This window comes from Streptomyces sp. NPDC025806, assembly GCF_055558275.1.
Genome location: NZ_JBVHMU010000022.1, coordinates 57,056 through 102,220, shown reverse-complemented (window position 1 = coordinate 102,220; position 45,165 = coordinate 57,056). Strand labels below are relative to the sequence as shown.

Annotated in this window: 46 protein-coding genes and 1 tRNA gene (1 of these 47 running past the window's edge); 24 read left to right on the top strand and 23 right to left on the bottom strand. The window is 71.8% G+C overall.

Going from position 1 to position 45,165, the window contains the following annotated elements:
- On the bottom strand, positions 1–134 hold a 134-nt coding region (locus ACZ4E1_RS35125; RefSeq protein WP_467547184.1), incomplete at its 3' end, for a sugar phosphate nucleotidyltransferase.
- Positions 135–240: 106 nt separating this feature from the next.
- Between ACZ4E1_RS35125 and ACZ4E1_RS35120 the strand changes: the two genes are divergently transcribed.
- A complete protein-coding gene (locus tag ACZ4E1_RS35120; RefSeq protein WP_467547175.1) occupies positions 241–864 on the top strand; it encodes a 5-formyltetrahydrofolate cyclo-ligase in 624 nt (207 codons plus the stop codon).
- Between the two features lie 144 nt (positions 865–1,008).
- On the opposite strand, the gene ACZ4E1_RS35115 is transcribed toward ACZ4E1_RS35120, so the two are convergent.
- Positions 1,009–3,777, bottom strand: coding sequence for a penicillin acylase family protein (locus tag ACZ4E1_RS35115; protein ID WP_467547174.1), 2,769 nt, complete (start codon positions 3,775–3,777; stop codon positions 1,009–1,011).
- A 253-nt stretch (positions 3,778–4,030) separates the two neighbouring features.
- Here ACZ4E1_RS35115 and ACZ4E1_RS35110 point away from each other — a divergent pair, with 253 nt between their 5' ends.
- The 6 genes from ACZ4E1_RS35110 to mscL all read left to right on the top strand — a co-directional run bounded on the left by ACZ4E1_RS35110 (position 4,031) and on the right by mscL (position 9,678).
- Positions 4,031–5,488 carry a potassium/proton antiporter gene (locus ACZ4E1_RS35110; RefSeq protein WP_467547172.1) on the top strand — a complete coding sequence of 486 codons (1,458 nt, stop codon included), beginning with the start codon at positions 4,031–4,033 and terminating at the stop codon, positions 5,486–5,488.
- A 249-nt stretch (positions 5,489–5,737) separates the two neighbouring features.
- The gene (locus ACZ4E1_RS35105) at positions 5,738–7,021 is read left to right on the top strand and encodes an MFS transporter (RefSeq protein WP_467547170.1); all 1,284 of its coding nucleotides are present in this window, start codon (positions 5,738–5,740) and stop codon (positions 7,019–7,021) included.
- Positions 7,022–7,090: 69 nt separating this feature from the next.
- A complete protein-coding gene (locus ACZ4E1_RS35100) occupies positions 7,091–7,414 on the top strand; it encodes an FmdB family zinc ribbon protein (protein ID WP_467547168.1) in 324 nt (107 codons plus the stop codon).
- 81 nt (positions 7,415–7,495) lie between these two features.
- Positions 7,496–8,350, top strand: a complete 855-nt coding sequence (locus tag ACZ4E1_RS35095; RefSeq protein ID WP_467547166.1) for an S-methyl-5'-thioadenosine phosphorylase — start codon at positions 7,496–7,498, stop codon at positions 8,348–8,350.
- 281 nt (positions 8,351–8,631) lie between these two features.
- On the top strand, positions 8,632–9,102 hold the full coding sequence (locus tag ACZ4E1_RS35090) for a hypothetical protein (RefSeq protein WP_467547164.1): 471 nt from the start codon (positions 8,632–8,634) through the stop codon (positions 9,100–9,102).
- A gap of 114 nt (positions 9,103–9,216) precedes the next feature.
- On the top strand, positions 9,217–9,678 hold the full coding sequence (mscL, locus tag ACZ4E1_RS35085) for a large conductance mechanosensitive channel protein MscL (protein ID WP_467547182.1): 462 nt from the start codon (positions 9,217–9,219) through the stop codon (positions 9,676–9,678).
- 7 nt (positions 9,679–9,685) lie between these two features.
- On the opposite strand, the gene ACZ4E1_RS35080 is transcribed toward mscL, so the two are convergent.
- On the bottom strand, positions 9,686–9,874 hold the full coding sequence (locus tag ACZ4E1_RS35080; RefSeq protein ID WP_188338397.1) for a hypothetical protein: 189 nt from the start codon (positions 9,872–9,874) through the stop codon (positions 9,686–9,688).
- 341 nt (positions 9,875–10,215) lie between these two features.
- Here ACZ4E1_RS35080 and ACZ4E1_RS35075 point away from each other — a divergent pair, with 341 nt between their 5' ends.
- From ACZ4E1_RS35075 to ACZ4E1_RS35065, 3 genes are all read left to right on the top strand, one after another.
- On the top strand, positions 10,216–11,379 hold the full coding sequence (locus tag ACZ4E1_RS35075) for a P1 family peptidase (RefSeq protein ID WP_467547162.1): 1,164 nt from the start codon (positions 10,216–10,218) through the stop codon (positions 11,377–11,379).
- A gap of 159 nt (positions 11,380–11,538) precedes the next feature.
- Positions 11,539–12,732, top strand: coding sequence for a L,D-transpeptidase (locus ACZ4E1_RS35070; RefSeq protein ID WP_467547160.1), 1,194 nt, complete (start codon positions 11,539–11,541; stop codon positions 12,730–12,732).
- Positions 12,733–12,907: 175 nt separating this feature from the next.
- Positions 12,908–13,690, top strand: a complete 783-nt coding sequence (locus ACZ4E1_RS35065) for a DUF6227 family protein (protein WP_467547158.1) — start codon at positions 12,908–12,910, stop codon at positions 13,688–13,690.
- Here the strand turns inward: ACZ4E1_RS35065 and ACZ4E1_RS35060 are convergent.
- From ACZ4E1_RS35060 to ACZ4E1_RS35050, 3 genes are all read right to left on the bottom strand, one after another.
- Positions 13,677–13,922, bottom strand: a complete 246-nt coding sequence (locus ACZ4E1_RS35060) for a hypothetical protein (RefSeq protein ID WP_467547156.1) — start codon at positions 13,920–13,922, stop codon at positions 13,677–13,679. The two genes, ACZ4E1_RS35065 and ACZ4E1_RS35060, sit on opposite strands and share 14 nt — an antisense overlap.
- A 128-nt stretch (positions 13,923–14,050) precedes the next feature.
- Positions 14,051–14,815 carry a glucose 1-dehydrogenase gene (locus tag ACZ4E1_RS35055; protein WP_467547154.1) on the bottom strand — a complete coding sequence of 255 codons (765 nt, stop codon included), beginning with the start codon at positions 14,813–14,815 and terminating at the stop codon, positions 14,051–14,053.
- Positions 14,816–14,831: 16 nt separating this feature from the next.
- Positions 14,832–15,539, bottom strand: a complete 708-nt coding sequence (locus tag ACZ4E1_RS35050) for a TetR family transcriptional regulator (RefSeq protein ID WP_467547152.1) — start codon at positions 15,537–15,539, stop codon at positions 14,832–14,834.
- A gap of 224 nt (positions 15,540–15,763) precedes the next feature.
- Here ACZ4E1_RS35050 and ACZ4E1_RS35045 point away from each other — a divergent pair, with 224 nt between their 5' ends.
- The gene (locus ACZ4E1_RS35045) at positions 15,764–16,972 is read left to right on the top strand and encodes an extracellular solute-binding protein (RefSeq protein WP_467547150.1); all 1,209 of its coding nucleotides are present in this window, start codon (positions 15,764–15,766) and stop codon (positions 16,970–16,972) included.
- 37 nt (positions 16,973–17,009) lie between these two features.
- Here the strand turns inward: ACZ4E1_RS35045 and ACZ4E1_RS35040 are convergent, their stop codons facing one another.
- Positions 17,010–18,581, bottom strand: a complete 1,572-nt coding sequence (locus ACZ4E1_RS35040; RefSeq protein WP_467547148.1) for an MFS transporter — start codon at positions 18,579–18,581, stop codon at positions 17,010–17,012.
- A 61-nt stretch (positions 18,582–18,642) separates the two neighbouring features.
- Between ACZ4E1_RS35040 and ACZ4E1_RS35035 the strand changes: the two genes are divergently transcribed.
- Complete coding sequence (locus ACZ4E1_RS35035) at positions 18,643–19,641, top strand: helix-turn-helix transcriptional regulator (RefSeq protein ID WP_467547146.1); 999 nt, start codon at positions 18,643–18,645, stop codon at positions 19,639–19,641.
- A gap of 313 nt (positions 19,642–19,954) precedes the next feature.
- Here ACZ4E1_RS35035 and ACZ4E1_RS35030 read toward each other — a convergent pair whose 3' ends face one another.
- The gene (locus ACZ4E1_RS35030; RefSeq protein WP_467547144.1) at positions 19,955–20,965 is read right to left on the bottom strand and encodes a sigma-70 family RNA polymerase sigma factor; all 1,011 of its coding nucleotides are present in this window, start codon (positions 20,963–20,965) and stop codon (positions 19,955–19,957) included.
- Positions 20,966–21,142: 177 nt separating this feature from the next.
- On the opposite strand from ACZ4E1_RS35030, the gene ACZ4E1_RS35025 reads away from it, so the two are divergent.
- Both ACZ4E1_RS35025 and ACZ4E1_RS35020 read left to right on the top strand, forming a co-directional pair.
- Positions 21,143–21,694 carry a GNAT family N-acetyltransferase gene (locus ACZ4E1_RS35025; protein WP_467547142.1) on the top strand — a complete coding sequence of 184 codons (552 nt, stop codon included), beginning with the start codon at positions 21,143–21,145 and terminating at the stop codon, positions 21,692–21,694.
- 47 nt (positions 21,695–21,741) lie between these two features.
- Positions 21,742–22,770, top strand: a complete 1,029-nt coding sequence (locus tag ACZ4E1_RS35020; RefSeq protein ID WP_467547140.1) for a questin oxidase family protein — start codon at positions 21,742–21,744, stop codon at positions 22,768–22,770.
- A gap of 162 nt (positions 22,771–22,932) precedes the next feature.
- On the opposite strand, the gene ACZ4E1_RS35015 is transcribed toward ACZ4E1_RS35020, so the two are convergent.
- Positions 22,933–23,694: a dioxygenase family protein gene (locus ACZ4E1_RS35015; RefSeq protein ID WP_467547180.1), complete on the bottom strand. Its 762-nt coding sequence runs from the start codon at positions 23,692–23,694 to the stop codon at positions 22,933–22,935.
- A 152-nt stretch (positions 23,695–23,846) separates the two neighbouring features.
- On the opposite strand from ACZ4E1_RS35015, the gene ACZ4E1_RS35010 reads away from it, so the two are divergent.
- A complete protein-coding gene (locus tag ACZ4E1_RS35010) occupies positions 23,847–24,341 on the top strand; it encodes a MarR family winged helix-turn-helix transcriptional regulator (RefSeq protein WP_467547139.1) in 495 nt (164 codons plus the stop codon).
- 18 nt (positions 24,342–24,359) lie between these two features.
- On the opposite strand, the gene ACZ4E1_RS35005 is transcribed toward ACZ4E1_RS35010, so the two are convergent.
- Both ACZ4E1_RS35005 and ACZ4E1_RS35000 read right to left on the bottom strand, forming a co-directional pair.
- Entirely contained in the window at positions 24,360–25,898 is a 1,539-nt protein-coding gene (locus tag ACZ4E1_RS35005; RefSeq protein WP_467547137.1) for an MFS transporter, read from the bottom strand.
- Positions 25,899–25,997: 99 nt separating this feature from the next.
- The gene (locus ACZ4E1_RS35000; protein ID WP_467547135.1) at positions 25,998–26,657 is read right to left on the bottom strand and encodes a TetR/AcrR family transcriptional regulator; all 660 of its coding nucleotides are present in this window, start codon (positions 26,655–26,657) and stop codon (positions 25,998–26,000) included.
- 257 nt (positions 26,658–26,914) lie between these two features.
- Here ACZ4E1_RS35000 and ACZ4E1_RS34995 point away from each other — a divergent pair, with 257 nt between their 5' ends.
- A complete protein-coding gene (locus tag ACZ4E1_RS34995; protein WP_467547134.1) occupies positions 26,915–28,195 on the top strand; it encodes a M6 family metalloprotease domain-containing protein in 1,281 nt (426 codons plus the stop codon).
- A 177-nt stretch (positions 28,196–28,372) separates the two neighbouring features.
- On the opposite strand, the gene ACZ4E1_RS34990 is transcribed toward ACZ4E1_RS34995, so the two are convergent.
- Positions 28,373–30,049: a class I adenylate-forming enzyme family protein gene (locus tag ACZ4E1_RS34990; RefSeq protein WP_467547133.1), complete on the bottom strand. Its 1,677-nt coding sequence runs from the start codon at positions 30,047–30,049 to the stop codon at positions 28,373–28,375.
- A gap of 193 nt (positions 30,050–30,242) precedes the next feature.
- Here ACZ4E1_RS34990 and ACZ4E1_RS34985 point away from each other — a divergent pair, with 193 nt between their 5' ends.
- Positions 30,243–30,563, top strand: coding sequence for a DUF6401 family natural product biosynthesis protein (locus ACZ4E1_RS34985; RefSeq protein WP_467547131.1), 321 nt, complete (start codon positions 30,243–30,245; stop codon positions 30,561–30,563).
- A 36-nt stretch (positions 30,564–30,599) separates the two neighbouring features.
- Here the strand turns inward: ACZ4E1_RS34985 and ACZ4E1_RS34980 are convergent, their stop codons facing one another.
- Both ACZ4E1_RS34980 and ACZ4E1_RS34975 read right to left on the bottom strand, forming a co-directional pair.
- Positions 30,600–31,403: a mechanosensitive ion channel family protein gene (locus ACZ4E1_RS34980; RefSeq protein ID WP_467547129.1), complete on the bottom strand. Its 804-nt coding sequence runs from the start codon at positions 31,401–31,403 to the stop codon at positions 30,600–30,602.
- A gap of 154 nt (positions 31,404–31,557) precedes the next feature.
- On the bottom strand, positions 31,558–32,598 hold the full coding sequence (locus ACZ4E1_RS34975) for a hypothetical protein (protein WP_467547127.1): 1,041 nt from the start codon (positions 32,596–32,598) through the stop codon (positions 31,558–31,560).
- A gap of 134 nt (positions 32,599–32,732) precedes the next feature.
- Here ACZ4E1_RS34975 and ACZ4E1_RS34970 point away from each other — a divergent pair, with 134 nt between their 5' ends.
- The 3 genes from ACZ4E1_RS34970 to ACZ4E1_RS34960 all read left to right on the top strand — a co-directional run bounded on the left by ACZ4E1_RS34970 (position 32,733) and on the right by ACZ4E1_RS34960 (position 34,486).
- Positions 32,733–33,554 carry a TetR/AcrR family transcriptional regulator gene (locus ACZ4E1_RS34970; RefSeq protein ID WP_467547125.1) on the top strand — a complete coding sequence of 274 codons (822 nt, stop codon included), beginning with the start codon at positions 32,733–32,735 and terminating at the stop codon, positions 33,552–33,554.
- 66 nt (positions 33,555–33,620) lie between these two features.
- A tRNA-Arg gene (locus tag ACZ4E1_RS34965) sits at positions 33,621–33,696 on the top strand.
- Between the two features lie 298 nt (positions 33,697–33,994).
- On the top strand, positions 33,995–34,486 hold the full coding sequence (locus ACZ4E1_RS34960) for a tetratricopeptide repeat protein (RefSeq protein ID WP_467547124.1): 492 nt from the start codon (positions 33,995–33,997) through the stop codon (positions 34,484–34,486).
- Between the two features lie 75 nt (positions 34,487–34,561).
- Here ACZ4E1_RS34960 and ACZ4E1_RS34955 read toward each other — a convergent pair whose 3' ends face one another.
- A complete protein-coding gene (locus tag ACZ4E1_RS34955; protein ID WP_467547122.1) occupies positions 34,562–35,632 on the bottom strand; it encodes a polyprenyl synthetase family protein in 1,071 nt (356 codons plus the stop codon).
- Positions 35,633–35,904: 272 nt separating this feature from the next.
- Between ACZ4E1_RS34955 and ACZ4E1_RS34950 the strand changes: the two genes are divergently transcribed.
- Positions 35,905–37,236 carry an NHL repeat-containing protein gene (locus ACZ4E1_RS34950; protein WP_467547121.1) on the top strand — a complete coding sequence of 444 codons (1,332 nt, stop codon included), beginning with the start codon at positions 35,905–35,907 and terminating at the stop codon, positions 37,234–37,236.
- Positions 37,237–37,302: 66 nt separating this feature from the next.
- Here the strand turns inward: ACZ4E1_RS34950 and ACZ4E1_RS34945 are convergent, their stop codons facing one another.
- On the bottom strand, positions 37,303–37,824 hold the full coding sequence (locus ACZ4E1_RS34945) for a DUF4232 domain-containing protein (protein ID WP_467547119.1): 522 nt from the start codon (positions 37,822–37,824) through the stop codon (positions 37,303–37,305).
- 228 nt (positions 37,825–38,052) lie between these two features.
- Positions 38,053–38,403 carry a winged helix-turn-helix transcriptional regulator gene (locus tag ACZ4E1_RS34940; RefSeq protein WP_467547117.1) on the bottom strand — a complete coding sequence of 117 codons (351 nt, stop codon included), beginning with the start codon at positions 38,401–38,403 and terminating at the stop codon, positions 38,053–38,055.
- 82 nt (positions 38,404–38,485) lie between these two features.
- Here ACZ4E1_RS34940 and ACZ4E1_RS34935 point away from each other — a divergent pair, with 82 nt between their 5' ends.
- Positions 38,486–39,373 carry an NAD(P)-dependent oxidoreductase gene (locus ACZ4E1_RS34935; RefSeq protein WP_467547115.1) on the top strand — a complete coding sequence of 296 codons (888 nt, stop codon included), beginning with the start codon at positions 38,486–38,488 and terminating at the stop codon, positions 39,371–39,373.
- Here the strand turns inward: ACZ4E1_RS34935 and ACZ4E1_RS34930 are convergent.
- From ACZ4E1_RS34930 to ACZ4E1_RS34920, 3 genes are all read right to left on the bottom strand, one after another.
- The gene (locus tag ACZ4E1_RS34930; protein ID WP_467547113.1) at positions 39,370–40,005 is read right to left on the bottom strand and encodes a hypothetical protein; all 636 of its coding nucleotides are present in this window, start codon (positions 40,003–40,005) and stop codon (positions 39,370–39,372) included. The genes ACZ4E1_RS34935 and ACZ4E1_RS34930 overlap by 4 nt on opposite strands.
- 68 nt (positions 40,006–40,073) lie before the next feature.
- Positions 40,074–40,676, bottom strand: coding sequence for a hypothetical protein (locus ACZ4E1_RS34925; RefSeq protein WP_467547111.1), 603 nt, complete (start codon positions 40,674–40,676; stop codon positions 40,074–40,076).
- 25 nt (positions 40,677–40,701) lie between these two features.
- A complete protein-coding gene (locus tag ACZ4E1_RS34920) occupies positions 40,702–41,223 on the bottom strand; it encodes a proline dehydrogenase (protein ID WP_467547109.1) in 522 nt (173 codons plus the stop codon).
- A 56-nt stretch (positions 41,224–41,279) separates the two neighbouring features.
- On the opposite strand from ACZ4E1_RS34920, the gene ACZ4E1_RS34915 reads away from it, so the two are divergent.
- Together ACZ4E1_RS34915 and ggt are read left to right on the top strand one after the other, a co-directional pair.
- Positions 41,280–41,723 carry a cytidine deaminase gene (locus ACZ4E1_RS34915; RefSeq protein WP_467547107.1) on the top strand — a complete coding sequence of 148 codons (444 nt, stop codon included), beginning with the start codon at positions 41,280–41,282 and terminating at the stop codon, positions 41,721–41,723.
- A 154-nt stretch (positions 41,724–41,877) separates the two neighbouring features.
- Complete coding sequence (gene ggt / locus ACZ4E1_RS34910) at positions 41,878–43,713, top strand: gamma-glutamyltransferase (RefSeq protein ID WP_467547179.1); 1,836 nt, start codon at positions 41,878–41,880, stop codon at positions 43,711–43,713.
- Positions 43,714–43,801: 88 nt separating this feature from the next.
- Here the strand turns inward: ggt and ACZ4E1_RS34905 are convergent, their stop codons facing one another.
- The 3 genes in view from ACZ4E1_RS34905 to ACZ4E1_RS34895 are tightly spaced (at most 47 nt apart) and all read right to left on the bottom strand, a layout consistent with a single transcriptional unit that may run on beyond the window.
- Positions 43,802–44,224, bottom strand: coding sequence for a hypothetical protein (locus tag ACZ4E1_RS34905; RefSeq protein WP_467547105.1), 423 nt, complete (start codon positions 44,222–44,224; stop codon positions 43,802–43,804).
- 47 nt (positions 44,225–44,271) lie between these two features.
- The gene (locus ACZ4E1_RS34900; RefSeq protein ID WP_467547103.1) at positions 44,272–44,895 is read right to left on the bottom strand and encodes a bifunctional 4-hydroxy-2-oxoglutarate aldolase/2-dehydro-3-deoxy-phosphogluconate aldolase; all 624 of its coding nucleotides are present in this window, start codon (positions 44,893–44,895) and stop codon (positions 44,272–44,274) included.
- A protein-coding gene (locus ACZ4E1_RS34895; protein WP_467547101.1) for an IclR family transcriptional regulator crosses the window boundary here: on the bottom strand, positions 44,883–45,165 show its 3' end. 467 nt of this gene lie beyond the right edge of the window; only the last 283 of its 750 coding nucleotides appear in the window; the start codon falls outside the window, past its right edge; the stop codon is at positions 44,883–44,885. The genes ACZ4E1_RS34900 and ACZ4E1_RS34895 overlap by 13 nt, the downstream gene beginning before the upstream one ends.

The window sequence follows — 45,165 nt, the reverse complement described above, 5'->3', positions numbered from 1 at the left end:
ACGTACTGGATCGCCGGCTTGTCCACCACCGGGAGCATCTCCTTGGGAGTCGCCTTGGTGGCGGGCAGGAACCGGGTGCCGAGGCCCGCGGCCGGGATGACAGCCTTGGTGATCCTGGTGTGCGAGTCAGTCATGCCCGTCACCCTATCCGGCGACTATGGGCGGAATCTGTGGGTCCGCTTTGATAGTCCCTCTATGCGTGGATAAAGAGAGGTTTGCGAACCGCACATGAGTCAGCCCATGAGCCGGCCACCGAGTGACCCGCGTGGCGCCCACCCTGACAAGCACACGTTGCGACGAGAGCTCCTCGCGGTGAGGAGAGCGTTGACGGTGGATGACGTGCGGGAGACGGAGACGGTTCTCACCCGCCGCGCCCTGGAGCTGGAGGCGCTCGCCTCGGCCCGCACGGTCGCCGCGTACGTCTCCGTCGGCGGTGAGCCCGGCACCGGCGCCCTCCTGGACGCCCTGCGGGCCCGCGGCACCCGCGTCCTGCTGCCCGTGCTGCTCGCCGACAACGACCTCGACTGGGGCGCCTACGACGGACCCGGCTCGCTGGCCCGCGTCGAGCACGCGGGCAAGATGGCCCTCCTGGAGCCCGCGGGGCCGCGGCTCGGTCCCGACGCCGTCCTGGACGCCGACGTGGTCCTGCTGCCCGGCCTCGCCGTGGACGCGCGCGGGAAGCGGCTCGGCCGGGGCGGAGGCTCGTACGACCGCGTCCTGGCCCGCCTGGAGGCGGCCGGCGTCCGGCCCGACCTCGTGGTGCTGCTCTACGACCGCGAGGTCCTCGACGAGGTGCCCACGGAGGAGCACGACAAGGCGGTGGACGCGGTCGTGACGCCTTCAGGGGCGCGGCGCTTCACGTGAACGCGCGCTTCGCATGAACGCGCGCTTCGCATGAACGCGCGCTTCGCATGAACGCGCGCTTCGCATGAACGCCGAAGGGGCCCCACGCACGCGTGGGGCCCCTTCTTCACCTGACTACCTTCACCTGGCTACTTGTTCACCTGGCTACTTCTTCAGGACGAGCGTGTCCGAGGTGTCGTCCTCGACCGCCTTGTCCGTGAAGCGCCACGGCAGCAGCTCGCCGTCGATCCACTTCTGTGTCTGGTCCGTGTAGTGCGAGCTGAAGGTGTGGCCGGAGGCACCGGTCAGGTTGATCCACTTCGACTTGTCGAAGTCCTCCAGGTTCACCACCATGCGCATCGACGGCACCCAGCTGACGCCGTAGCCGCCCGCCGCGTTCCAGCCGGTCGCGTTCACGGCCGCCTCGCCGCCGCCGAGCTTCCAGGGGCCGCGGTTGAGCACGTACTGGAGCCAGCCGGGGCCCGCCGTGCCGAGCGTCTGGTTCTTGAGCTCCAGCTGGTGCAGCCGGCCCCAGCTCCAGGTGTCGATGTCCTTGCCCAGCTTGGCCGTCAGGTCCCAGCGGGCGTCCTCCATGGCGCGGGCGAACAGCTCGTCGCGGGTCGCGGTCGCCGCGTCGGTGCGCGTCTTCGGAGCCTGCCACCAGGCGTTGTTCTCGTCCTTGAGGATGTTCCGCACGACCTGGAACCAGCGGTCGCCGCCGTCCGGCTGCGCCGAGTCCGCGTCCCGCTGGCCGCACTCGCGCACCCGGCGGTCGTCGTCGGCCGGGCCGGTGTTGTCGACCGGGGCGACGCTCAGGCACTGGCCCTTGACGCGCAGCTCCTTGGGGAGCTTGTTGCCGAAGGCGAGCTTCAGGACATTGCGCCACACCGAGTTGAAGTAGGCGGCCGCCGCGGAGTCCGGGTTCTGGGTGTAGTCCCAGTTCTCCAGGAGCTCCTGCGCCTCGCGGACGTACTTGTCCTTGACGTCGATCTTCAGCAGGTAGGGCACCAGCAGCTTCGCGATCTCGCTGCTGTTGTCCATCTGCATGGTGCGCATGTCGTCGGTGGAGATCTTGCCGCCGCCGTCGATCTTCGACTTGATCAGGTCGGTGATGCGCTGGCTGCGCGTGCCGTAACCCCAGTCCGTCGTCAGCGTGTACGGGTAGTCCTTGCCGACGACCGCCTGGTTGGCGGTGACGATGTAGCCGCGCTTCGGGTCGTACTCGTAGGGCAGCTCGTCCTGCTTGATGAAGCCGGTCCAGCGGTACTTGGGGTCCCAGCCCGGCGAGGGCAGCGAGCCGTCGCCCTCGCCGCGGGTCGGGATGCGGCCGGGCAGCTGGTAGCCGATGTGGCCCTCGGTGTCGGCGTACGTGAGGTTCTGCGAGGGCACCTGGAAGTCGGCGGCGGCCTTGCGGAACTCGGTCCAGTCCGAGGCGCGGTCGATGCCGAAGACGGCGTCCATGGTGTTGCCCGCGTCCAGGGCGGTCCAGCGCAGCGCGATGCCGTAGCCGTCGCCGCGGTCGGGGGCCGTGGTGCCGACGGGGGCCTTCTTGCCGACCTTGACGAGCTCGTCGTTGCGGTCGGAGACCAGCGGGCCGTTGTTCGTCTCGCGGATGGTGATCGTCTTGTCGTCGCCGCCGGCGACCTTGATGACCTCCTTGCGCGTCTTGAAGGCCACCGTCTTGCCGCCGTACAGGTAGCCGTCGCCGCTGAACTTCTCCAGGTAGAGGTCGGTGACGTCGGCGCCCGAGTTCGTCAGGCCCCAGGCGATGTCCTGGTTGTGGCCGATGACCACGCCCGGCATGCCGGCGAAGGTGTAGCCCGCCACGTCGTACCGGCACTTGGCCGAAAGGCTCGTGCAGTGCAGGCCCATCTGGTACCAGACGGACGGCAGTTGCGGCGCGAGGTGCGGGTCGTTGGCGAGCAGCGGCTTACCGGTGATCGTGTGGTCGCCGGAGACGACCCAGGAGTTGGAGCCGATGCCGTTGCCGCTCGGGCCGAGGCCCGCGGAGTCGGGGATCTGGTCCAGGACGTCCGCGAGGCCGCCCAGCTGGCTCTCGAGCCCGCCGGTGCCCTCGGGGGCCTGCGCGCCGCCGGTGAGGCCCGTACCGGCCCCCTGGCCGCCTCCGGAGCCCTGCCGGCCCGCGCCCGTGGACGCCTGGTCGTACGTGCCCGTGGCGTCGTTGTAGCCGCCCTCCTGCACGATCGGCTTGTTCCGGTCGTACGGGTAGGCCGGGTACAGGTCGGCGATCTGCTTCTTGTCGAGGCGGCTCGTCATCAGCGAGCGGTCGATCTCGTCCTGCATGTTGCCGCGCAGGTCCCAGGCCATGGCCTTGAGCCAGGCCACGGAGTCGACCGGCGTCCACTTCTGCGGCTTGTAGTCGTTCTCGAAGCCGAGCGCCACGTACTCCGCGGAGATCTCCTTGGCGCTCTTGCCCGCCAGGTAGGCGTTGACCCCCTTGGCGTACGCCTGGAGGTACTTCTTCGTCTCCGGCGCGAGCTTGGAGTCGTACTCCTCCTGCGCGACCCGGTGCCAGCCCAGCGTCCGCAGGAACTCATCGGTCTTGACCTGGCCCTTGCCGAACATCTCGGAGAGCCGACCGGAGGTCGTATGGCGGCGCACGTCCATCTCGTAGAAGCGGTCCTGCGCCTGCACGAAGCCCTGCGCCATGAACAGGTCCTCGTCCGAGGAGGCGTAGACCTGCGGGATGCCGTGGCCGTCCCGCTTGACCTGCACCGGCCCGTCGAGGCCGTCGATCCTGACGGAGCCCGTCGTCTGCGGCAGAGAGGCGCGCACACTGTCGACGCCCCAGTACGCGCCGTACCCGATGCCCGCGAGAACGGCCAACACCAGGACGATCACGATCAGTCGGGCTCGGCGCCCCTTCTTCCTGCCGGTCTGGCCGCCGGAAGAGGCATTACTGGAGGAGGGCATCGCGATCCTTGCTGTCCTTCGCGGGCTGCTGGCTGGAGCAACCATACGAGCAGCGCGATCCGGGCCCGGACGCGGAGTCACGAAGGAGCCATCCACGAGGTCCGCGACGACGGCCCGACCATCAAGGAACCGTTAACGATTAGGTAAGGTAACGAAGTAACTCCCCCCACATCGACCCCTGCGAAGCACCTCGCGGAAGGAACGGCCCCTGACTGTCGACCACCTCAACCAGCTCCTGCTCGTCAGCGCTCTCGTGCTGCTCATCGCGGTCGCCGCGGTACGCATCTCCTCGCGCAGCGGGCTGCCCAGCCTGCTCCTGTACCTCGGCATCGGCATCGCCATGGGTCAGGACGGCATCGGCAACGTCTCCTTCAGCAACGCCGAACTGACCCAGGTCATCGGGTACGCGGCGCTCGTCGTGATCCTGGCCGAGGGCGGTCTGGGCACGAAGTGGAAGGAGATCAGACCGGCGCTCCCGGCGGCGGCGGCGCTGTCGCTCGTGGGTGTCGCGGTGAGCGTGGGGGTCACGGCCGCCGGCGCGCACTACCTGGTGGGCCTGGAATGGCGACAGTCCCTGATCATCGGCGCGGTGGTGTCCTCCACGGACGCGGCGGCCGTCTTCTCCGTCCTGCGCAAGGTGCCGCTGCCCGCGCGGGTGACGGGCGTCCTGGAGGCCGAGTCCGGCTTCAACGACGCCCCTGTGGTCATCCTCGTCGTCGCGTTCTCCGCCGCGGGGCCCGTCGAGCACTGGTACCACCTGGTCGGCGAGATCGCCCTGGAGCTGACCATCGGCGCCGCGATCGGCCTCGCCGTCGGCTGGCTCGGCTCCTACGGGCTGCGCCATGTCGCGCTGCCCGCCTCCGGCCTCTATCCGATCGCCGTGATGGCCATCGCCACCACCGCCTACGCGGCGGGCGCCCTGGCCCACGGCAGCGGCTTCCTCGCCGTCTACCTGGCCGCCATGGTGATGGGCAACGCCAAGCTGCCGCACTGGCCCGCCACCCGCGGTTTCGCCGAGGGGCTCGGCTGGATCGCGCAGATCGGCATGTTCGTCCTGCTCGGCCTGCTCGTCACGCCGCACGAGCTCGCCGACGACATCGTGCCCGCCCTGGTCATCGGTCTCGTGCTCACCATGGTCGCGCGCCCCCTGGAGGTCGTCCTCAGCCTGGCGCCGTTCCGGATGCCCTGGCAGGAGAAGGCCCTCATGTCGTGGGCCGGACTGCGCGGCGCGGTGCCCATCATCCTGGCGACGATCCCGATGGTGACCGGCGTCGCCGACAGCCGCCGCATCTTCAACATCGTCTTCGTCCTGGTCGTCGTCTACACCCTGATCCAGGGCCCCACGCTGCCCTGGCTGGCCCGCAAGCTGCGGCTCGGCGACTCCGCGGAGGCCGCCGACCTCGGCATCGAATCGGCGCCCCTGGAGCGGCTGCGCGGCCACCTGCTGTCCATTTCCGTCCCCGAGGGCTCCCGGATGCACGGTGTGGAGGTCGGAGAGCTGCGGCTGCCCAAGGGCGCCGCCGTCACCCTCGTCGTCCGGGACGCCGCCTCCTTCGTGCCGGCCCCCACCACGGTGCTGCGGCAGGGCGACGAGCTCCTCGTGGTCGCCACCGACCCGGTGCGGGACGCCGCCGAGGCGCGTCTGCGGGCCGTCGCCCACGGCGGCAAGCTCGCCGGCTGGCTGGGCACGGGAGGCGGGACCGCCCGGTAGCATGGGGGCACACACCATGTACCACCGACTCTGCCTGACGTAGAGCCGGCGCGACCGCAAAGCGGCCGCGGTCCCCTTGCAGCACCCGCGCCCGGCCCCGCAGCCCGGCGCCCCGCTCCTGCACGGCCCAGGGCCTCTCCTGGCGCGGACCGCAGTATCACTCGGTTCCCGGCGCACGAGGACGGCTCTCGGTGCCCCACGCCCCGACCGGGCGGCGGGGCACTACCAGGCGGCAGAAAGGCGACGGCCGTGCCACAGAAGGCCACGGTCACCGACACCACCGGCAAGCGCCCGGGCTACGGACAACTGCTGCGCACCCGCGGCGCCTGGACGTTTCTGCTCCCCGGCTTCGCGGCCCGCCAGCCGTTCGCGATGCTGACCATCTCGATCGTGCTGCTCGTCCAGCACACCACCGGCTCCTACGGCACGGCGGGCGCCGTGTCCGCGACGACCGGTGTCTCCATGGCGCTGTTCGCGCCCTACAGCGGCAAGCTCGCCGACCGGTTCGGCCAGCGCGCCGTGCTGCTCCCCGGCGTCCTGGTGCACTCCGCGTCCGGCGCGACCCTGACGGCCCTCGCGCTGTCCGGGGCGCCCACGTGGACGCTGTTCCTGGCCGCGGTGCCCACGGGCGCCTCCACGCCGCAGATCGGCCCCATGGTGCGGGCCCGCTGGGGCGTGCGCCTTCAGGGCTCGCCCCTGATGCAGACCGCGGCAGCCTTCGAGTCCGTCACCGACGAGTTCACCTTCGTGCTCGGCCCGCTCTTCGCGACCGCCCTGTGCACGGGCGTCGACCCGGCCGCGGGCCTGCTCACCGAGGCCGCCCTCACCCTGGTCGGCGGCCTCCTCTTCGCCGCCCAGAAGGGCACCCAGCCGCCCGTGAGCGCCCTCGCGGGCCACGCGCGCGTGGAGCACGCCTCCGCCCTGCGCGTGCCCGGCGTACGCGTGCTGATCGTCACGTTCCTCGGCATCGGCGCCGTCTTCGGCGGCATGCAGGTCTCGCTCGCCGCCTACTCGGAGTCCATCGGCGAGCCCGGCATGAACGGCGTCCTGTACGGGATCTTCGCCGCGGGCAACATGCTCTCGGGCATCGTCTGCGGCGCCGTCGCCTGGAAGGCCGCCCCGCAGCGCCGCCTCCTGGTCTCCTACACGGCGCTCGCCCTGATGGCGTCCGGCCTGTGGGCGGCCCAGTCCGTGGTGCTGCTCGCCGGGCTCGGCCTGCTGGTCGGCGTGTGCATCGCGCCCGCCCTGATCACCGGCTACACGCTCGTCGAGAAGATCGTCCCCGCGGGCTCCCGCACCGAGGCCTTCACCTGGCTGACCGGAGCGGTCGCGCTGGGCCAGGCCGCGGCCGTCACGGTCGCCGGACAGCTGGAGGACCGCTTCTGGGACGGAGCGGGATTCCTGGTGCCCATGGGCGGCACGCTGCTCGCCCTGGCGGTCATGTTCCTGCTGCGTACGCGGCTCGTCCCGCCGTCCGTCGGGCGCACCGTGGCACGTGGTGTCGGTCACCGAGTGCCGGTGACGGTGGACTGATCCCGAGGAATAGGCCACTATAGAGCGTCGTTAGCACTCATTGAGTGAGAGTGCCAGGAGGAAGACACAGTGCCGACTTACCAGTACCAGTGCACCGAGTGCGGCGAGGGCCTCGAGGCGGTGCAGAAGTTCACCGACGACGCCCTGACCGAGTGCCCGAACTGCGGTGGCCGCCTGAAGAAGGTGTTCTCGGCCGTCGGCATCGTCTTCAAGGGCTCCGGCTTCTACCGCAACGACAGCCGCGGCTCCTCGTCGAGCAGCAGCCCGGCGGCGTCGTCGTCGAAGCCGGCCTCCACGACGTCGACCTCTTCGTCGTCGTCCTCGGAGTCCAAGTCGTCCTCGACGGCCTCCTCCGGTTCGTCGAGCTCGTCGAGCTCCTCGTCCGCGGCCTGACGCGGACCCACGTCTTACGAGACCCTGTCGTCCCCGGACGGCAGGGTCTTCGGCGTCGCGCCCTTGGTTAGTGTGCTGACCATGGCGACGAACGCGAACACCACCACCGGGGCCGAGATCGGCGTGATCGGCGGCTCCGGCTTCTACTCCTTCCTGGACGACGTGACCGAGATCCAGGTGGACACCCCTTACGGGCCGCCCAGCGACTCGCTCTTCCTCGGCGAGGTCGCCGGCCGCCGCGTCGCCTTCCTGCCCCGGCACGGCCGCGGCCACCACCTGCCGCCGCACCGGATCAACTACCGGGCGAACCTGTGGGCGCTGCGCTCGGTCGGTGTGCGCCAGGTGCTCGGGCCGTGCGCGGTGGGTGGCCTGGTGCCGGAGTACGGGCCGGGCACGCTGCTGATCCCGGACCAGTTCGTGGACCGTACGAAGTCCCGGGTGCAGAGCTACTTCGACGGGCTGCCGCTGCCCGACGGGACCGTGCCGAACGTCGTGCACGTCTCGCCGGCCGACCCGTACTGCCCGGCCGGGCGCCGGGTGGCGGTGGAGGCGGCCCGCGGCAAGGGCTGGGAGCCGGTGGACGGCGGGACCCTCGTCGTGGTCGAGGGCCCGCGCTTCTCGACCCGCGCCGAGTCGCGCTGGCACGCCTCGATGGGCTGGTCCGTGGTCGGCATGACCGGGCACCCCGAGGCGATGCTCGCCCGTGAGCTGGAGCTCTGCTACACCTCGCTGACCCTGGTCACGGACCTGGACGCGGGCGCCGAGAGCGGCGAGGGCGTCTCGCACGACGAGGTGCTCAAGGTGTTCGCGGCGAACGTGGACCGGCTGCGGACCATGCTCTTCGACGCGGTCGCGGGGCTGCCGGCGACGGAGGAGCGGGACTGTCTGTGCGTCGGGGCGCTCGGCGGCATGGACCCGGGGATCCAGCTGCCGTGAGCTGCCGTCCGGCCCCCCGGGGTCGGTGAACTTCACGTTCGAGTGAGGGAGTTGTCCACAACCGGCCGGTAGCGCACGGGGCCCGGCGGGATCCTTCGCCGGAGCGGATCGTGGTCGGCGAGACGGAAGCGATGTCGCGCTGTCCGTCCGACCCGACCCGAACCGATCCGCAGGCGGTGACCACCGTGTCCGCAGCAGCACCTGGCCCCTACGGGCTCAGCACTCCCCCACCCGCGCCCACACCCACTCCCCCGACGTCCGAGGTGCCGTCCTTCCCTCCCGTGCGCGTACGCGGCGGACGACTGCGCGCCGGTCGCGGCGGACCGCGCCGGGGCCGGCCGCTCCTGGCCGCCGGGCTCACCCTGACCGCGGCGGCGCTGGTCGCCGCCGTGCCCTCGTCCGGCGCGGGGGACGGGCCCGAGCGGGCGCAGGCCCCGCCGCCCCGGGCCGCGCACGGCCCTGCGCGGCACCCCGCCGTGACGGTGTCGGCTCCCGTGCGGATCGCGGACGCGGCGGCCGTACGGCTGCTGCGGCCGGGCGACCGGGTCGACGTGGTCGCGGCGCGGACGGACGGGAAGCCCGGTGCACGGGTCCTCGCGTCGGGCGCCCGGGTGGCGTCCGTACCCGACGCATTTTCGGGCGAAACCCCGGACGGGGGCGGGGCGTTGGTGGTGCTGAAGGTGGAGCGCCCTGTCGCCACGCGGCTCGCGGGAGCGGGAGCCGTCTCCAGGCTGGCGGTGACGGTCTGGTGACCGGATTCCCGTCAAGTCCCCCGATCGAGTTACCTGATTGGACAGGTCTGACCCGAACTGTCGTAGGTTGCGGGGGCGTTTGCACCACAACCTGGACATGTGAAGAGAGGCCTTCTGGTGAGCGAGAAGAAGCAGCCGGGCGTGTGGGAAGGCTTCAAAGCCTTCCTGATGCGCGGCAATGTGATCGACCTGGCGGTCGCGGTCGTGATCGGCGCGGCGTTCACCAACATCGTGAACGCGGTGGTCAAGGGTGTGATCAACCCGATCGTCGGCGCGTTCGGCACGTCCGACCTGGACAACTACAAGTCCTGCCTGAAGGGCGACTGCACCGGCGAGGGCGGGATCGAGATCCTCTGGGGTACCGTCCTCAGCGCCACGCTCAGCTTCCTCATCACGGCGGCCGTCGTGTACTTCCTGATGGTGCTGCCCATGGCGAAGTACCTGGCCCGCAAGGCCAACATCGACGCGGCGAAGGAAGGCACCCACGAGGTGATCGAGGTGTCCGAGCTGGAGGTCCTCAAGGAGATCCGCGACGCCCTCGTGGCGCAGCGCGGCTCGGGTCACTCCGAGTCGTAGCGGCTCTTCAGAGGTGGTGGGGCGGCTTCTCGTCGAGGAACCGGGCCAGGTCGGCGGCGCTGTTGTCACCGGCGGCCGGCCGTTCGCCCCACCCCCGGTCCGTGTCGTCGGAGGACTGCGCCGACAGCGGATCGTCGAAGATCAGCGCGGCCTTGGGGTCGCGCGGCTCGGGGGCGGGCTTCGGGGTGTCGCTCATGGCTCCAGGGTACGTCGCGGGCCCGGACCGCGACCGGCCCTGCTCCTCTCGGCGCGACCGGCCGGTGGGGCCGGTTCAGCTCGGGGACCCGGCGCCCTTGCGGGCGGGGAACCACAGGGCGGCGATCGCGATCATCACCGCGTACGGGGTGCCGGTGTCCTGGACGGCGAAGCCCGGCCGGATCAGGGGCACGACCAGGACCAGCGTGGACAGCGCGATGAGGCGGCGCTGTCCGATCCGCGGGCCGAGGCCGACGAAGGTCCCGCAGGCCCCTTCCGACCCGCGCGGCCGGAGGGCGGAAGAAACCCAGCGGGGACCAACGGTCGTGGTACGCAGGGCACATGACGACGGAATCGACGACGGGCGGCGGGCCGGCCCGCAACGACGCACTGACCGACGTGCCCGGCCTGCGCGTGGGACACGCCACGCGGCGCGGCGACGGGTGGCTGACCGGGACGACGGTCGTGCTCGCGCCCGAGGGCGGTGCGGTCACCGCGGTCGACGTACGCGGTGGCGGCCCCGGCACCCGGGAGACGGACGCGCTCGACCCGCGCAATCTGGTGCAGCGGATCGAGGCGGTGGTGCTCACCGGCGGCAGCGCGTTCGGGCTCGACTCGGCGTCGGGTGTGGTGGCGTGGCTGGAGGAGCAGGGACGCGGGGTGCCGGTGGGCGGGCCCGGGCAGGTCGTGCCGGTGGTGCCGGCGGCCTGCGTCTTCGATCTCGGCCGGGGCGGCGACTGGCGGGCCCGGCCGGACGCGGCGACGGGCCGGGCCGCCGTGGAGGCCGCGGCGGCGAGCCCGGCCGGTGCCCCGGTGGCCGAGGGCAGCGTGGGCGCGGGCACGGGGACGCTCGTGGGCGGGCTGCGCGGTGGCGTCGGGACGGCGTCCGTGGTGCTCGGTTCCGGGATCACGGTCGCGGCGCTGGTGGTGGCCAACGCGGCGGGCTCGGCGGTGGATCCGGGGACGGGGGCGCTGTACGGGGAGTTCTTCGCGGGGCGCGGGCCGGTGACGTATCCGGACGCGGCGGTGCACGCGGCGGCGGGCGAGCGGCTGGCGGCGGCGCGTGCGGCGAACGGGCCGGCGCCGCTCACCGAGCCGGGTCCGGAGTCCGGCCCGGAGTCCGGGCCGGCCACGCTGAACACGACGCTGGCCGTCGTCGCCACGGACGCGGACCTGACCCGGGCGCAGGCGCAGAAGGTGGCGGGGACCGCGCACGACGGGATCGCGCGGGCGGTGCGGCCGGTCCATCTGCTGAACGACGGCGACACGGTGTTCGCCCTCGCGACCGGGGAGCGGCCGTTGGACGCGGAGAATCCGCTCGCGCTCAACGAGATCCTCGCGGCGGGGGCGGATCTGGTGACCCGGGCGATCGTGCGGGCCGTGCGGGCGGCGGAGTCGGTGCACGGCGCCGGTGACGGTGGCGGTGGTGGTGACCGGGATGGTGGCGGTGACCGGGATGGCGGTGCCGGGCGCGTGTTCCTGTCGTACTCGGAGCTCTACGGCTGAGGGGCTTCTCGGGCGGGGTTCTCGTGACAGAGTCCGCGCTTTGTCACAGGCCTGTCCCTGTGGCTGCCTTCACAGGAAGCGGAAGGAACCTCTCCGGTCGTCTCGTGCTCTCTCCACACACCGGATCAACGAGATGAACCACACGAACAGGAGCAGGCCGTGAGAAGGCAGAACATAGTCACCGTATGCGCCGCCGTCGCCGTCGGTGCACTGGCCCTCACGGCCTGCGGAGGCAGCGCGAAGGCCGACAACGACACGGACGGCAAGGGCGGCGACCCGAAGGGCGCGCCGCGCATCACGATCTCGGCGAAGGACGGCTCCACGGGGGCGTCCATCAACGCGACCGGGGTCAAGGTCAGCGGCGGGAAGCTGACCACGGTGAAGATGACGACGTCGGCGGACGGCGCCGAGGTCCCCGGCACGATCAGCGGCGACGGGGCGACCTGGAAGCCCAAGGAGCAGCTGGAGCGCGGCACCAAGTACCGGATCTCCGCGACCGCGAAGGACGCGGGGGGCGAGACGGCCGCCGCCAACTCCATCTTCACCACGGTCTCCAACGACAGCAGCTTCATCGGCACCTACACCCCGGACAACGGGACGACGGTCGGCGTCGGCATGCCGGTCTCGTTCACCTTCGACAAGGTGATCACGAACAAGAAGGCCGTGCAGTCGGGCATCAAGGTGACGTCCAGCAGCGGGCAGCAGGTGGTCGGTCACTGGTTCGGCGAGCAGCGGCTCGACTTCCGGCCCGAGGAGTACTGGAAGGCCGGCTCCAAGGTCACCATGAAGATCGACCTCGACGGGGTCGAGGGGGCCAACGGCATCCACGGCGTGCAGAAGAAGACGGTCACCTTCACCGTCGGCCGCTCCCAGGTCGCCACCGTCGACGCGAACACGCAGAAGATGACCGTGGTCCGCGACGGCCAGACCCTCAAGACGGTCCCGGTCTCCACCGGCAGCGCCGACCACCCCACCTACAACGGCCAGATGGTCATCTCCGAGAAGTTCGTGCAGACGCGGATGAACGGGTCGACGGTCGGCTTCGGCGGCGAGTACGACATCGCCGACGTGCCGCACGCGATGCGTCTGTCGCAGTCCGGCACGTTCATCCACGGCAACTACTGGAGCTCGCCCGGCATCTTCGGCGCGCAGGGCACCAGCCACGGCTGCGTCGGCATGCAGGACGTGCGGGGCGCGGGCGGCGACACCACCGCCAAGTGGTTCTTCGACAACTCGCTCGTCGGTGACGTCGTCGTCGTGAAGAACTCCCACGACAAGACGATCTCCCCGGACAACGGCCTCAACGGCTGGAACATGCCGTGGAGCGAGTGGACGGCCGGCAGCGCCGCCTGACCCACGACGCAGGGGGAAGACCAGGGGCCGCGCGGGAACCTCCCGCGCGGCCCCTGCGTTGTGCAGGCAGGATTCCCAAATCCCGCTCCGCGTTTGCCATTTCAGAGGCCGATGTCCGAGCGAGGGGCTACGGTATGCACCCACAAGGTGACACGAAGCAATCCCGGGAGGTGCCTTGAGCGTTCCGTACGACCATGTGCCCGACCCTCTGTCCGACCTCGCGTCGCACACGTCGCCCGACGGGCAGCTCAGCGGCCTGCTCGGGCGCGCGCTCAACTCCTTCGAGCTCCCCGACGACATCCTGGCCCGTCTCGACAGCGCCCTCGCCTACGACAGCACCCTGCACTCCGCGCACCACAGCGCCGGCCTGCACCGGGAGACGTACCGGCACACCTGGCTGCTCGCCGACGGCAGCCCGCTCACCCTCTGGGAGCTCGTCCACAACACGGGGCGGGACCGCATGCCCCAGCACGAGGTCTACGTCACCGAGGACGAGTTGCATCTGGCGACCGGCCGGCTGCCGCTGCCCCCGGAGTCCGCGCCGGACTTCGCCCTCCAGACGCCGGTGCTCCCGCTCCGGCTCCCGGCGGTCGCGCCGCGCGGCCACAGTTTCGGCCCGGCCGACCCGGACAGCTCCGTCGACCACGCCCGCCGGCTGCTGCGCCGCGCGGAGAACCCGGACGCGGCGACCCGGCCCGGTCCCGGCACGGCCCGGCTGCTGCGCGACGCGTGCGCGCACGAGATCACTCAGGCGTTCGGCCGCAGACTCAGCCAGGGGTTCGCGCTGTACGAGCACGCGTTCCTGCTGCGGGACGGCTGCGAGGTCAGCCTCTGGGAGGTCGAGCACACGGCGACGCGGGACGGCCGGCACATGTGCGAGGTCTATCTGACGCAGGACGCGGCCCGCGCCGCGATCGAGCACCGCGCGGCGGACCGGGTCCGGCTCAGCGGCGGCTGAACTGCCGCACGAGCCCGGCGAACGCGTCCTGTTCGTCGGCCGTGAGCGGCACCGATTCCAGGGCGGGCGCCTGCGACTGGGCGGGCAGCGCGCCCATCGGCAGGCGCGCGGGGCCCCGGGGGGCGAAGGCGACGGTGCGGACGAGCCGCACCAGACCGACCACCCAGGCGACCGTCAGGACCGCGAGGATCGCGAGGCCCACCTGCTGAAGGATCGACACGTGCTCAGGCATACGGCCCAGTGAACACCACAGTCCGGGACTTTGGTCCCGGACCGTGACGTATATCGCAGGAACGGACAGTTCGGCCACGGACGTTCAGATCCGCCCGCCGGCCGGGAACGGACCGTTCGGCCTGCCTCCTACTGGCCCATGACGTACTTCACCGTCGGACCGGTCGTCCAGCCGCCGTCCACGGCCAGCTCCGCGCCGGTCACGTAGGAGGAGTCGTCGGAGAGCAGGAAGACGATGGCCTTGGCGATCTCGTCGGCCTCGCCGACGCGGCCCATCGGGGTGTTCGGGTAGTTGCCCTCGCCCTGCTGGATGCCGACCTGGGCGGTCATCGGGGTGTAGGTCATGCCGGGGTGGACGGAGTTCACGCGGATGCGGGCCGTGCCCTGCTCGACCGCCGCGATCTTCGTCAGGCCGCGCACGCCCCACTTCGAGGCGCCGTAGGAGCCGGTGAGCGCGAGGCCCATCAGACCGGCCGCCGAGGAGATGTTGACGATGGAGCCGCCGCCGGCCTCCTTCATCGCGGGCACGACGGTCTTCATACCGGCGAAGACGCCGACGAGGTTGACGTCGAGGACCTTGCGGAAGCGCTCGACGCTCTCCGTCTCGAAGGGCATGCCGGTGGAGATGCCGGCGTTGTTCACCAGACCGTCGACCCGGCCGAACTCGGCGGCGGTGTAGGCGACGGCGGCCTGCCACTCCTCCTCGGAGGTGACGTCGAGGTGGACGTAACGGGCCTGGTCGCCGAGCTCGGTGGCGAGGGCCTTGCCCTCGTCGTCGAGGACGTCACCGATCACCACGTTGCCCCCGGCGGCGACGACGGTCCTGGCGACCTCGCCGCCGATGCCGCGGGCTCCGCCCGTGATGATGACGGTCTTGCCGGTGAGGTTGTTCATCTGTGGCTCCACTTCGTCACGGCTCCATCGCCGCTGGGCTGGAATCGACGGCGCCGTCCAGCGCCGAGAGGCAGGTGAGGGCCAGGGCCGCGGGCCCGTCGGGTCCGGCCGCGGGCGCGTCCGAGGCCGCCCAGGTCTCCACCGCGACCCGCACCGCCGTGGAGGCGACACCGGCGGCGAGCCGCAGGTCGAGCCCGTCGGGGTCGGCGCCGGTGCGCTCCGCGAGGATCGCGCGCAGCGTCGTCTCGGACACCCGGCTGGTGTCGGCCCACACCGCGCGCAGCGCGGGCGACTCGTCGGCCATCCGCAGCAGGGCGCGGATCCACTCGAGCGAGGCCGCGTTCGCCGGGTCGTCCGCGGTGAGGGCGCGCTCGACGGCGTGCCGCAGCGCCTGCGGTACGGGGAGTCCGGCCGGGGCCTCCCGGACGGCCTCGGCCCACAGTTGGGCTCCGGCGGCGAAGAGCGGGGCGACCGACTCTTCCTTCGTCGGGAAGTAGCGGTAGAAGGTGCGCGGGGCGATGCCGGCGCCGCGGGCGATGTCCTCGGCGCGGGTGGCCCGCAGGCCGCGCTCGGTGAAGAGCTCGGCGGCGGTGCGGGCGATGTCCAGCCGGGTGGCGGCTTTGCGCCGCTCGGTCAGCGATGCCGGCGCGGCGTCCGCCGCACCCTGCGCCGAACCCGTACCGCCCGGTCCCCCGCCATCTGAGACGCCTGCCACACCTGCCATGAAGTCATGGTATGCCTGTGTGTCACAATGTGCCACTGGCGCAAAAGTGATGTTCGGATCACGGTCGGTGATCGCGTCCGGTGATCGCGTGCGGCGATCTCACGCGACGTTCACGTGCGTCGATGGCTTCGGCAAATCCAAGAGACCCGAGCGGGGCGAGTGCGGTGCGGCGGCGGCAGTTCCTGATTCAGACGGCAGGCCTGACCGGGGCGGGTGCCCTGGCCATGAGCGGCTGCGGCGGCTCCGACGACAGCGGTGACGACGGCGACGGCGTGACCCTCAACCTCATGGTGGCGAGCTACGACAAGAGCGTCGGCGCCTCCATCGGCGACCAGTGGGACACCGTCGCCAAGGCGTTCGAGAAGAAGAACCCGAAGATCAAGATCGAGATCGAGCGGATCCCCTTCCTCAAGCTCGACAGCGTCATCGCCCGCCGGGTCAAGGACGGCCGCGCCCCCGACATCGCGCTGAGCAACATCTTCGCGCCGTACGCCGAACCCGGCGACCTGTACGCGGTCGAGGACCTCTTCGACGTGCCGACGCAGGCCGACTTCATCTCCTCGTTCGCCGACGCGGGCAAGTCCGGCTACGTCCAGTACGGCATCCCGATCTTCGCCAGCACCCCCCGCCTCTTCTACAACACCGCGCTGTTCGAGCGGGCCGGCGTCGACGGGCCGCCCGGGTCCTGGGCCGAACTCCTCGCCACCGCCAAGGCGTTGAAGGCCTCCGGCGTCCCCACCCCGTACGCGCTGCAGTTCGGCCCCGAGGCCTCGGAGGACGAACTGCTGGCCTGGCTGGTCGCGGGCGGCGGCGGCTACTCCCAGCTCGGCGGCTACGACTTCGGCTCCGCCGAGAACCAGGCGACCCTGACCTGGCTGCGCGACGAGCTCGTCAAGCCCGGCCTCGCGGGCGCCGACCCGGCGAAGCTCACCCGCACCGCGGCCTACGCCGAGTTCATGAAGGGCCGGGTCGGCATGCTGATCGCCCACCCCGTGCTGCTCGGCGCGGCCGCCAAGGCACGGCTGCCGTACGCCACCGCCCCGTTCCCCAAGCGGGCCGGGGACGGGGCGGCGGCGCCGGTCGGGCTCAACGCCTGGATGCTCGTGTTCAAGGCGCGGGGCCACGCCAAGGAGGCCGGCGCCTTCCTCACCCACCTCTACGGCCAGGAGACCGCCGCCCCGAAGGGCGCCGCGACGCAGACCCTGCCGGTGACCATCTCGGGCTCGCAGCACCTGCGCAACGACAAGTCCCAGCAGGCGCTGTGGCCGTTCGTCGACCAGATGCCGAACGCGGAGTTCCACCCGGTGGGGCTGCGGTCCTGGCCCACGGTCCGCAGCGAGATACGGGAGCGGATCGCGCGGGCGGTCGGGCCCACGGGGGTGCCGGCGGACGTGCTGGAGGCGTTGGACCAGGTGGCCCGGTCCAACGCCTAGCCCCTCCGGGGGGGCGCGGGTCTTCGCTCGCCGCGGGTCAGCCGATGAGTTCGCCGGTGCGGGTCTCGTCGTGGCTGGTCGCGCCGTTCCCCGCGCCCCTGGGAGCTGCGGCTTCGCCGCTCGCTCCCTCCGCCTCCTCCGACGACGCCTGCGGCGCTCGCTTCGGCAGGGCGAACATCAGGAGGAAGATTCCTCCGAGGATGACGGCCGCCCAGACGAGGGCGTTGCGGAAGCCGTCGATGAACGCCGCGTTGCCCGCGCCCTGCGCGAAGTGGTCCTCCACCACGTTGAAGAAGACGACGGAGACCAGGCTCAGACCCAGCGCGTTGCCCATCTGCATCACGGTGTTGATGAGGCCGGAGGCCGAGCCGGCATGCTCGCGCGGCACCTCGGACAGCACCGCGTCGGTGAGCGGCGCCACGATCAGGCCCATGCCGACACCCATCACGACCAGCGGCAGCGCCATCTGCCAGGAGGCGATCCCGAGACCGTAGCGCCCGGCCTCGAAGACGTAGATCAGGACGCCCGCGGCCATGGTCAGCGCGCCGGCCTGAAGGACCTTGCGGCCGAACCGGGGCACCAGCTTCTGCACCGACATGCCGGCCGCGACGGACACGGCGATCGAGAACGGGACACCGGTCAGGCCGGCCCGCAGCGCGCTCCAGCCGAGGCCCAGCTGCATGTAGAGGGTCCAGGTCAGGAAGAAGATGCCGGTGGTGATGCCGAAGACCGTCTGCACGGCGATGCCCGCCGCGAAGCTCTTCACCCGGAACAGCGACAGCTCGATCAGCGGCGAACCGTCCCGCCGCGTCTTCGCCTTCTCGTACGCGATCAGCACCGCGACGATCACGACGGACGCCGCCATCATCACGTAGCCCCAGACCGGCCAGTCGTTCTCGCGGCCCTGGGTCAGCGGGTAGACGAGCGCCAGCATCGCGAGGGTGACCAGGACGACGCCGACCAGGTCCAGCTTGAGGGCCGTCGGGGCCTTGGACTCGGTGATGACGCGCGAGCCGAGGATCAGGGCGGCGATGCCGACCGGCAGGTTGATCAGGAAGATCGGGCGCCACTCCAGGCCCGCGATGTTCCACTCCGTCAGGAGCGCGCCGAGCAGCGGGCCCGACACCGCGCCGAGGCCGACGATCGCGCCGAACAGGCCGAAGACCTTGCCGCGCTCGTGCGCCGGGAAGGTGGCGTGGACGATCGACAGGACCTGCGGCACCATCATCGCCGCCATGCCGCCCTGCAGGATGCGCGAGGCGACCAGCATCTCCGGGTTCGCCGCGAAGCCGCACAGCGCCGAGGCGAAGGTGAAGCCCGTGATCCCGAGCAGGAACAGCCGCTTGCGGCCGAAGATGTCGCCGAGCCGCCCGCCGGTGATGAGCAGGGCGGCGAACGCGAGCGCGTATCCGGCGGTGATCCACTGGATCTGGCCGGTCGTGGCGCCCTCGTCGGCCTTGATGGTCGGCAGGGCGATGTTGACGATCGTGACGTCGACGAGGTCCATGAAGGCCGCCGTCATCACGATGGCCAGGGCGAACCAGCGCCTGCGGTCGGCTGGCCCGGAGGCGTCTGTGGTGGTGCCGGCAGCGGCAGCGGTTGAGGTCATGGGAAGAAAGTAGAAGGTATGTAGGTCAGGTCATGTCCTACTGGGGGAGCATTCTGTGAACATGACGAAGACGAGCTCCTCCACCGACACCCCGGCCCGGTTGCTCCAACTCCTCTCGCTCCTGCAGACGCCGCGCGAGTGGCCCGGCGGCGAACTCGCCGACCGGCTCCGCGTCTCGCGCCGCACCGTGCGCCGCGACATCGACCGGCTGCGCGAACTCGGCTACCCGGTGCAGGCCACCATGGGCGCCGACGGCGGCTACCGGCTCGTCGCCGGCAAGGCGCTGCCTCCGCTGGTGCTCGACGACGAGGAGGCCGTCGCCATCGCGGTCGGGCTGCGGGCCGGGGCGGGGCACGCCGTCGAAGGGGTCGAGGAGGCGTCGGTGCGGGCCCTCGCCAAGCTGGAGCAGGTGCTGCCGTCGCGGCTGCGGCACCGTGTCTCCACCCTCCAGGCCGCCACGATCCCGCTGACCTCGGGCGACGGGGCGACGATCGCGCCCGAGACTCTCACCGTGATCGCGTCCGCGGCGGCCGGTTCGGAGCGGCTGCGCTTCCGCTACCGGGCCGCCGACGGCACCGAGACCCGGCGCCTGGCCGAGCCGTACCGGCTCGTGTCGACGGGGCGCCGCTGGTACCTCGTCGCGTTCGACCTGGACCGCGCGGACTGGCGCACGTTCCGCGTCGACCGGGTGTCGGAGCCGTTCGCGACCGGGGCGCGGTTCGCTCCGCGGGAGGTGCCGGAGGGGGATGCGGCGCGGTACGTCCAGCGGTCCGTGTCGTCGGCGCGGGGGGCGGTGGCGGGCGGGGACTACGAGCTGGACGTCGAGTTCCTCGCACCGGCCGAGGTCGTCGCGACACGGGTCCCCTCCTGGGTGGGCGAGCCGATGCCCTTGCCGGGCGGGGAGGGGTGCGTGCTGCGGGGGCGGGTCTCCGAGTCGGTGGAGTGGATGGCGGTGCGCTTGGCGATGACGGGGGTGGAGTTCCGGGTACGAGGGCCCGAGCCTCTCGTCTCGGCGGTACGGGAGCTTGGGGAGCGGGTGCGCTCCGCGGTGCCGGGGTAGGTCATTGCGCTCCGGGGTGCCGCGGTAGGTCGTACGCGCGGCTGCGGGCCGGTGGGGCTTCTCGCGCAGTTCCCCGCGCCCCTGAAATGCAGGCGCTGCGCGTCGCATTTCCCCGATCAAGGTGCGGGGCGCCTTTCATCTGGGGAAGGCGCGGCGAAGCCGCATGCCTTCCAGGGGCGCGGGGAACTGCGCGACCAGCCCCCACCGGCCCGCGGACGGGCGACGAGGCCGCACACGGCAGACGCTGAACCGGGGGCACGCAAGAACGGGCGGCGCCCTGAAGGCGCCGCCCGTCCCGCACTCCCCCGGAGGCCTACGCCGCCGCGTCGAACCCCGTGTCCCGAGCCAACTTCTTCAGCTCCAACAGCGCATGCTTCTCGATCTGCCGGATCCGCTCACGGGTCAGGCCATGCTCCTTGCCGACCTCCGTGAGGGTCCGCTCACGCCCGTCGTCGATCCCGTACCGCATCTTGATGATGGACGCCGTGCGCTGGTCGAGCCGCCCGATGAGATCGTCCAGCTCCTCGCTGCGCAGCAGCGTGAGCACGGACTGCTCCGGCGACACCGCGGACGTGTCCTCCAGCAGATCGCCGAACTGCGTCTCGCCCTCGTCGTCCACCGACATGTTCAGCGAGACCGGGTCGCGGGCCCAGTCGAGCACATCGGTGACCCGCTCCGGCGTCGTCTTGTCGAGCTCGGCGGCGATCTCCGCGGGCTCGGGCTCGCGCCCGTGCTCCCGGTTGAACTCGCGCTGCACGCGGCGGATGCGGCCCAGCTCCTCGACCAGGTGGACGGGGAGGCGGATCGTGCGGGACTGGTCGGCTATGGAACGCGTGATGGCCTGGCGGATCCACCACGTGGCGTACGTGGAGAACTTGAAGCCCTTGCGGTAGTCGAACTTCTCGACCGCGCGGACCAGGCCCGCGTTCCCCTCCTGGATCAGGTCGAGCAGGGGAAGGCCGGCGCGCGGATAGCGGCGGGCGACCGCGACGACCAGGCGCAGGTTCGACCGGATGAAGATGTCCTTGGCCTTCTCCGACTCGGCGACCAGCGCCTCCAGCTCCTCGCGGGTCGCCTTGCCGGCGGCCGCGCTGTCCTCGACCTCTCCGTCGAGGATCTGCTGGGCGTAGACACCCGCCTCGATGGTCTGGGACAGCTCGACTTCCTTGGCGGCGTCGAGCAGCGGTGTACGCGCGATCTCGTCGAGGTACATACCGACCAGGTCGCGGTCGGCGATCTCCCCGCCTACGGCGCGAACACTGCGTGCCGCATCAGTCTCGCCGGACGCGGCGGACTTACGACGGGCTACGGCACGGGTTGCCATGCGTGCTCCCTTGCGATGGTGGGTCGGCTGGGCAGGACCGCTGGTCCACCCTCCCGGGCTGACCGGCATCCGAAGGAAACAACGACTGGAATCCGGACAGAATTCCCAAGCCGCCCCATCTTTTTTCTGATCATGCAGTACCCTGTCGCGCCACACCGCGCGAGAAGGAGCCCCGGGATGCCGTCGGAGTCCACAGAGGTGCAGGTCAGCCGGGGGACCGAGGGAGACCTCAGTGCCCTCACGGACCTCTACAACCACTACGTGCGCGAGACGCCGATCACCTTCGACACGGCCGTCTTCACTCCGGAGGAGCGACGTCCCTGGCTGCTCTCCCACCTCGAAGACGCCAGGTACCCACTCCTGGTTGCCCGCGCACACGATTCCGGCCGGATCCTCGGATACGCGACGGCGAGCCCGTTCCGCCCGAAGGCCGCGTACGCCACCTCCGTGGAGACCACCGTGTACTGCGCGCCGGACGCGGGCGGGCGCGGCATCGGCACCCTTCTCTACGAGGCGCTGTTCGCCGCGCTCGCCGGGCAGGACGTCCACCGCGCCTACGCGGGCGTCACCCAGCCGAACGAGGCCTCCGCCCGCCTCCACACCCGCTTCGGCTTCCGCCCCGTCGGCACGTACCGGGAGGTCGGCCGGAAGTTCGGGCGGTACTGGGACGTCGCTTGGTACGAGAAGGACCTCGGTCAGAGGGACGAGCCGGACTACGACCAGGACTAGACCCCGCGGCCGATCCGCCGCGCCGCGGGCCGCCCTACCGTGCCGCCATGGACACCATCCACGACACCACTGGCACCCTCGACGAAGCGCTCCAGCGACTGCACACCACCGGTCCGGAGTTCGACGGCTGGCTCAGCAACCATGGGCCGATGGCCGTGGAGTCCCTCGTACGCGGCGGGCAGGCGCCCCACGTGCACCGCTGGCTCGACGCGTACTCCGAGCGGCTCGACGCGATGCCCGCGCCGGGCGACCCGATCCGCTCCGACGACTGGCAGGGCGCCCTCGGCGACCCCAAGCGCCTCGCCGACTGGATCGTCTTCTTCGAGCGGGCCGTCACCGAGCGGCCCTGGCGCGACGTCCTCGCCGAGTGGTGGCCCCGGCTGCTGCCCGGCATCGCGGCGGGCGCCACGCACCCCGTGATCCGGGTGGGCCACGCCGTACGCACCCTGCTCGCCGACCCCGCCGACGCGAGCGCCCCGCGCCTCGCGGAGCTCGCGCACGGGCTCGGCTACTGGGCTGCCCGGCACCAGCCGCTGCCGCCGCTCACCGCGCTGCCCTCCGTGCCGGACGCCGCGGGGGCGCTCGACGCGGTGCCGCGGATCGAGGACCAGACGGGCGGGATCCGGGCGCGGTTCACCCGGCTCACGGCGTTCCCGGCGTGGACGGAGGCGGGGCCGGTCGACCCGGACGCGGCGCGGGAGCGGCTCGGGGAGCTGGTCGGGGCGGCCGTGCGCATGTACGGGACGCATGCGTCGGGGTCTCCGGTGATGCTCGTGCACGCGGCGACCGCGCCGAACGCGGTGCTGCGGACGCTGCCCGCGCTGCCCCGCGAGCTGTGGGCCGGGTCGCTCGACGCGGCCTGGGCGGCGAGTGCGGCGGTGACGTCCGTCTACGCGCCGCGTACGCCCGCGCCCGCGCCGGTCGTGCCCGGGGCCGGTCCCGGGGAGGTCTTCGCGCGCGCCGCCGCGCACGGCAACGACCATGCGATCAAGTTCGCCGACACGGCCTTGGAGGTCGGCGGCGACCAGGCGCTGGCCGCCGCCCAACTCGCCCTCGACCTGATCGAGCCCGCCTGATCACCGTCGGAGGCCACAGGTAATCGGTGGCTGGTCGCGCAGTTCCCCGCGCCCCTGAAATGCAGACCCTCCGGGTCGCATTTCCCCGAGGAGGCGCAGCTTCCTTAGGGGCGCGGGGAACTGCGCGAGAAGCCCCACCGGGCGGCACCCGCCGACGAGACCTCAGCCGAACTGGACCGACCGCTTCGCCAGACCCATCCAGAACCCGTCGATCACCGAGCGCTGAGCGCTGAGCTCACCCCCCGCATCGGCGACGCCCATCGTGACGAACAGCGGAGCGAAGTGCTCGGTCCGCGGATGCGCCAGCGCCCCCGCGGGCGCCTTGTGCGTGAAGTCCAGCAGCGCGTCCACGTCCCCCGCGTCGAGCGCCCGGTGCCCCCAGTCGTCGAACTCGACCGACCAGGACGGGATGCCGCCCTGCCGCAGCGCCGCGAGATTGTGCGTGAAGAACCCGGAGCCGACGATCAGGACGCCCTCGTCCCGCAGCGGGGCGAGCCGCCGGCCGATGTCCATGAGCTTCTGCGGGTCGAGCGTCGGCATGGAGATCTGGAGGACCGGGATGTCGGCGTCGGGGTACATCTCGACGAGCGGCACGTACGCCCCGTGGTCCAGGCCCCGGTCGGGCACGTCCTGCACGGGGATGCCGGGGGCCCGCAGCAGCTTGCGTACGGATTCGGCCAGTTCCGGCGCGCCCGGAGCCGCGTACTGGACCTGGTAGTAGTGCTCGGGGAAGCCCCAGAAGTCGTAGACGAGCGGAATCGTCTCGGTCGCGCCGAGGGCGAGCGGGGCCTCCTCCCAGTGTGCGGAGACCATCAGGATCGCCTTGGGGCGCGGCAGATCTGCGGACCAGGACGCGAGCTGGCCGGTCCACAGGGCGTCGTCGGCGAGCGGCGGCGCGCCGTGGGAGAGATACAGCGCGGGCATGCGCTCCGGCGCGGGTGCGGTCACGACAGCCTCCAGCGGGTCAGAAAGTTTGAAGTTTCAAGTGTCCTCGTCGCTGCCAAAAGTAATCGTTGTTTGTTTAACATTCAAGAAGGAAGCTTGGGGTGAGTCCGGGCAAGGGAGACGATGGAGTCATGGAGAGCGCAGAGCCGCAGTGGCTGACCGACGACGAGCAGCGCACCTGGCGTGCGTACCTGCATGCCACCACGCTCCTCGAGGATCACCTCGACCGGCAACTGCAGCGCGACGCGAAGATGCCGCACATCTACTTCGGCCTGCTCGTCACCCTCAGCGAGGCCCCGCACCGCCGGCTGCGGATGACCGAGCTGGCCATCCGGTCCAAGATCACCCGCTCCCGCCTCTCGCACGCGATCGCCCGCCTGGAGAAGAACGGGTGGGTGCGGCGCGAGGACTGCCCCTCGGACAAGCGCGGTCAGTTCGCGGTACTCACGGACGAGGGCCTTGGCGTGCTGCGGCGCAGCGCGCCGGGGCATGTCTCGACGGTCCGCCAGGCCCTCTTCGAGCGACTCTCCCCCGAACAGCAGAAGTCCCTCGGCGAGATCATGCGGATCGTCGCCGAGGGACTTCAGCCGAAGGAGGCCGGGGCGGACCTCCCCTGGCTCAGGTAGGGCCGGTCGCTCCGGGGGTCAGTGGGCGACCACCGGGATCTTGACCTCGTCGGCCACCCCGTCCTCGCCCGCCGTGTCACCGGAGGCCGCGGCGGGGCCGCTGCCCGGGACGCCGGTGTTGATCAGCGAGAAGGCGATCGTCGCGGAGACGACGAGGATGCCGACCGCCCACCAGATGGCGTGGGTGTAGCCGTTCACCATGGCCTGCGCCTGGAGCAGCTGCGCGTTGCGGGCGCCGGCCGCGTGCTCCGCCACGTAGGCGGCGGTGGCCGAGGCGGCGATCGTGTTCAGCAGGGCCGTGCCGATGGCGCCGCCGACCTGCTGCGAGGTGTTGACCATCGCGGAGGCGACTCCCGCGTCGCGCGCCTCGACGCCGATCGTGGCGAGCGACATGGCGGGCATGAACGCCGTACCCATGCCGAGGCCGAGCAGCAGCTGGGCGGGCAGGATCAGACCGGCGTACGAGGAGTCGACGGACAGCTGGGTCAGGAGCAGCATGCCGAGCGCCGCGACGAGGAAGCCGGGGCCCATCAGCAGGCGCGGGCGGACCCGCGTCATCAGGCGGGCGCCGATCTGCGTGGAGCCCGTGATCATGCCGGCGATCATCGGCAGGAACGCGAAGCCCGTCTTGACCGGCGAGAAGCCCTTCACGACCTGGAGGTAGTAGGTCAGGAAGAGGAACAGGCCGAACATCGCGATGACGGCGAGGCCGAGCGAGGCGTAGACACCGCCGCGGTTGCGGTCGGCGACGACGCGCAGCGGCAGCAGCGGGTGCTTGACCCTGGCCTCGACGGCGACGAAGGCGAGCAGCAGGACCGCGGAGCCGACGAACATGCCGACGGTCGTCACGTCGGACCAGCCCGCGGACTCGGCGCGGGTGAAGCCGTAGACGAGGGCGACGAGACCGAGCGTGGACAGGACGACGCCCGGGAGGTCGAGCGGCGAGCGGTTGCGCGTACCGGCCGGCTCACGGATGACGAAGTACGCGCCGGCGGCGGCGACGATCGCGAAGGGGATGTTGACGAAGAACGTCCAGCGCCAGTTCAGGTACTCGGTGAGGAAGCCGCCGAGGATCAGGCCGACGGCGCCACCGCCACCGGCGATCGCGCCGTAGATGCCGAACGCCTTCGCGCGCTCCTTGGCGTCGGTGAACATGACGGCCAGGAGGGAGAGGGCGGCCGGGGCGAGCAGCGCGCCGAAGGCACCCTGGAGGGCGCGGGCGCCGAACATCATGGCCTCGTTCTGCGCGGCGCCGCCGAGCGCGGAGGCGAGGGCGAAGCCGAGCAGACCGGTCACGAAGGTCCGCTTGCGGCCCCACAGGTCGGCGATGCGGCCACCGAACAGGAGCAGCCCGCCGAACGCGAGGGCGTAGGCGGTGATGACCCACTGCTTGTTGCCGTCGGTGATGCCGAGGTCGGTCTGGGCGGCAGGCAGGGCGATGTTCACGATGGTGGCGTCGAGCACCACCATGAGCTGGGCGAGCGCGATGAAGACGAGGGCCTTCCAGCGGCGCGCGTCGCCGTCGGGAGAAGCCGTTTTCGGCAAGGGGGTACCCACAGCGGGACTCCAAAGGTCAGAGGCAAGTCGCGAATAAGGGCGAAAAATCGGGTGGCCGCGGGAGGGCCGGTCGGGGGTCGCTCGTGCGGAACGGCCGGGCTAGTCCTGGCGGAGCGCCTCCAAGGTCGCGGCCTCACCCGGGAGTTCCGAGCGGGCGGGCGTCATCAGGCCGTCCAGGAACAGCTGCAGATGACGGTGGACGAAGCGGTCGAAGTCCATGCAGCCGGTGCCGGGCAGCGGCCGGGTGAGCTGGGACAGGGCGACCATCAGGTCGCCGACGCCGACGTCGGTGCGCAGCTGCCCGGTCGCGCGGGCCCGCGCGATGAGGGTCTCCACGGCGACGGTGAGCCGGCCGCGGGCGGCGACGAGGTCGGGGTGGTCGTGTTCGAAGGTGGCGTGGAGGATCGGACACAGGGCGCCGATGCGTTCGTCGGCGGCGGCGTGCACGAAGACGCGCAGCGCGCCGAAGGCGTCGGTCTCGCCCGCCTCCTCGGCGGCGAGCCCCTGTTCGGCGTGGGCGCTGATGCGGTCGGTGACGGTGAGGACGACGTGGCGCATCAGCTCGCCGCGGTCCTTGAAGTTCCGGTAGAGCGTGGCGTTGCCGACGCCCGCGCGGCGGGCGACCTCGTCGAGGGGAAGCTCGGTGCCGTGCTCGACGATCAGCTCGACCGCGGCGGCGACGATCCGCTCCCGGTTGCGCACGGCGTCGGCCCGCGGACGGGGGGCGCGGCGCTGCGGCTGGTCGGTCACGGTGGTCACGGCGTTCTCCTTGATCCGGTCTGATTCGGTCTGATTCGGTCCGGTGCTGCGAGGGGTGAAGCAAGTGGGGAATCCGTCCCCGCTTAGCCCTACGCACTCCTAAACGGGGAAACCCTCCCCGGTTATTTCCCGCCTTCGATGTGACCTGGGTCACGTACACCCTCGTCCAGAAACCCACGATCGGCGCACCCAGCGCGCGGCCCGCCCCACCCGGACACAGGGTGATCGAAACGGACCCGAGCGTGAAGGCGGATCGGATGCGGCAGCGGCGGATAGGCGGGGGCCGGCGTGGTGCGATGCTCGCCGGGGCCACGGCGGTGGCTCTCGCGGTGACCATGACCGCGAGCACCGGACGGCTCCTCGACAGCTCGCCCACCGCGGCCGGCCCGACCGCCCTGGCGCGGGCCACCTCCCTCGGCCCCTGCATGATCCGGGGCGCACTCGGCGTCCAGATGTCCGAGGGCGTACCCACGTCCGCCGGCTACGCCCGTTCGACCGGCACCGTCCGCGCCCTCAACCTCATGGTCGACTTCCCCGACGCGCACGGGCAGGGCAGCGCGATGGCCCGGTACGGGGAGTTCTTCCCGCAGACCAGCGACTGGTTCCGCACCGGCTCCTACGGCAAGCTCGACTACCGCTCCGAGACCCCGGTCAAGCACTGGCTGCGCATGCCCAAGACGTTCAAGGCCTACGGGATAGAGCGCGGCGCCCCCTTCGAACCGGGCTACCGCAAGCTCGTCAAGGACATCGCGGCAGCCGCCGACCCGGACGTCGACTTCAGCAAGTACGACATCGTCAACATCCTCGTCACCCCGAACGCGGGCCCCTCCGCGCTCGACACTGTGCTGTCCGTGACCTTCGCCGGGAACCCCGACGCGCCCGTCGCCGACGGCGTGCCCCTCGCCAACGCGTCCTTCATCTACTCCCGCCAGGACGACGGCTCCGGCTCCTACGCCGAGACCGGCTACCGGGTGCTGCCGCACGAGAACGGGCACACCTTCGGGCTGCCCGACCTCTACACCCAGGACGGCGGCGGGTCCGTCGGCCACTGGGACATCATGAGCGAGGACTGGGGCGTCGGGAACGACCTGCTCGGCTGGCACAAGTGGAAGCTCGGCTGGCTCGACGACGCGCAGATCGGCTGCGCCTCGCAGGCCGGCACGACGGAGCACCTGCTGTCGCCGCTGGGCCGGGCCGCGGGCGGCGGCACCAAGCTCGTCTTCGTCCCCCTCACCGAGAAGACCGGGTACGCGGTCGAGGTCCGCACCCAGGAGGGCAACGACGAGGCCGTCTGCCGTCCCGGCGTGCTCGTCTACAAGGTCGACGCCGACGTGGACACCGGGCACGGGCCGATCACCGTGGAGGACGCCACCCCCGACAGCGGCGGCTGCACCCGCCGCCCCAATGTCCACGCGGAACTCTCCGACGCGACGTTCCGCCCCGGCGAGGTCTTCAAGGACACGAAGACCGGGGTCCGGATCTCGGTCGGCGGAGCGGACGCCTCCGGCAACTACCGGGTCTACGTCACCCGGCGCTAGATCCTGGGGCTCGTCGTCGGCTGCGGGCCGGTGGGGCTTCTCGCGCAGTTCCCCGCGCCCCTGAAATGCAGACCCTTCGGGTCGCATTTCCCCGATGAGGCGCAGCCTCGTCAGGGGCGCGGGGAACTGCGCGACCAGCCCCCACCGAACCCGCACCCGACGACGAAAGGCCCGGACCTACGGCGAGGGAGGCCAGCTCTCGCGCAGGGCACGCTTCAGCACCTTCCCCGTAGCGTTACGCGGCAACGCATCCCCCCGCACAACAATCCGCACCGGCACCTTGAACGCCGCCAGCCTCCGCCCCGCGAACTCCCGCAGCGCCGAAGCTTCGAGCCCACCCCGCACCCGGACCACCGCCGCGACCTCCTCCCCCAGCACCGGATGCGGCACCCCGAACACGGCCGCCTCCAGCACATCGGGATGCGCGTACAGCGCCGTCTCCACCTCGACGCAGTACACGTTCTCCCCGCCCCGGATCACCATGTCCTTGATCCGGTCGACGATCCGCACCCGGCCGTCGTCCGCGAGCACCGCCAGATCCCCCGTACGGAACCACCCGTCCGCCGTGATGGCCGCCGCGCTCGCCTCCGGGTCCTCCCAGTACCCCCTGACCATGGACTGCCCGCGCAGCCACAGCTCGCCCACCTCCCCGTCCGCGAGGGACTCCCCCGCGGGCCCGGCGATCCGCACCTCCACCGCCGGCGCGGGCCGCCCCACACTGTCCGGCTCCTTGCGGTACTGCTCCCCGAACGTGGCCGTGACCGCGCCGAGCGTCTCGGTGAGCCCGTACGCGTTGGCGGGCTCGACCCGGTCCCCGTAGCGGGCGGTGAGCCGTTCCACGAGCTGGGGCGGGGCCGGGGCGCCCCCGGTGCTGACGGAGGTGAGCGTGGGCAGGTCGTCGTCCAGCTCGGCGGCGCGTTCGAGGAGCTGGAGCGCGGTCGTGGGCACGCCGCCGAACCCGGTGACGCCGTGCTCCCGCACCAGCCGCACGGCCACGTCCGGGTCCCACTTGCGCAGCAGCACCAGCGTCCCGCCGACCGCCATCGCCCGGAAGAACCCGGTGAACGCCGCGACGTGGAAGAACGGGAAGGTCAGCATCCCGATCTGGGCGGGCCCCTGTCCCGGCACGAGCCCACGCCGCAGCGCCGAGAGGGCGGAGAAGTACAGCGCGTTGGCAATGGCACCCGTCTGCGCGTGGTGCGTGGCGACGGCGCCCTTGGGCCGGCCGGTGGTGCCGGAGGTGTAGAGGAGGGTGGCGTCCTGCTCCGGGAGCACGTCCACGTCCGGCGGCCCGAGCAGCGGATCGGCGGCGGGCAGCTCCTCGTACCGCTCGACGCGAGGCCCGTCGACGACGAGCCCCTCCCCGTGGCACACCAGCGTCCACGGCGGCGCGGCGGCCGTGTCCAGCCAGGGCCGGACCCGCTCGTAGCGCTCCCCGTCGACGATCAGCACGCCGGGCCGGCAGTCGTCGAGGGCGTACGCGCACTCGTCGGCGGTCCACCAGGCGTTCAGCGGGACGGCGACCAGCCCGGCGAGCTGGGCGGCCCAGAAGGCGGTCTGCCACTCGGGGTGGTTGCGCATGGCGATCACGGCACGGTCGCCGGGCCGCAGCCCGTAGCCCTCGTCCGGATCGAGGAAGCGGCGGGCGAGGGCCGACGCGGCGGCGAAGAACTCGCCGTACGTCGTCCGCCCGTCCTCCGTGATCAGGAACGGAGTGTCGCCGTACGCCCAGGTCGTCTCGGCGAACTCCCGCAGGGTGCGCGGCCCTCCGGCGTACACGAGGCGCCCGTCCGCGCCGCGCTCGACGCAGAAGGGGGCGCCCGGAGCGGTCAGCAGCGCGTCCAGGGAATCCATGCCGGGACGCTACGCGGCCGGTCCCGGCGCCCGTCAAGACGCGCGTCGGCCCCGCCGGGCGCACCGGACGCGCAGGGGGCGCGCACTGGGTCTTTCGGCCCCGACAGACAGGGACATCAGGGGACGAACGCAGTGACCAATGGCACCCCGAAAGGCCCTCCCCCGGCCACCCCCGCCCCCGTACTTTTGAGGAATGTCCCCTCTCGCCCGGGTGAGCGAGGCGTACGGCCCACGCTTCGCCGAATTCGCCTTCGAGCCCGCCTTCACGGCCGCCGTCGACCAGCACGTGTCGGCGCTCCGCGACCGCCTGGAGGCCACCGGCGCGGCCCTCGAACCGCCGGCGCCCGACGCCGAGCTCCTCTCCGACTACGCGCTGGGGTTCCTCGACGCCCTCGACGAGACGGACTGGCGCGAGCCGGTCGGCCACGACTACGCGGTGTGCCGCCTCACCGCCATCAGCTGGCTGGTGAAGCGGCACGACCTGCTGAACGGAGACCGTTCAGCCGCTTGCTGAACTCGGCCGCTCACTGCCCTCGGCCGCTGGTCGAACTCAACCGCTCGTCGAACCACCGGCCCGGGGGTCGGTGCGCTCCCGCTCCTGCACGGGCTGGTGGGTGAGCGCGTCCTCGCGACCCGCCTGGTACGCCCCGGTGCTGCCGACGCCGCGCGCCTTCGCGGTCTCCTCCTCGGCCTTGTTCAGCCACCGCTCCCAGCGCTGGCGCATCGGGCCGATGAGCCCGCCGCCGACGCCGACGATCATGATGCCCGCGGCAGCCGCGAGAGCCGCGTAGAGGACCGGCTGCGTGACGGTCGTCGCGATCCCGGCCTGGCCGAGCGCGGCGATCACGCCGAGGGCCACGATGCAGGCCCACACGATGGTCCCGACGGTCTTCCCGTACGAGACGGAGGACAGGGCGTTGGTGACGATGTCCCGGACGACGTTCGCGACGGCCATGGCCACCACGACCAGCACGATCGCGACGATGCCGCGCGGGATCCAGGCGACGATGCCGTTGAGCATCGTGGAGACGGGGTTGCTGCCGAAGACCCCGAAGCCGAGCTGGAGCGTGATCAGCAGCAGGGCGTAGTACACGACCTTGCAGACGATCCCGGTGGTGTCGTACTTCGACCCTTCGAGCATCTTGGCCGCGCCGGCCTTCTCGGCGAGCTTCTCCGAGCCGACCTTGCGCAGGACCCGGTCCAGGACGCGGGCGATCATCTTGGACACGAACCAGCCGATGGCCAGGACGACCAGGAAGCCGATCAGCTTCGGCACGAACTGGGCGACCTTCGACCAGGCGTCGTTGAGGCCGCCGGTGAAGTCGACGGCGAGTGCGTTCGGGAACGGGGTCATGAGTGGACCTCCACTCAGTAGGCCGGTGGGCCGGACTCACCCGACCCTCGCCGACAGACGTGCCCCCCTCGTTTACCTCGCCCTTCCGGAATAGCACGCCCCCCGCCCCCCGGCCTCCCGAGATGCCGTCGGCGCCCGCTGTCCGCGTGACGCCTCAGACGGCCACGGCCTCGGCGCGCTCCGGCTCGGCCATGTCGCCCTCGGTGGCCCGGCGCCGGCCGCGCAGGTCCGCGAGGACGACGAGTGCGATGCCGACGACCACCCACACGGCCAGGGTCAGCGCGGGCCTGGCCGCGCCCGTCCCGTCGAAGAAACCGTTGGCGCGCAGGAGGCTGCCGGAGGCTCCCGGCGGCAGCAGCTGGCCCAGCAGGGCCCAGCCGGCGGGCAGCCAGTGCGGGCCGGTGGCCAGGCCGGAGAGCGGATTGCCCAGCAGCATCATCACCGCGCCGCCGATCCCGAGCCCCACTCCGCCGAACAGCGCCTGGAGGCCGATGACGACGGAGGCGAGGGCGGCCATGCCGAGCGCCATGCCGGCGGCGGTGAGCGCGTAGTCGCCGTCGAGGGTCCCGGTGCCGTACTGGAGGAAGGCGGCGACGGAGGCGCCGGCCACGACCGCGAAGGCGAGGACGCCGACCAGCCGGGCCCGCAGTCCGCGGTGTCCGGGGAAGACCCGCCCGAGGATCACGGCCGGGAAGATCCCGCCGAAGATCATCGGAAGGAGCGCGGCGGTGAGCCCGGCCCCGCGCGGGTCGTCGGCGGTGAACGGCACCAGGTCGTGGACCGTCAGCTCGGCGTGCTGCTGCGCCGCGAGCTGCGTACCGAGGGCGGTGAGGGCGCCGGTGGCGGAGGGGCCGCCGGCGGTGGCGGTGTAGAGCTCGATGCCGCCGGGGGTGACGGCGAGGCCGCCCGCGAGGTCGCGATCCCGGATCGCGGAGCGGAGCTGCTCGGGCCCGTCGTAGACACGGACGTCCCACGCGTCGCCCGCCAGCTTCTGTTCCAGGACCCGCGTGACCTGCTGCGGTCCGGTGACACCGACGGGCACGTCGTGCGGGCCGCCCTTGGCGGACGGGAGGGCGAAGGCGCAGAGCATCACGGTGACGAGGGCGGTCAGCCCGAGGACGACGACGATCAGCCGCCGGACGGTGCCGCCCGGAGTCTCGTCCGTGGTCGTGGGCGTGGTCGTGGTCGTGGTCATGAGGATCGCTTCCTTGCGTACGGCCCGGTCGCGGGCGAAGGATGCCGGGGCGGTGCACGGCGCGCGACGACAGGCGACGGATCACCCGTCACCGATGCTCGCCTGATACTCGATTACAGGGTACATTGTGTCATGTGTCAAACACCGATGACTCGTCCTCGCCTCAGCCCCCCGTCCCGCCGGAGATCACCGACGCCGCACTGCGCGTGGCGGCGTCCCGCGGCGTCCCCGTGGCCGACGTGACCCTCCGCGAGATCGCCCAGGAAGCGGACATCTCCCGCAGCACGCTCATGCGCCGGCTGGGCGGCACGCGCAGCGCCCTCGAAGAAGCCCTGCGCGCGGCGGGCATCGAACCGGGCACGCAGAAGCCCGTGCGGGAGCGCGCGATCGACGCCGCGGCCACGCTGATCAGCGAGCAGGGTCTCGTCATGGTGACGTTCGAGCGGGTCGCGGCGGCGGCCGGCTGCTCGGTCCACAGCCTGTACGCGGCGTTCGGCGGCCGCGACGAGCTGCTCCACGCCGTCTTCGAGCGCTACAGCCCCGTCGTCGACGTGGAGGAACTCCTGAAGGGCCCGCGCGCCGATCTGGAGACCACGGTCCGTCGCGTGTACGGACTCTTCGTGACGGCCCTCGACCGGGAGCCCCGCGTCCTGGCCGCCTTCTTCGCCGAGGTCTTCGCCCGCCCGGGAGCGGACCCCGGCATCCACGCCCTCTTCCAGCGGATCTTCCCCCGCATGCTGGGCGCCGTCGGCGCCTGGCTCGACGACGAGGTCGCCGCGGGCCGCGTCCGCGACCTGCCCCGCATCCTCCTCATCCAGCAGATGACCAGCCCGGTCGTCCTCCACTATCTGCTGCGCCCGTCGTTCGCCCAGCTCCCGGACGTCGAACTCCCACCCCAGCAGGTGGCGATCGAGACCTTCACCCAGACCTTCCTCCGAGCGGTCCGCACGGACTGACCCCCGCCCGATCCACCCCCTCACTCCATCCCGCCCCACCACCCCGATCCGCTAGGCTGTCCCCGCGCCTTCGTAGCTCAGGGGATAGAGCACCGCTCTCCTAAAGCGGGTGTCGCAGGTTCGAATCCTGCCGGGGGCACCAGCGCAAAGGCCACCTACCGATCTTGGTAGGTGGCCTTTGACATCCAGGTTCGACATCACCGCGGGTGATCACTGCCGACCGCGACACTTCCTGAGCAGCCGATCCATGTGAGCAGCTGCTTGCCGCATCCGGTGCCGGCGCAGTGGCGCGATGCAGAGGCCCGGGAGCGGGACGACTCGACGACGGCGGCTCTTCGGATCGTCGTCGTAGAGGACCTCGGGAGTGACTGGCCCTTGTAGCACGTTGCTCGACATGCTCACCTTATGAAGTGACTTACGGCTGGAGTAGACGTTCGCTCGTGCTGCTCTTCGCGGTCTCGGCGGGAGTTCCGGTGGTACTCGTCCTCGGAGCCGTCACGGGGTGGAGCCATTCGGTGGTTGGCGCACCGACCTGGGTGTCGTGGGTGATCGCGGCTCTGGCGGTCTTCATCGGTTTGCCGCTTGCCTGGCTTTCCACCCCGCTGGGTACCAGAAGCACGACGAATCTCCTGCTCAAGGCCTACCGCCGCGATGGCCTGGAGTACATCGAGCAGCAGTATCTGTCCAAGTTGACGCCTCACAGGGCCGGACTTCAGCTGTTCAACCTCGCGCTCGCCCTTGATCACGCGGGCGATCAAGATGGCGCCCTTGTGGTCTACCGGCACGCGGCGGACTGCGGATCTCCGCCGGCCATGGCGAATCTGGCGTATTGGCTGAGCCGACGTGGTGAGGAAGACGAGGCTCGTGAGTGGTTACGCCGCGCAGTGGAGGCCGGATACACGCGGGTTGCGCCGGAAGCGGGGGAACGGTGAGCAGGAGACGCGTCCTCTGTCGGAATCAGTCGTTGCGTCGTGTGGGCAGCGGCAAACGCATGACCTGCCGTTTGATCACCTCGCCCGCTCGACACTCCACCGCGGCAGTCGTTCGAAGAAGGTGACGGCCTCCTCGCGCCAGCGCGAGCGCCAACCCGCGGCGACCGCTGACGCCTCATCGGCGCGGCGGTTCATGGCCGTCTGCATACGGGCCGGCACGCCCCGGCGCTCCCCGATCTCCCGGACCGCCGCGAGGGTCTCCGGTGAGCAGTTCGGGTCGCCGAGCGCGGCCCGCAACACGCGGCGCTCGGCGTCGTCGGAGGCCGCCAGCAGGGCGTGGACGGCGTAGCTGTGTCTGCCGTCGCGCAGGTCGGTGCCGATCGGCTTGCCCAGGGTGGCCGCGTCGCCGAACAGGTCCAGGTAGTCGTCACGCATCTGCCCGCAGATGCCCACCGCCCGCGCGTACGCGCGCAGCTCCTTCTCGAAGCGCGCGGGCTCCTCGCCCGCGGCCAGGAGGCCGAGTTGCAGGGGTGCGAGGACCGAGTAGCGGGCCGACTTGTAGTCGGCCACGCAGTGCAGGACCTCTTCGTCCGGTGCGGCGGCGAAGTCGCGTTCCAGGTCGATGATCTGGCCCAGGAACGTGTCGGCCGCCGCCCGCGTCTGGACCTGGATCATGGCCTGCCGCACCGCCATGGGCACCGGCGCCTCCAGCAGCACCCGCTGCGACAGGGCGAGGGCCAGGTCGCCCGCGAGCACGGTCAGGCCCAGGGCCGTCTGCGGGTGGTCGGGGAACCGCGCGCGGTAGGCGTAGTAGGTGGAGGGGCCGCCGCGGCGGACGGGGCTGTCGTCGATGAGGTCGTCGTGCACCAGACCGTGGGTCTGCAGCAGCTCGATGCTCAGTGCGGCGGCGTCCAGCCCTTCGACCGGCTCGTCCGTCACCAGACGCGCCGCCTCGTGCAGCACGACGACCCTCATCCTCTTTCCGCCCCGGAGGGACAACTCCCGCAGCAGGCGCAGGCATTCGGGGGCGAACCGGCTGAAGGACGGGGCGTCCAGTCGGGCGCCCACCCCGTCGAAGTACTCCTCGAAGAGTGTGTCGAACCGGTGCGTGTATCCGGCGGCACGTTCGAGGATCTGCTGGGTCATGGCGCGTTCTTCCTGGTCGGGATCGCTCGGGTCGGTCGGGGGCCCGCCAGTAGACGTGCCGGGGGGAAGCGGGGCGCGCGTCGGTGGTGCCCCTGGGCCCGGCGCCTACTTTCTCGTCTTTTCTCGACAGTAAGAACACTGGATGCTCACATTCCGGCGCAGAATGATCGTCGGCGGCGTCAGACGCCGTCTCCGCCGGCCGGTCGAGGGGGGCTGCCGGCGTGAACTCACAGGACACAGAGGGGGTTTCCGCCATGCGCGGATCCAGACGCATGCTGAGTGCCACGTTCGCCGCGGCGCTCGGTTCCTTAGTTCTGGCGATACCGGGGACGGCCCCGGCGTACGCGGCGACGGGTGTGTCGCTGCCGCTGTACCAACTCGCCGACATGAAGGTCGACGGGAGTCACCAGAAGATCTTCCTCAGCATGCCGGCCGGCGCCGACGGCCGGGTCGTGGTGTCGGACTACGACGGGAAGAGCACATGGCTGGGCGGCCTGCCCGGGGCCGGCGGGCTGGCGCTCTCGCCCGACGAACAGACCTTGTACGTGGCCGCGCGGGACATCGACACCATCGTGGCGTACGACACCGTGACGCTGACGGAGACCGCGCGGTACCACGTGGGGGACGGCATCGCCCCGTGGGGCGTGGCGGTCGCGGGCGGGAAGCTGTGGTTCGGCTACGGCACCGGCGGCGACCTCGGGTCGATCGACATCGGCGCCGCCGAGCCGGTCGTCGCACTGGGGCTGGACAGTTCGCTGGACTTCGGGGCGGAGCTCGTCGCCTCCCCCGCCGACCCGAACGTGCTGGTGGTCGGCACCGGTGACCCCAACCGCAACACCCTCACGGTGTACGACGTGAGCAGCGGCTCACCCGTGATGACCAAGCGACGGGTGCTGTCCGGGACCGAGATGAACGGTCTGCGCGACATCGACGTGACACCGGACGGCCGTTCGATCCTGACCGCCGCCCTCATCTCGCCCGGGTACCGGGCCTTCCGCCTGGACGATCTGTCGGACGTGGCGACGCATGCCGCTCCGTCCCCGGCCTCGCCCGTGGCCGTCGCCGCCGGACCCGACGGCACCGTGGCGGGGGCCACGCAGAACACGAGCGCCGACGTACCGGACGTGTCCGTCTACGCTCCGCAGGCCTCGGCCCCGCTGACCTCGGTCGAGGTGGGCGCCGCCACGCAGACCCCGGTGGTCCGGGGCCTGGCCTGGGCGCCCGACGGGAGCCGGCTCTTCGCCGTGACGAACGAGAGCGGGGTCATGGGGCTCCGGTTCCACTCCCTCCCGGTCTCCACGCCGGTGCAGACGAGCCTCGACCTCGTCGCTCCGGCGACCAGCAGGAAGGGCCGGACGCTCACCCTCACCGGCACGCTGTCCCCCGGCATCGCTCCCGGAGCCACGGTCACGGTGACCCGTCACGACGCCGCCAACCCTGAGGGCGTCTCCCTGGGCTCCGTACCGGTGGCGGCCGACGGCACCTTCACGGCGACCGACACCCCGGCCAGGCCCGGCGAGGTCCGCTACGTCGTGACGTACACAGGCGACCGTTGGCACACGGCCTCCTCCGCGGAGGCGACGGTGGAGATCACCCGTAGCTGATCCCCCACGGGCAGGCATCACGTATGTCGTCGTGGCCCGGTGCGCGGCACCGGGTCACGACAGCGGCTATGGCTTGACCGGGGCCACATCGAAGAGGTGTGAGCAGATGGTCCAGCGGGCCGGGACGAGGGCCGCGTGGTAGGAGCCCGGGGGATAGATCCTCAGGTAGGTGCCGGTGCGCAGGCAGGGGCCGCCCAGGGGGCCGTTCGTCGTCCGGATCACCGCGGAGGCGGAGTGGGCGGGGGCGAGCGTGACCGTGGAGTAGTGCTCCCCGGTGTGGCGGGCGGCCGGGCCGATCTGACGGTGGGCCGTGTCGAGGGCGCTGACGCCCGGGTAGCCGCGCAGGGAGCAGCTGGTGATGCTGGTGTTCGTGAACCGGATGGTCCAGTAGAGCGAGCCCGCCGCGCCTTCCTTGCGCCCCATGGAGAGGTAGAGGTCGCCCAGTGCGCAGGTCCGCGGGCCGGCCGAGGTCGGGGCCGCGGCCGGTGAACTGCTCGACGCGGCTCCCGCGGCTCCCAGGCCGGCGAGGACAGCCGTCAGTGCGACGGCCGTGACGCGGGACGGGAGGTGAGATGTGGAGCGGAACATGGCATGTACGCCTCCATCACTCGAAGTGACCGACCCCGACAGCAAGGGGTCACCTTCTTAGACGGTTCCCCCGGGCCCGATGGTTGCGCAAATCGGCATCAAACGACACCCACCTTTTTGTGGGTACTTGTCGCCTCCGCCGCGCCGGGAGAGCCTGATCTCGGCCGGGAACGAGGACGGGGAGGAGGACGGGGAGGAGGACCAGGGTCCGGAGTCCGGAGTCCGGGGTCAGGGCGCGGGACGGTCGGCGGCGAGTCGGTCCAGGCGGCGGTGGCCCCAGTCGGACAGGGGGGCCAGTGCCTTGGAGAGTTCGAGGCCGGACTCGGTGAGCGAGTAGACGGTCTTCGGGGGCACCACGTCGTACACCTCCCGGTGGACGAGTCCGTCCGACTCCATCTCGCGCAGGGTCTGGGTCAGCACCTTCTCGCTGATCCGCGGGACCTTGCGGCGCAGCTCGCCGGGGCGGTGCGGGCCGGCCTCCAGCAGCCACAGCAGCAGCGTCTTCCACTTGCCGTCGATGGCGGCGACCGCCACGGCCACCCCGCAGACACCGGGATCGTCGACCCGGACGCGTGTCATCTCCTCGCTCCTCCCCGCCCGTCGACCCGGTTCGCCTTTCTCGGCTTCGCCTTTCTCACCCTACGTACAAGGGAGTTCCGTCATGTCTTCTTCCCTCGTGTCCACCGCCGTCACGGTGATCGGGCTGGGCCCGATGGGCCGTGCGCTGGCCGGCGCGTTCGTGGCCGCCGGCGTGCGCACCACCGTGTGGAACCGCACCCCGGGCCGGGACCGCGAGCTCCTCGGACGCGGGGCGATCGGAGCTGCCAGCGCCGCGGAGGCGGTCGCGGCGAGTCCGCTCACCGTGGTGTGCCTGGTGAACTACGACGCCACGGACGCGGTGCTGCGCCAGGACGCCGTCACCGCCGCGCTCAAGGGCCGCACCCTGGTGAACCTGACCGCCGACACCCCGGACCGGGCCAGGGACACCGGGCGCTGGGCCGACGAGCACGGCATCCGCTACGTCGACGGGGCCATCATGACGCCGACGCCCACGATCGGTACGCCTCAGGCGGTCCTGCTCTTCAGCGGCAGCGAGGAGCTGTACCGCGAACACCGGCAGGTGCTCGACGTCCTGGGCGGCGATCACACCCACCTCGGCGAGGACATCGGACGCGCCGCGGCCTACGACATCGCGTTGCTCGACATCTTCTGGACCGCGATGACCGGCTACACGCACGCCTTGGCCCTGGCGCGGGCGGAGGGCGTCTCGCCGCGTCAACTGGCCCCGTTCGCACAGGGGATCGGCGCGATCCTGCCAGCGATCTTCCAGGGGACGGCCGAGGACATCGAGGACGGCGGCTACTCGGGCGAAGGCAATCCGCTGACCTCCGCGGTGTCGACGATGGCCCACGTCGTGCACGCCGCCGAGGCCCACGGCATCGACACCGGTGTGATGCGCGCCGCCGAGGGTCTGGCCCGCCGCACGGTGGCACTGGGCCACGGCGCGGACGGGTTCTCCCGGATCGCGGAGGTCCTGACCCGCCGCTAGCCCCGGCCGGGGCCCGCCTGACCGTGCCGGGCGAAGATCTCGCGCAGCGCGAGCAGGTCCGCTTCCTTCTCCTTCTCGTCCTCGTACTGCCCGTCCTCGTCCCGCTGCGCCGCGACGGACTCCGGGGTGAAGTCCTGGCCGAGGAGGTAACCGTCCAGGCAGTAGTCGAAGCCGGACTCGGTCAACAGGTCCAGGCCCTCGGCCTGACAGTGCTTCGCCAGCCCGTCGGCCACGTACCAGCGCGTGCCGTCGTACCAGAAGACGCCGCCCGCGTAGTGAATGCTCCGGCCGGTCGCGGAGTCCGTCAGGTTCAGCGACTCGTAGTTCTCGGGCTGGTCGCGGACCAGGACGACGAGGTCCTCGGGGACGCCTTCGTAGAGGGACTCCTGAAGGGCGTAGTCCCCCTCGGCGTACAGGTTCAGGTCCGTCTCGTGGTCGAAGGTCAGCAGCAGCACACGGCCGTCCTCCGCGAAGTACCAGACCGCGGACTGGCCTCCCCCGTCGTTCCAGGCCAGCCGCCGCGCACCGGCCACCGCCACCGGCGCGACCTCGGCCAGCTCGTCCATCACAGCCGCCCGCCGCCGCACCTCCGGAAGGGGCGTCGCGGCCAGGGCATCCCACATCGCGTTCATTCCCGCAGCGTAACCACGGGGTACGACAAGGCGCCGGTCAGGAATCCGGGTGCGCCTGCCGCCACGCCTCAGAGCAGGTCCCGCCAGAAGGGGACCGTGGCCCGCGGACCGCACTTCTCGGCGTCGGCGTCGGCGGTGTCGCGGAGCGGCACGCCGAACTCCCTGCGTACGTAATCGAGCAGGTCATCCCCGTAGTAGATGATGTCGGTCTGCCACATGGACAGTACGGGGTGGCCCTGGCCGCCCCGGATCGCGGGGAGGTACCGGTGGCCGTACACGGGGGCCATGACCGGCACCTCGGCCAGGTGGCGCCGCGCGCGGGCCAGCGCCTCCGCGCGGTCGTCGGGGCGCTCGCCCCAGGCCTCGTGCCAGAACACGTTGTGCTCGACGTCGAAGAGGACTCCGTCGACCGGCCAGGCGAGGCGTTCCCGTAGGTCGTCCGGACTGCCGTCACGCCAATCCGGCCAGGGGCCGTCGCCGGGCACAGAGTCGTTGACCGGAAGGCCCGCCGCCAGGAATGCGCGGTGGTCGTCCGCGAACGCGAACGCGTACTCCCGCTCGATGCGCGCGAACTCCGCGTCTGTCAGCCCTGGTTCGACCCGGACGAGACCGGCCTGCGCCAGGCAACTCGCCGCCTCTGCCCCCAGGCGTGCTCCCTCGTCACCGGTCATCTCCGCACGATACCCGTCACGCGCCTCACACCCGCGCGCCGTCGAGCACCTCCGCTGCCGCCGCGCGCAGGCCCTTCACCGCCTGGTAGGCGAGGTGCTCGTGGTGGGCGGCCAGGGTCGTGTCCGTGTTCCGTCGGGTGGTGTCGCCCGCGCGGGCGTCGCGGGCCATGCGGCGGACGACCTGCGCGAGATCGTCCGCCGCGTGCACCGTGCGGTACAGCGCCTCCGCCACCGAACGCGGGCCTTCGAGGAGGACGAACTCGGCCGCTCGGTGGACGGCGCGCGCCCGGTCGGCGAAGTGCTCAAGGCGCTCCTCGATCTGCCGCGGGTCAGGGCGGTCGCCGCGCAGTGCCTCGCGCACCGCGTCCAGGGCGACATCGCGGTCGTACACCGCCGCCAGGTAGGTCGCGTACGCCTCCCGGCGGTGCTGCCGGCGGGCCTGGTCGAACTGGGCGCGCGCCGCCGCGCGTCCCGTGACCAGCGCGGAGCCGAGGGTGGCGAGCGAGCCCGCGGCGGCGCCGAGCAGTGCGGCCAGTCCAGCGTCCATGGGCTCATTTTGCCTACGGGCGAGGAGAGTTGGGCGGGGGCTGGCAGACTCGCCTCATGGGACTTGATCAGGAACTGGTCGACGCCGCGCTCGCGCTCATGGACCGGCGCTGGCCCGCCGGGGAGCCCGGTGGGGCCGCCGCCGTACGGGTCGCCGACGGCGGGATCCTCACCAGCGTCGGGCTCGACAACATGCACGGGTCCGTCGCCCTCTGCCAGGAGACCGGCGCGTTCATCCAGGCCTACACCCTGGACCGGGCCGTCACCGCCTCTGTCTGTGTCTGCCGGGACCTGGAGCACGGACGGGTGTTGATCCTGCCGCCCTGCGGGGTGTGCCAGGAGCGGCTCGCGCTCTGGGGGCCGGAGGTGGAGGTCGCCGTACCGCATGCGGGCGATCCCACCCGCTGGGAGGGCCGGACGCTCGCCGAGCTGCAGCCGCACTACTGGGCCGCGCAGTTCCACGACGGCAAGTGGCCTTCGTACGCGCAGCACTCCGAGTAGCGATGTCCGTGGGGGTGGCTTGATCGAGTGGTCCTACTCGTCAGGAACCTCAGATCTCACGCAAATCTTCCCGCGCCTCGTTGCTGACCTGGCCGGACGCTGTCAGGGTCGGCGGCGGTTCCCTCGCCGTTGATCTTCGGAGGCTTCACTGATGATGGCTGTCCGTCACAGCGCGGGCGCCGCCGCCTGCGCGGCCGCGCTCCTGCTCCCCGTACTGAGTCCCCCCGCGAGTGCCGACACCGGCCGGCCGGAGGCGAGCCCTCCGGCCAAGCAGGCCGTCGCCACCGGCAGCGGTGGCGCGGTGTCCAGTGTGAACCCGTACGCCTCTCAGGCCGGGCTCGACGTGCTCCGCAAGGGGGGCAACGCCGTCGACGCGGCGGTCGCCACGGCCGCCGCGCTCGGGGTCGTCGAGCCGTACTCGGCGGGGATCGGGGGCGGCGGGTACTTCGTGTACTACGACGCCGCGAGCCGGACCGTGAAGACGATCGACGGGCGGGAGACGGGGCCGGCACGGATGCGGCCGGACGCGTTCCTGGACCCGGCGACCGGGAAGCCGCTGCCGTTCGACGAGGTCGTCAACTCGGGTCTGTCCGTGGGCGTTCCGGGCACTCCGGCGACCTGGCAGAAGGCGCTGGACGACTGGGGCACCGTCCCCCTGAAGCAGGCGCTGCGGCCCGCGACGCGGATCGCGGAGCGGGGGTTCGTGGTCAACGACGAGTTCCGCGCGCAGACCGCGATGAACGAGAAGCGGTTCCGTGACTTCAGCTCGACGGCCGAACTCTTCCTGCCGCACGGCGAGTTGCCCGTCGTGGGCTCCCGGTTCCGGAACCCCGATCTGGCCCGCACCTATCGGCAGCTCGCCCGCGAGGGCGCCGGCGCCATGAACGGCGGGGCCGTCGGGCGGGACGTGGTGCGGACGGTGCAGCATCCGCCGGTCGCCGAGGGCTCGACGCGTCACGTGCGGCCCGGGTCCATGGAGCTCTCGGACCTCGCGGACTACCGCGCGATCCCGCGTACCCCGACCCACACCACGTACCGCGGCTCCGACGTGTACTCCATGGCGCCTTCGTCGTCCGGCGGCACCACGGTCGGTGAGGCTCTGAACATCCTGGAGAACTACGACCTGTCGGCCGGCGGTCGGACCCAGGCACTGCACCACTACCTGGAGGCGAGCCGGATCGCGTTCGCGGACCGCAACCGGTGGGTGGGCGACCCGGCGTTCTCCGACGTGCCGACGGCGGGGCTGCTGTCCAAGGAGTTCGCCAAGGACCGGGCCTGCCTGATCCGTCCCGACCAGGCGCTGACCAGCCCGCTCGCACCCGGCGACCCGAGCGCCCCGCACGGCTCCGGCTGCGTGCGCGGCACCGGCGCCCAGGAGCCGCACGAGGGGCCCTCGACCACGCACCTCGTGGCGTCCGACCGCTGGGGCAACGTCGTCTCGTACACCCTGACCATCGAGCAGACCGGCGGATCCGCGATCACGGTGCCGGGGCGCGGGTTCCTGCTCAACAACGAGCTCTCCGACTTCGACTTCGCGCCGCTGACCCCGGGCGTCCCGGACCCGAACCTGCCCGGTCCCGGCAAGCGACCGCGCAGCAGCATGTCCCCGACGATCGTCCTGCGCGACGGTGAGCCGCAGCTCGCGGTGGGGTCGCCGGGCGGCGCCACCATCATCACGACCGTGCTGCAGACCCTGGTCAACCGCATCGACCTCGGGATGTCCCTGCCCGAGGCGGTGGCCGCGCCCCGCATCTCGCAGCGCAACCGCGCGACGACGGAGGCCGAGCCGGCGTTCCTCGACTCGCCGGAGGCCCCCGCTCTGGAGGCCCTGGGGCACCACTTCGTGCTCGCCCCGGAGGCGTTCACGCCGTCGCCCGAGATCGGGGCGGTCGCGGCGCTGGAGTTCGGCCCGCACGGCTCGGTGACGGCGGTCGCGGAGCCGGAGCGGCGCGGTGGCGGCTCGGCGATGGTGGTGCGCGAGCAGCGGTGAGGGACGGCGGCCGGGCGCGCGCATCCAGCGCGCCCGGGTGTCCGTCAGCGCGCCCGGCCGTCCTTCAGCGGGCCTGGCGCCATTGGATTCAGTGCGCCGGGCGCCGGCCCCAGCCCCGTACGGCGCCGGTCATCGCGTTGATCACCGCAGTGACCAGCGCGGTCCCGGCCAGCGCCCCCACGATCAGCATGGTCACGCCGACCAGGAAGAGCCCGCTGGCGTCGTCCGACCAGTCGTAGCCGGCGGCGACCGCCAAGCCGGCGGTCGTGCCGATGACGAAGGCCCTCGCATGGCCGCGCAGGGTCGCCCAGCAGGCCGGGACCAGCAGGGTCAGGACCAGGCCGACGACCTGCCAGGCCTCGTACGGGCCCGACACCGAGCCGTCGGGGTGCACGTCGCGCGTCTGGTCCCAGCCGAGCCAGACGGCCCACCCGGCCGCCGCGCAGCCGGCCAGGGCGAGAGTCACGAGCGCCGAGCGGCGCCCGGCGGAGGAAGAGGATCTGCTGCTCATGTCCTCAGGATCGCGGGCGCGGCCGGGCCGCAACAGCGCGCTCGTACTCAGTTCGGCTTGGGTACGCGACTCAGGAGCGCGGCGAGCCGGGGCAGTTGCTCCGGGTCCTCCAGCGCGGAGCCGACCGCGACGACCCGCGCCCCGGCGGCCAGGTACGCGGACGCGTTCTCGGCGTCGATGCCGCCCGTCGCGACGAACGGCACCTCGGGGAACGGGCCCCGCATCGCCCGGAACCAGCCGGTCCCGAGCACGCTCGCCGGGAACGCCTTCAGCCAGTCGAGGCCGAGGGCCCGCGCGGCCTGGACGTCGGTGGGCGTGGCGACCCCGGGCAGATGCGGCAGCCCGGCCTCCACGCTGGCTCGCGCCACCCCCGCGTCGAGGCCCGGCGCGACCGTGAACGCGGCGCCGGCCGCCACCGCCCGCGCCAGCCGCTCCGCCGACGTGACCGTGCCCGCGCCGACCGGCTTGCCGCGCTCGGCACCGGCCGCGACGACCTCGGCGAGGACCCGTCCGGCCGCCTCGTCCTGCACCGGCACCTCGACGCACTCGATGCCCAGCTCCCAGGCACGGACGGCGAGTTCGACGGTGCGGCCGGCGGGCATCCCGCGCAGGATCGCCATCACCGGCACCCCGGCGAACAGTTCCTCGAACGACGGATTCAGGGGCGCCATCCCAGCTCCTCGGAGATCGTCGCGGCGGTGGACAGCAGATCCGGCAGGACACCGGCCTCCAGTGCGGGCAGGTCGGCGCGCGCCTTGAGCGCCGTGACGGAGACGGCGCCGACGACCGCGCCGCCGCTGTCCCGTACGGGCGCGGCGAGGCAGTTCACGTAGTCCTCGTACTCGCCGTCGTCGACGGCCCAGCCCCGGTCCCGCGTCGCGTCGAGCACCGCGCGGTAGGCGGCCGGGTCGGTGATCGTCGTCGGGGTGTGCGGGGCGAAG

Bases quoted from the DNA above. Each gene is read 5' to 3' on its own strand.
- ACZ4E1_RS35080 (WP_188338397.1), bottom strand. From the start codon at position 9,874: ATGAGCGACACCCCGAAGCCCGCCCCCGAGCCGCGCGACCCCAAGGCC.
- ACZ4E1_RS35045 (WP_467547150.1), top strand. From the start codon at position 15,764: ATGAGCGGCTGCGGCGGCTCCGACGACAGCGGTGACGACGGCGACGGC.
- ACZ4E1_RS34975 (WP_467547127.1), bottom strand. From the start codon at position 32,598: ATGACCACGACCACGACCACGCCCACGACCACGGACGAGACTCCGGGC.
- ACZ4E1_RS34900 (WP_467547103.1), bottom strand. From the start codon at position 44,895: ATGGCGCCCCTGAATCCGTCGTTCGAGGAACTGTTCGCCGGGGTGCCG.
- ACZ4E1_RS35075 (WP_467547162.1), top strand. From the start codon at position 10,216: ATGACGACGGAATCGACGACGGGCGGCGGGCCGGCCCGCAACGACGCA.
- ACZ4E1_RS35050 (WP_467547152.1), bottom strand. From the start codon at position 15,539: ATGGCAGGTGTGGCAGGCGTCTCAGATGGCGGGGGACCGGGCGGTACG.
- ACZ4E1_RS35115 (WP_467547174.1), bottom strand. From the start codon at position 3,777: ATGCCCTCCTCCAGTAATGCCTCTTCCGGCGGCCAGACCGGCAGGAAG.
- ACZ4E1_RS34980 (WP_467547129.1), bottom strand. From the start codon at position 31,403: ATGACCCCGTTCCCGAACGCACTCGCCGTCGACTTCACCGGCGGCCTC.
- ACZ4E1_RS34915 (WP_467547107.1), top strand. From the start codon at position 41,280: ATGGGACTTGATCAGGAACTGGTCGACGCCGCGCTCGCGCTCATGGAC.
- ACZ4E1_RS35030 (WP_467547144.1), bottom strand. From the start codon at position 20,965: ATGGCAACCCGTGCCGTAGCCCGTCGTAAGTCCGCCGCGTCCGGCGAG.
- ACZ4E1_RS34935 (WP_467547115.1), top strand. From the start codon at position 38,486: ATGTCTTCTTCCCTCGTGTCCACCGCCGTCACGGTGATCGGGCTGGGC.
- ACZ4E1_RS35060 (WP_467547156.1), bottom strand. From the start codon at position 13,922: ATGCCTGAGCACGTGTCGATCCTTCAGCAGGTGGGCCTCGCGATCCTC.
- ACZ4E1_RS35040 (WP_467547148.1), bottom strand. From the start codon at position 18,581: ATGACCTCAACCGCTGCCGCTGCCGGCACCACCACAGACGCCTCCGGG.
- ACZ4E1_RS35020 (WP_467547140.1), top strand. From the start codon at position 21,742: ATGGACACCATCCACGACACCACTGGCACCCTCGACGAAGCGCTCCAG.
- ACZ4E1_RS34925 (WP_467547111.1), bottom strand. From the start codon at position 40,676: ATGACCGGTGACGAGGGAGCACGCCTGGGGGCAGAGGCGGCGAGTTGC.
- ACZ4E1_RS34940 (WP_467547117.1), bottom strand. From the start codon at position 38,403: ATGACACGCGTCCGGGTCGACGATCCCGGTGTCTGCGGGGTGGCCGTG.
- ACZ4E1_RS34945 (WP_467547119.1), bottom strand. From the start codon at position 37,824: ATGTTCCGCTCCACATCTCACCTCCCGTCCCGCGTCACGGCCGTCGCA.
- ACZ4E1_RS35095 (WP_467547166.1), top strand. From the start codon at position 7,496: ATGGCGACGAACGCGAACACCACCACCGGGGCCGAGATCGGCGTGATC.
- ACZ4E1_RS34920 (WP_467547109.1), bottom strand. From the start codon at position 41,223: ATGGACGCTGGACTGGCCGCACTGCTCGGCGCCGCCGCGGGCTCGCTC.
- ACZ4E1_RS34985 (WP_467547131.1), top strand. From the start codon at position 30,243: ATGTCCCCTCTCGCCCGGGTGAGCGAGGCGTACGGCCCACGCTTCGCC.
- ACZ4E1_RS34990 (WP_467547133.1), bottom strand. From the start codon at position 30,049: ATGGATTCCCTGGACGCGCTGCTGACCGCTCCGGGCGCCCCCTTCTGC.
- ACZ4E1_RS34955 (WP_467547122.1), bottom strand. From the start codon at position 35,632: ATGACCCAGCAGATCCTCGAACGTGCCGCCGGATACACGCACCGGTTC.
- ACZ4E1_RS35120 (WP_467547175.1), top strand. From the start codon at position 241: ATGAGCCGGCCACCGAGTGACCCGCGTGGCGCCCACCCTGACAAGCAC.
- ACZ4E1_RS35010 (WP_467547139.1), top strand. From the start codon at position 23,847: ATGGAGAGCGCAGAGCCGCAGTGGCTGACCGACGACGAGCAGCGCACC.
- ACZ4E1_RS34905 (WP_467547105.1), bottom strand. From the start codon at position 44,224: ATGAGCAGCAGATCCTCTTCCTCCGCCGGGCGCCGCTCGGCGCTCGTG.
- ACZ4E1_RS34930 (WP_467547113.1), bottom strand. From the start codon at position 40,005: ATGAACGCGATGTGGGATGCCCTGGCCGCGACGCCCCTTCCGGAGGTG.
- ggt (WP_467547179.1), top strand. From the start codon at position 41,878: ATGGCTGTCCGTCACAGCGCGGGCGCCGCCGCCTGCGCGGCCGCGCTC.
- ACZ4E1_RS34950 (WP_467547121.1), top strand. From the start codon at position 35,905: ATGCTGAGTGCCACGTTCGCCGCGGCGCTCGGTTCCTTAGTTCTGGCG.
- ACZ4E1_RS35035 (WP_467547146.1), top strand. From the start codon at position 18,643: ATGACGAAGACGAGCTCCTCCACCGACACCCCGGCCCGGTTGCTCCAA.
- ACZ4E1_RS35055 (WP_467547154.1), bottom strand. From the start codon at position 14,815: ATGAACAACCTCACCGGCAAGACCGTCATCATCACGGGCGGAGCCCGC.
- ACZ4E1_RS34995 (WP_467547134.1), top strand. From the start codon at position 26,915: ATGCGGCAGCGGCGGATAGGCGGGGGCCGGCGTGGTGCGATGCTCGCC.
- ACZ4E1_RS35025 (WP_467547142.1), top strand. From the start codon at position 21,143: ATGCCGTCGGAGTCCACAGAGGTGCAGGTCAGCCGGGGGACCGAGGGA.
- ACZ4E1_RS35015 (WP_467547180.1), bottom strand. From the start codon at position 23,694: ATGCCCGCGCTGTATCTCTCCCACGGCGCGCCGCCGCTCGCCGACGAC.